Origin of the sequence: Synechococcus sp. CCAP 1479/9 (assembly GCF_019038535.1) — a bacterium.
Lineage (GTDB): Bacteria > Cyanobacteriota > Cyanobacteriia > PCC-6307 > Cyanobiaceae > Cyanobium.
Genome location: NZ_JAFKRK010000045.1, coordinates 109060 through 165926, shown reverse-complemented (window position 1 = coordinate 165926; position 56867 = coordinate 109060). Strand labels below are relative to the sequence as shown.

Genomic DNA, 56867 nt, shown 5'->3' with positions numbered 1-56867 from the left:
CTTTGAATCGAACGCCTACACCACGACCCTCCGCGCCCAGGCGGCCCGGGAGAACGCCGCCGGACCACTCCCCGACACGGCCGGAACATCACCCACGGCCGGCAACCCGAACTTCGTCGGTTTCTATACTGCTTCCAAGGACGATTACTACGGCACCTTCACGGTTGCCGCCATTGCCAATGTCAGCCTCACGATCGGAGCGCTGGCCCCTTCCAGCATCGGCACCAGCGGCAATGACGGCATCGTCGGCAGCGGCAGCCACGACATCATCTCGGGTGGCTACGGAGCTGACTGGCTGGCTGGTGCCCCTCTGGCCCCGAACTGGTCCGCCCCCAACAGTTTCCGCGACCTGGCGTTCTTCGGTCTGCCCGGAGCGCCGGCCCAGTGGAAAGGTCTGGTCGGAGGCGGCCGGGACACCTTCGTCTATGTCCGCGCCGACAGCAGCCTGAGCAGCCCGGAGCGGCGTGATGTCATCACCGACTTCGCCGCCGACGACAGGATCGACCTCTCGAGGGTGGACGCCGACAGCCGCCGAGCGGGCCTTCAGTCCTTCACCTGGATCGGCTCCAGGGCGTTCTACGGGGAGGCAGGCCAGCTGCGGCTGGAACAGAATCGCTGGCAGACCAACGCCCTCCTGCAGGGAGATCTCGACGGCAACGGCACCAGCGATTTCGAAGTGATGCTGATGGGGCCCGTGCAGTTCTCAGCCTCCAACCTGATCCTGTCCTGACCCCCTGCCGAGACAGCCGATGGCCAGCTTCACCCTGATGTGCTGGAACGTGGAGAACCTGTTCCTCCCCGAGGCCGGCGCCAGCGAGCAGGTGCACGCCCGTTTCCAGGCCAAGCTCGCCACGCTCGCCGCCGTGATCGACAGCCAGCGGCCCGACGTGCTCGCCCTGCAGGAAATCGGCCCGGACGGGGCCCTGCAGGCACTGCAGGGGGCGCTGACCAACCCCCTGCCCCATGCCATCGAGGGCAAACCAGACGGCCGCGGTATCCGCGTGGCCGTCCTGTCCCGCCATCCCTTCAGCACCAGCCGCTCGATCGTGGCCTTTCCGGAGATGATCTTCCCCGTCCAGGCCAGGGATCCGGTGTTTGATGATCCCGCCACCCCCGCGGATGAGTCCCTCACCGCCTCACTGGGACGCGGCGCCCTGGAGGTGGTGGTGGAGATCGAGGGGCACCCGGTGCGGATCATCACCGCCCACTTCAAGTCGAAGCTGATCTCCTACGCGCGCCAGAAGGGGCTGGTGGAAGGCAGCCAGTTCGCCCCGAACGACGAGAACGAACGCTATCGCTATGCCGCCTACGGCCTGTACCGGCGCACCACCGAAGCGCTGACGCTGCGGGATCGGGTCAACCAGATTCTCTCCGGCTGCGCCGGATCATCGGATCCGGAGGAAGGGCTGGGTCGCCAGAAGGCGGTGGTGGTCTGCGGCGATCTCAACGATGCGACAGACGCCGCCACCACCCAGATCCTGCAGGGGCCGAGCGGCTCCGAACTGGGCACCGAGGGATTCCGGCGGGGCGACAGGGGCGATGGCTACCGCCTCTGGAACCTGGCGCCGCTGCTCAATGCCGGGCCGAACGGTGAACCCCCAAGCGAGGCCCCCTTCAGCCGACGCTTCCAGGGACGGGGCGAACTGATCGACCACATCCTGGCCAGCCACCGGCTGGTGAATCCCGGCAACATCCCCGTGGCGCGGACGGTGCTGGCCGGCGACCATCTGCCGTCGGTCTCCGAATCACCGTCGGACCGGGTCGTCGATCCGGGGTCGGATCATGCGGCGCTGGTGGCGGAATTCGAGATCTGAGGGCCTTCGCTGGTATCCGGGCGGGCGCGGTTGCGATGGCGCCGGCAGCGCTCGGAGCAATAGCGCACGTCCTCCCAGTTGTCTTTCCACTTCCTGCGCCACTGGAACGGTCTGCCGCAGACCGGGCAGGTCTTGGTGGGGCGATCGGCGTGGTGGGGCATCCGGTCAGAAAGCGGAACGCTCAGCCTGCCAAAACCGAAGCCATGGCCGTGACACGATGGAGGAGATGTCTGACGCCAGCTTCTATCGGATCGGCCGCACGGGCCCGGCGAAGCGTGTGGCGTCGGCCGTGGAGGCGGTGAGCGCCAGCGACGTGGACGGTTTCGCCTGGTTGCATTTCCGCGAGGCCAGCAGGGACGAACTGGACCAGCTCATCGGCCTGCTGGGCCTGCATGCGCTCTCGATCGAGGATTGCTTCGATGATCATCAGATTCCCAAGATCGACGATTACCCAGACAACACCTTCATCCTCTTCAACACATTTCAATACGGCCATGGCGCCCTTGAGGTGGGTGAAATCAACCTGTTCCTCGGTCAGCGGTTTCTTGTCAGCATCAGCCATCTTGATTCCAGTCACCGCTCCTACCTCGATGGGGTGGAGAAGATGGTCGAGAGGGGCATCGAAGAGGCCCGCCAGGGCCCGTCCCACCTCATGCACCTGATCCTCGATCAGGTCGTCGATCAGAAGTTCGTGGCCATCGAGGCCCTCGAGGATGAGCTGAATGGAGTGGAAGAAGCTCTGATGGCGGATCCGGCCAGCTTCAAACCCGCCGAACTGATCCGATTCAGGCGCTACCTGCTGCGGCTGCGCAAGAGCCTGTTTCACGAACGGGAGATCCTCAGCAAGATCTGCCGGGGGGATTTCCCTTTGGTTTCCGTGAAGGCGATCTACCACTATCGCGATATCTACGACCATCTGGTGCGTTTCTATGAAGTCACCGAGTCGTACCGGGACATCGTCACCAGCCTGATGGAGATGTACCTGTCGATGCTCAACAATCAGATGGCCAAGGCCGCCAACGACACCAACGCCACGGTCCGGCGCCTGACACTGATCACGACGATCTTCATGCCGCTGACCCTGCTGGCAGGCATCGGCGGCATGTCCGAGTGGACGATGATCACAGGCCCGGATAACTGGCGTGTCTCCTATCCGGCCTTCATGCTCGCCATGGTCGTGATCGGCTTCGCCAGTTATGTCTTTCTCAGCCGCCTGGACCGGAACCGCAACGCGACGCGACGCACTCAGTTGAGCCGGCGCTGGCGCGCCTGACGGCGGGAGGCGGCCTGGACCGTCCTGAGCTCGGCGGCCTCCTCCAGCAGCTCGCCGGAGAGGGACTCCAGATCGTCGGCCGCCTTCTGGAGCTGGGCGCTGAGCCTCAGGCCCTCCTCGATCGACTGGCCATAGGCCTCACTGGCCTCATCGATGGCCGCGAACAGCTCCCTGAACTCCTCGGGTGGCTGGGTGTCCCAGTCGGGATAGGCGGCCACCGCCTGCTGGAGCACCTGCAGGGCGGTACCCCAGCTCGCCTTGAGGCGGAAATCGAGATGGCGCAGGTCCTGGTTGGTGCGCTTGAGCTCCCGGGTGCTGGAGACACCGGCCAGGGCCAGGACCTCGCGCTTCAGCTCGGTGATGGTGGGCGGCTTGGTTCGGGCAGTCCCGGAGCGGGGGGATGGGGGTCTGGCCATGGCCCTACTCGGCCAGGCCGAGGCCCAAATGCTCCCCGGCCCGGAGCCGTTCCAGCTCCCCGCGGAGCTGCCGGGTGGTCTGACGTTCGGCCCTGAGCGCCTCCTGCAGTTCGTCGCGCTGGCGCCGGTAACGATCGGTGTGGGCGACACGGCCGCCGAGGCTCTGGTTGTTCCTGGCGAGTTGGCGGCGACGTTCCACCTCGGCATCGAGGGCCCGCTGCAGGGCAACCAGCTCCTTCTGCAGCTGCAGCTCGGCCTTCGACTGCTGCTGCTCGGAGCGAAGCGCGGCATTTTCCGCCTCCAGGGCCTGGAGGCGGGCTTCGAGGCGATCGATCTTGATCTGCTGGCCGCGCAGCGCCTGTTTGAGCCTCTGCAGCAGGGCGCCGAGGCGCGAGCGTTCCTTCTGCTGCGTCAGGCTGTTGGCTTCACACTGCCGGGCGTAGTCCCTCAGCAGTCCCGTGCGCCGCTGCAGCACCTTGGCGGTGCACTCGTACTTGATGATGGCGATGACACGGCAGCGCTCCAGTTCATCAAGGTCCTGAACGGCCTTGAGGTGTCTGAGCTCGTCGTAGTTGGTGCACTCATGCCGCAGCACCTGGGTCGGCACATGCGCCTGGGCGCCGATGCGCGGCAGGTTCTTCAGCCGGACACGGTCGTGCCAGTAATCGAAAAGAGCCTTCTGGTCGACAGCTTCGAGCATGGCGCCCACTCCCTGGTGCGTGGCCGATCGCTGAAAGACTGTAGGAACCTGATCCGTCTGGCCGGTCACGGCTGGGAGGCAAAGGTGTCACGGCGTTTCTCGAGCCGCAGGAGGCGCTGGGCGTGGAGGTCGGTCTCCGCCGACCAGCCACCCGTCAGCGGCTCAAGCGGCTCCGGCTCCCTGGGAGGCGGTTCCTGGGCGGGTTCCACCGGCGGCGGGCCATCCAGGGTGGCGACCACGAACAGGGCCACCAGCAGTTGCGCCAGAAAGGGGAGATCGATCATGGGGATGGACATGGGCGGCAAGGACATGACGTCGTTCTGCAGCCACCTTCCACCGGGCAGGGGAAGTCCGTGCCCTTTCACCTGCGAAGAAGGAATCGGGCCCCTCAGCCCAGCACGCCACCCAGGCGGATCAGGGCACCCACCACCACGAAGGCGATCGCCAGGGCGGTGATGGCACGGATGTGCCAGGCCAGGCCGCCCAGGTTGGTGTCCGTGAGGTTGGGGATCAGCCGCAGCCGGGCATGCACGGCCAGGGCGGCGGTGGCGCCCAGCAGCAGCAGCTTGGTGCCCACCAGCACACCGATCGGGCTCGCTGGGTCAAACAGTCCGTCGAAGCCAGGCAACAGGATCGAGCCCATCCAGAGGCCCGTGATCACCTGGATGGCGAGGGCCGTGAGGCCGAGGGGCTCGAAGATCACCTCGAAATCACGGATGCGATCAGCGCTCTGCTCCCGCAGGGCCCTCGGCAGCACACCCAGATCCAGCACCAGGTGGCCGCCGGTCCACACCGTGGCGGCCAAGGCGTGGACGATCACCAGCCATGGGAAGGGGGACATGGCCTCAACGCAGGAAGAACTCCCACCCTTATGGTGCGGGCACCCTGCAGGCGAGGGCCAGGAAAGGCAGTGGGGACTGAAAACCTGTAGCAGAACATACAGTTGAGGGGAGAACTCCAGCGGCAGGACACCCCCATGGCCAGCGGTAGCTTTCCCCATCAGTTCGAAGGCAGTTTCTCCGCCTTCAAGGAACGTCAGCTGGTGTTCGCACTCACCCGCCAGCTGGCCGACGCCCAGTTCCGACGGGGCGACCGTTCCCTGAGCGAGCGCCTCTGGCAGGAAGCGGCCGCAGAGGCCATGGACGCGGAGCGCATCACCGGACTGCTCTACGGCGTCCATGACCATGACGACCCGGCGGCCATGGAAGCGGTGGATCGCCTCTACCGCGAGCGGCAACGGGAGGCCTTGCGCCGCGCCAGCACGCCACTGGCCCGGTTGGCGCGCCTCACCGGGCATCGCCCGGCCCGGAGGTCCCGGCCTCACCGATCAGCAAGGCCGGGCCAGGCGCCCGTCGCAGGCTCCGGCCGTTGAGCGGGATGGAGGCCATTTCGGCGTGAGCACCCTGCATCGCGCCGTCTGCCCCCTCCTTCGTCAGGCGCAGGGCTGGCTGATCGGAACCTTCAGGCCACGAACCGCCCGTAGAGCCAGCGCACGAAACCTCCGACCAGCGGCACCGGGGTGAAGGTGGGGCCGACGAAGTCGAAGTAGTCGCGATGGTCGATGATCCGGCCGTCGGCTCCCAGGCGGAGACGGCTGGCGCCGGGATAGATGAATTCGATGCCCCTGATCTTCAGGCCCATCGTCCATTCCACGAAGGCGGTGTCACCGCTCAGGGCAACGGCACCCGGCTCAAGGAAGACGTCATCGCAGCGCTGCAGCAACCCCTCCTGGGCCACGATGTAGGCCTCGAGGCCCTGCCGCTCCTGGGTGGGGTCGGTGAAGTGGACCGCTCCGTGGTAGAGCGCCCGCCACTGCTCCGGCGTGGGCCCCGGGGCGCCGTAGGGCTTGGTGAACAGGGCCCGGAGGGCGTCTTCCCCCAGCGGTGGCTGCAGCAGGGCGGTCATGGCTGGGGTGCTCTCAGGCGGCGGCCGAGCGGGGACGGGTCAGGGCCAGGGCCGCTCCGCCGATGGCCACCAGGCCCAGGGCTCCGGCTGCGGCCAGGAACACCAGGGTCTGCAGGGCCAGCAGGAACAGGCCCAGGGCCGAAGCCGCCTTGATCTGCACCCGGGCCTTGATCAGCAGGGTGAGGAGCAGCAGCACCGTGGCCTGCAGACCGGCGATCCGGGCCGCCGTGAAGGGACACAAGGGGGGCGGGAGCAGCATCGGCAGCGGAGCGATCAGAAGCAGAAGGGCAGGAACTGGGTGCGGCAGGCGGCGTAGCCGTCGGTCAGGGCGCCGAGGCCGATCTGGTGGGCGATGCCGGAGCCGGTGATGGCTTCGGTGAGCACACCGATGACAAGACCAAGCATGGCAGCGCGGCCGTTGAAGAGTTCGACGCGCTTGAGCTGCTCCATGTGGATGGAACGCTCACTGTCGCCCTGGAGGAAGGCGTCGTTGGCGGGGGTGTTGGTCATGGGTCGGACAGGGGGGAAGAGGGAAAGTGCTGGGCCGTCGCTGGATCAGCCCAGGCCGATCTGGGTGAGGATCCCCTGGCCGGTGAGCAGCTCGGTGCCGAGGCCGATCACGAAGCCGAGCATGGCGAGGCGGCCGTTCCAGGTTTCAGCGAAGGCGACGAAGCCGAAGCGGGAGGAGGAGTCGGTCATGTGTGTTTCAGCTTGTTTCGTGAATTGTAACAGCATGTAAACGCTGGTGTCAGTTCGGGGCGCCAGGCTGCTTCCTGTGGTGGATGCCACCACAGGCCCCGTCTCTGAACCTGGATCCGGCATGACCCTGTGGATCTGAAGCGGCCCCAGCCCAGACCCTTGCCGCCACTCCCCCTGCTGGCCCTGGCGGTGGGCGTCAGCGTGGCCAATCCCTTCTACAGCCAGTCGCTGCTGCCCCCGATCGCCGCCGACCTGGGCCTCGACGCCGGAGTCTCCGTGCTGGTGCCGGCGGCCACCCAGTGGGGGCTCTCGGCCAGCCTGCTGCTGCTGCTCCCCCTGGGCGACCGGCTGGAGCGGCGCCGGCTGCTGGTGCTGTCCGCCGCCGGCATGGCCCTGGCCTGCCTGGCGATCGTGCTGGCACCCAGCTTCCAGCTGCTGCTGCCGGCGTTCTTCGCCGTCGGCCTCTGCGCCCTGGTCCCCTACCTGCTGCCACCGTTCCTGGCCGAACTCACACCGGAAGCCAGGCGCGGCCAGGTGCTCGGCACCCTGCTCAGCGGCCAGTTCAGCGGCCTGCTGCTGGCACGCAGCTTCAGCGGGGTGATGGCGGAGCTGGCCGGCTGGCGAGCCATCTACGCCCTCTCGGCCCTGCTGATGCTGGGTGTGGCCCTGCTGTTCCGCCACCGGCTGCCCCGCCAGCAGCCACCGCAGCCCCTGGGCTACCTGGCCCTGCAGCGGTCCCAGCTGCGGCTGTGGCTGCGCCATCCCGCCCTGCGGCAGGCCTGCCTGCGCCAGGCCCTGCTGTTCGGCGCCTTCATGGCCATCTGGAGCGGCCTGGCGCTGCACCTGGCGGCACCACCGTGGCGGTTCGGCCCTGCGGCGATCGGCGCCTTCGGGCTGGTGGGCCTGGTGAGCATCGCCGCCGCCCGGCCGATCGGCCGGCTGGTGGACCGCCACGGCCCGGGACTGATCGTGCGGGCCGGCTGCCTGCTGGGCCTGGCCGGCCTGCTGCTGCTTGCCTTCGGCGCCGGCTCCCTGGTGAGCCTGGTGATCGGCATGGCCTGCCTGGATCTGGGGGTGCAGGGCACCTACGTCGCCCACCAGACCACCGTGCTGTCCCTGGATGGGACGGCCCGCACCCGGCTGGGCGGCTGGCTGTTCTTCACGGCCTACCTGGGCGCGGCGCTCTGCTCGTTGCTGGTGGCCCATGTCTGGGATAGCTGGCAGTGGCATGGCACCGCCCTGTTCGCCGCCGGACTCGTGCTGGTGGCCCTGCTGATCCCCACCTCAGGAGACGGGTCTGGCCGGCTCACGCCCCCGGGTCGCGGCTGAGGAAGGGACTCTCCGCCAGCACGGCGCTGATCCCCAGCCGGTCGCGCCAGGCGGCCAGCGGCTCGCCCCACCCCTCCTCCCAGCGCTGGGCCAGCAAGGGCGCGCAGCGGCCGCCCAGCCGCAGGCCATAGGCGATCGCTTCCGCCAGGTCCGGGGTGGTGGGCGGGTTGAGGGCCCGCGACAGCAGATCGGCGCAGATCAGCAGTGCCGCCCCCGGGTGGTACAGCTGCCGGGCGCCGATGCCGTTGATCGCCACGTCGCCGGCCAGGTCGGTGGGGCAGCCGGTCACCAGATGCCAGAGGTCGTGGGTGGCGCGGATCCGCAGCTGCAGGTATTGGTCGTCATCGGCGAGATGGGCGATCCCCTCGGGGGCCGGCAGCAGATCGAGCCCTTCGGCCATCAGGTGGCGACCGAGGCACTCCGCCAGGCTGCCCTGGGGGTAGTGGGCCAGCTCATCGACGGCGGGCCAGGGGCCCCAGTAGCGCTCCCGCACCAGGGCCGCCACCGCGGGCTCGGCCTTGAGCCGGGCCCGGGCCGCCTCGGCGTAAGGGGTTTCATAGGTGAGGTTGAGCAGCTCGATGGCCCCCGGCACGTCGTCGGGGTGCTCGCTGAGGCGCTCCAGCACATCCACCATCCCGGCCAGGTGGGCGCGCAACCGCTCGGAATCGGGGGCCATCGGGCGACAGGCAGAGCCTGAAGGGTATGCACGGGCAGCCCCGGTACCATCAACGTCTCCTGCCGCCCGGTGGATGTCGAGCCTGCCCCTGCCGGCCGAACTGGTGCGGCGCTACCGCCGGCTGTTCAGCTTCTACGACCGCGACGGCGACGGCCGCCACACCCTGGAGGGCGACTTCGAACCGGTGGCGGTGCGGATCGCGCGGCGCTGGCAGGGCCGGCCCAGCCGCTTCCCGGATCTGCTGGGGCTGCTGCTCGACACCTACCGGCACGAGAACGCCCGCCGCGACCGGAACCACGACGGCACGGTGGATGGGGAGGAGTTCCTCGCCTCCCATGGCCGCGTGTTCGCCGCCTTCCAGGCCGATCCCCAGGCGGCGCGGGAGTTCATGGCCCGCTCCGCCGGCGGCTTCTTCGACGTGATCGACCTCGATGGCGATGGCCAGCTCGAGCTCGACGACCTGGCCGCCTTCGCCGCCGCCTACGGCCATTCCACCGCCGGCATCGCCGCCAACCTCGACCGGATGCTCGCCGCCCTGGGGCTGCCCCCCGGCCGCCTGCCGCGGCAGGCCTTCCTGACGCTGGTGGAGCAGTACTGGTTCGATCCCTCGCCGGAGGCCCCCGGCCGCCACCTGTTCGATGGGGTGGACCTGGTGACGGTCTGAAGCAGGCGCCCTTCGCTTCCTAGGCTGGAGGCCGATGGTTGGATCGGGTGGGACCGTATCTCGATCTCGAACAGCCCTGGCTGTCGGAGCGCCTGGTGGCCTGGCCGATCCTCGCCAGCGGCGAACTGGCCCGGGAGTCGGCCCTGAGTGTCCGAGCGTTCGGCCTGCCGCTGCTGCTGGTGCGGGGCGCCGACGGGCGGGTGTCGGCCCACATCGATGCCTGCCCCCACCGGCTGGTGTCCTTCTCCTGCGCGGGCACGCCGCCGACGGTGAAGGGTTCGCTCGTGCGCTGCCCCTACCACTACCAGGAGTTCGATCAGGACGGACGCTGCGTGCGCACCCTCCACGGCGAGGCCGGCGGGGCCGAGCACCTGGTGTCCCTGCCGGTGCGGGAGTGGGGGGAATTCCTCTGGCTGCCGGCGGGGCGGAGCCTGTTCGCCGCCGGCGACCCCGCCGCCTGGCAGACGCCTGAGGTGGAGGCCGCCCTGGAGGGGGCACGGCTGCCGGCGGAATTCGGGCGCGAGCTGCTGGATGCCGCCCGCACCGATGCCCTGCCGTTGTTCCACTACCGCTACCCGGTGGGCCCTTGGGGCCTGGTGCTCACCAGCGGCATCGACCACACCCACGGCTTCCACGTGCACGCCATCGCCCGCACGGTGCACCAGCTGCGGCGCTGGCTGGGCCAGGAGACCCTCAGCGGCCTGCACATGGTCTGCGACGACGACGAACGCTCGGTGCTGGTCACCTACAGCCAGTACCGCGACAACCTGCAGGCCTACTGGAAGGTGGGCTGTGCGCCCAACCTCTGGCTGAACAAGCTCGATGAGGGCCTGCACCTGGCGGTGCTGTTCGTGCCGGACGACCGGGGCAGCACCACCCTGCGCGGCACCCTTTACGCCGGCGGGCGCTGGCGCTCCCTGCTGGAGAACGGACCCGCCCTCAAGGCACTGCGGGATCTCTCCAACCACAACAACGACGAGGACCGGCCCTTCATCGAAAGCCAGGCGGCCGTGCTGGGGGGCGGCCGCATCCCGGTCGGCAACGCCAGCATCAACGACGCCCCGGTGTACCGCTTCTTCCGTTACCTGGAGGCGATCACCGGCACTCCGATCGCCTTCGGGGCCAAGCCCCACCCCCGCGACCTGCTGCTTCAGCGCGGCTGAAGCAGCTCCCGCAGCCGCTGGCGCATCAGGGCGATGGGCTGGTCGGCCTCGATCAGATGTTCGCCAGTGGGCCAGGGTTCGAGGGCGCCGGCCATGGCGGTGAGGATCGCCCGGTCCTGGTCGATCAGCCCCCGCTCGAAGCGCACCATGGCGGCGGCCGGCACCTGCTCCTCGCTGTCGTTGCGGAAATAGAAGCGACTGATCCGGGTGGTGCCGGAACCGGTGGGCACCGCATGGAGCACGATGCGCTGGCGCAGGCCGTTGGGCCACTCCAGCTCCAGGCTGAGACCGAGCGGTGCGATCCAGCTCACCTGGCGCTGCACCGTCAACGTGCCGGCATCGGTGTCGAGGGTGTCCTGCAGCACGGTGTTGTTGTGCACCTGCAGAGGGATGCGGAAGCGGAAGCCGTCGGCGGTGTCCGCGATCGGCCCCTCGATCGGATCGGGCCGGGCCGTGGTGGCCTCCAGCAGACCGCGGTGCACGAAGTAGTGGTGGAAGTTGTCGAGGCCGTTCTCGATCACCCGGAAGGGGGAGACCTCCCAGAGCTCCCAGAAGCCGTCGATGCGCCGATGGGCCGGATCGTGCTCCTCGGGGAAGCAGGGCAGCGGCAGGCGCGGCTGCGCCTCCAGGCACACCCACACCCGCCCGTAGCGGGCCTGGGCGAGGTAGGTGCGCAGCCGGCAGGCCTCGGGGACCGGCCGCTCCGGTTGCTGGGGAATCGCCCGGCAGGTGCCGTCAGCGGCGAACTCCCAGCCGTGGTACGGGCACTGCAGATTGCCGTCGGCGCTGAGGCTGCCGCCCGAAAGCCGCGCTGAGCGGTGCGGACAGCGATCCGGGGCGGCGTGGGGCTCCCCGTCGGCTCCCCGCCAGAGCACCAGCGGCTCCCCCAGCAGGTCCGCCGCCACCGGCCCCGGCCCCAGCTGATCGAGCGGCAGCACCGGAAACCAGAAGGCACGCAGCAGGGCTGGATCGATGGGCATGGCAGGACGGGCGTTGGGGGGGGTGGATCAGGGCTGACGTCAGTCCGGCAGCCCATAGCCATCCAGGCGGGTACTGGTTCCCTTGGCTCCAATCCTGGCGGCCACCGGATCGTCGTAGGCGACCCAGGCCAGCAGCTGGTCGCCATGGCGCTGCACATCCAGGCCCTCCGGTTTGTCGCTGCCCTGGCCGGGGCGACCGGGGCGGCCATCCCGGATCCACAGCAGGGGCTCCGTGGTCTCCAGGGTGACGCCGTCCTTCGGGGGTGAACCCTGCGGGCCAAGGGCGTTGCGCCAGCGGTGCAGGTAGCAGGGGCCGGCTAGGTCCATCGTCGGCCCGGCCAGCACCAGCACGTCGTCGCTGCCGGGGACCACGGCCAGATCCCGCACCGCCAGGCCGCTGAGCGACAGGTAGCGGCAGCGATGGGCCTCCAGGCTGAGGCTGGGGCCGTCGCCATCGAGGCCACCCAGGCGGAGGTCGAGCACCAGGGCGATGCCCCGCAGGACCGGTCCGCGCAACCCCACCAGCACCCGCTCGCCCCGGGCGGCGATGCCTTCGATATCGAGTCCGTTGTCCTTGCTGGGGATCGCCAGAAACGGGGCGATCCGCCGATCAGCCGCCAGCGCCTGGGTGAGGGCATCGCGGCCCTCGGCGGCATCGAAGGCCAGCCGCTGCCCTGCCACCGGCCGGCCCTCCCCATCCAGCCGCAGGCAGCCGAGCACATGGGCGTTGCGGCTCTGCCTGTCGTGGAGCTTCAGGGGGCCTGCCTTGGCGTCGTACTTGCGGCGCCGCAGGGAATGGGAGCCCACCATCCAGAGGCGATCGCCGTCACGGGCCAGCCCCTCGAGGTCCGATTCGCCGTCGTCCTTGCCACCGGCGAGACCGAAATCCCTGAGCTTCACGGCGCTGAGGTTGCCGTAGTGGTGATCGCCGAGGCGGTCCAACCGGTAGAGGCTGCGTCCCTCATCACCCCCCAGCCACAGCACCCGGTCGAGGGCCACCAGGGCGGAGAGGTTCTGCCGCAGCTCCTCGGCTTCCGTGTCCTTCGCGGGGGACAGCTCCAGGAGCCGCTGCTGGATCGGGACGGCCAGGGGCAGGTCGGCGGCCGGCTCGGGCATGGAGGGAAGGCGGGAGCTTCTTTCCTTGGTAGTGGGGCGTTGGGGAGTGTCAACGTCAGCTCCCGGCGTTCGCTAAAGAGGAGGCGGCAGGGACGGCGGTGAACGTCCGCGAACCCCGGGGTCGCCAGGCACCTGCCAACGGGGGCCCAGCATCTGCGCCAGCCCGGCGATGCGCTCGGCGGGCGGCTCGGGGCCCAGGCTCCACAGGCTCTCGAAGTAGAAGAAGGCCACCCCCAGGCCCCGGGCCCGGTTGGCGGCCACCTTCTGAGCCAACAAGGCCCATGGGGTGGGGCGGTTGCGCTGGCCGCTCATCACGGCGATGGCGGTGGGGATGCGCTGGCGGGCCTCCTGGACCTCGGGCCGGCTGAGGTGGGGGAGATAGCTCTCGAGATCGGGCCGGTAGATCTGCACCAGCAGCTCATCGGCGATGCCGCGCCGCACCCACTGGCGCCAGTCCTGCAGCTGCAGCTTGTAGGCGAAGTCGTAGTAGTTGGGGGAGATCGAGATCAGGGCGCCGGGGCGGGCGGCCCGCACCGCCCGGGCCAGCTGGTCGAGAAAGGCGGTGATGCGGTCGGCCCGCCACTTCACCCAGGCCGGATCCTCGGGGTTGGCCGGTGGATCCTTGCCGGTGTCCTTGCGGTAGAGCGCCCTGGTGAAGGGGTCGTAGCCGAACTCCCGCGGCAGGCTCATGTGGTCGTCGAACTGGATGCCATCGGCGCCCCAGTCGTTCACCACCTCCAGCACCAGGTCGGTGATCAGCTGCTGCACCTCCGGCCGGAAGGGATTGAGCCACACCACCCGGCCGGCGGCACTGGTGGAGGTGAGCCCCCCGTCGCGGGTCTGGGTGAGCCAGCTGCGGTGCCGCTGCGCCAGCGGCGACTCCGGTGGCGCCATGAAGCCGAACTCGAACCAGGGGATCACCTTGACCCCTCGGTTGCGGCCGGCGCTGATCAGCTCGGCCAGGATGTCCTGGCCCTGCAGGCCGCGGAAGGTGAAGTCCTGCAGCTGGCGCGCCTCGCTCACCCGGCTGGGGTAGTAGGCGAAGCCGCCGTTCCAGACCACCGGATAGAGCCGGTTGAAGCCCAGCTCCGCCAGCTGATCCACGGCGGCCTGCATCCGGCCGCGGTCCCGCAGCACGGGCATGTCGTTGGCGGTGAGCCACACCCCCCGCAGTTCCTCCGGCTGGTCCTGAGCGTTCGCCGCTGGCGACAGCAGGGGCAGGCCCGCCAGCACCCCTGAGAGCAACCCAGCCAGCAGGATCCCGCTGAGGAGCAGGGCGATCCGGCGGAGGGGGCCGCGTCGGTTCAAACCGGCCATGGCATCCAGGGATCGGCGCCGCTCATCCCTCCACGATGGGGGCGATTCTCCGCCGTAGCACCCAGGGTCCGCCGGGTGAACAGGTGGCGCAGGAGGCCCGTTAGGGTCCGCGGGCGTCATGGCGACCGTGATGGGCCTGCTGGTGGACGGGGTCTGGAGGGACCAGTGGTATGACACCGGCAGCAGCGCCGGCCGCTTCGAGCGCTCGCGGGCGGCCTTCCGCAACTGGATCACCCCGGATGGATCGGCCGGTCCGAGTGGCGAGGCCGGCTTTGCCGCCAAAGCCGGCCGCTACCACCTCTATGTGTCACTGGCCTGCCCCTGGGCCCACCGCACCCTGATCCTGCGCGCCCTCAAGGGGCTGGAGGACCTGATCCCACTCTCCGTCGTGCACTGGCTCATGGGCGAGCGGGGCTGGACCTTCCAGGCGGCGGAGGGGGTGGTGCCGGATCCCAACGAAGGCGCCGAAGCCCTGCACCAGCTGTACACCGTGGCCGATCCCCACTACTCCGGCCGGGTCACCGTGCCGGTGCTCTGGGACCGGCAACGGCGCACGATCGTGAGCAATGAATCCTCCGAGATCCTGCGGATGTTCAACAGCGCCTTCGATCACCTGGGTGCCCGGGAGGGGGACGTCTATCCCATGGGGCTGCGCGAGGAGATCGACCGGCTGAACGAACGGATCTACGCAACGGTGAACAACGGGGTGTACCGCTGCGGTTTCGCCACCACCCAGGAGGCGTACGAGGAGGCGCTGGGTCCCCTGTTCGCCACGCTCGACTGGCTGGAGGGGCACCTGGCCGGCCGGCGCTATCTGCTGGGATCGGCGATCACCGAAGCGGACTGGCGCCTGTTCACCACCCTGCTGCGCTTTGATCCGGTTTATGTGGGGCACTTCAAGTGCAACCTGAAACGGCTGGTGGACTACCCCCACCTGTTCGCCTACACCCGCGATCTCTACCAGGTGCCGGGGGTGGCGAACACCGTGAACATGGTGCACATCAAGCGCCACTATTACCAGAGCCACACCATGATCAACCCCACGGGTGTTGTGCCGGTGGGTCCGGCGATCGACTATCTCCTTCCCCATGGCCGGGAGCTGGTGGGAGCGGCGGCGGATCCTGGGGATCGGTCACATCGAAGCAACTGAAATCGAGGAACACGCTGTCGGGGCCGTCGATCTGCACCATGTCGCGGAACTGCTCCCCCAGCCGCAGATCGGCCGCCCCGTAGCTGCAGCGAAAGTGAACTGGTGCCAGCAGGATCTCGTCGAGTCCCTGGAAGGCCACGAGAATTTCAGCCTGGCGCCGCTCCAGCTCCTCCCGGCTGAGACCGAAGAGGGGGCTGTCGTGATCGACGCGGTGCATCACGGTCCACATCAGCTGGAAGCTGATCGACTGATCCCGCACCAGCGGCAGGGACACGAGGCGGCGCATCCGACGGCCGCCGCTCTCCTCGTTCATGGCCAGGGAGGCCCGGATCCGCCCATCCACCAGGCTGTTCTGGCGCACGTTGGCCACCCGGAAGGTGAGGGTGGGGTGCCCCTGCCAGGGTTCGATCGTGGCCACGCGGCTGAAGCGCAGGCGGGCCCGGCTGCGGGAGAAGCGGGCAAAGGCCAGGCCGGTGGTGACGGCGATGAACAGCAGCCCGAAGAAGGCCTCCACCGTGACCACCAGATTCACCCAGAGGCTGCTGGGATGGAGCACGCCGTAACCGATCGAGCCCAGGGTCTGGACGCTGAAGAAGAAGGCATCCAGCACGGAGAGGCGCTGGCCATCGGGGGCCCCGCCGATGCCATCGAGATCCAGCGCATAGAGCAGCGTGAAGGCAAGATTGAGCAGCAGATAGCTGGCGGCGATGCTGAGCAGAAAGCCCGGCCAGGGAATGGCCAGCATGAAGCGATAGGGCTCCCGCCAATGGCGATGCCAGCCCCGCCGTTCCTCCGCATGGAGCATCCCGCCCCGGTGGCTCAGCCGCACCGTCCGGATCGGCTGGCGACGCTCGACCGATGGGCCCATCCCAATCCAGTGGTGGCAGAAACCATCGTGACATCGATAGGTGCCCAGGGAATGCCACCTTGCACACCAATAAGAAATGTGGGACCCCTCCGGCGCGCTCTGACGTGCCACTGAGACTGGGCCCCAGATGATGGCTTCAGACAACGCGAATGGCAGATTCCGAACGGGGCCGAACATTCAACAATATCGTCTCAGGCATCGCCGCCATCGCCGGCACCATCGGCTTGATTGTCGCCACGATCACCTCCAACGAAGTCAACAAGCTGTCGCAGCAATCACGCACGGCGGGACTGGTTGGTGATCTCACCGATAAACTCACATCAAAGCAACTTGGCAGAGACATCTCCCTGCTGGCCATCGAGCACATGCTCAACACGGAGCCGGGGAAAGATAAGGCACCGAGGGACAAGTTACTGCTCGCCCGCATCTCAATCCTGCTGATCGAGGGGTCATCCGGGGAAGAGTCGATCAATGCCCAGAACAACAATTCCCGCCATGCCTCCGCCACCCAGACCCAGTTCAACCATGGTGTCGACCAGGCCGCGAGGGTGTTGAATCGTCTGGTTCAGAGTTCCGGCGAAGCCTGCAATGACTACTACCAGCAACAGGTTTTCAATCTCAATCTGAAGCTTGGTGGCCAGGATCTGACGCCGGCTGCTGACATCCAAGCCGATTGCGGGGAAGCCGGGGCGCTGGCGATCGACGCGCTGCGCAAGCAGGTGGAAGGCAAGGACAGCAATGGCGAACAGTCGGTCAGCGTCTCCCAGCTGGCCCAGGACCCGATCGTCGATCCCCGGCTGGTGGCGGGCTCCCTGGCCCAGGCCAGGGTGGTCAACCAGCTCAATGCCGTCAGGCTCGAAACGGCTCGGGCCAAAAGTGCCTACACCGAACCAAGTCTGGCCGTCGTCACCGTCCATCTGGACAATCCTTCCATCGCCGAGCAACTGAAACCCATCCTGGTCCAGCTCTCCGCCAAGCGCTGGTACATCGTCTCTGGTGTGCGCTTCGTGGAACCGTCATCGAGCAGCTGCGGTCCATTCAATTCCGTTCGTTTCTTCCACAAGGCCGACAACGAACTGGCCGAGAAGCTGATCGCCCAGATCAGCGCCCTCAAACCAACGTCGTCGTCGGTCCGCGCCCTTCTTGCCGGAACCGGCAATACAAAGCCCGGCATTTCTCCCATCGACCTGAGCACATGGAGGTACGCACGCTCCGTCCCCCAGGGCACCGTGGAACTGTGGCTGGCCTCCAAAGGGACCAGCTGCCAATCGGCGCCGGCCGGTGCGTGACGGGGTCAGAGTGAGGGGTGCCCAGCCATCCCTCACCCTTGGACCGCCCCCAGCTGCTGAGCGCCGCCGGCCTCGAGCGGCGACTGGGGGATCGGCTGCTCTGGAGCCAGCTGGATCTCGCGCTGGCGGGCGGTGATCGCCTGGGGCTGGTGGCGCCCTCGGGGGCTGGGAAAACCTTGCTGCTGCGCACCCTGGCCCTGCTCGACCCCCCCGAGGCGGGAACGTTTCACCTGCTCGGGCGTGCGCCGGCGGCCTGGGGTCTGCCGCGCTGGCGGGCCATGGTGCTGTATCTGGCCCAGCGGCCCGTCGCCGGTGGCGGAACCGTGGCGGCGAATCTTCGCGCGCCCTGGCGGTTCCGGGAGCGGCGCGGGCGGGGTGGCTGGAGCTACGAGCGCATCACCGGCTGGCTGGCGGCCCTGGGGCGCGATGCCTCGTTCCTGGATTACGACGCCGAGCGGCTGTCCGGCGGTGAGCTGCAGTTGCTGGCCCTGCTGCGGGCCCTCCAGTTCGATCCCACCGTGCTGCTGCTGGATGAACCCACCGCCTCCCTCGACGGAGCCACCACCACCGCCGCCGTCGAGGCCCTGCTGACCGACTGGCTCGCCGCCGGTCCGCGCGCCTGTGTGCTGATCAGCCATGACGGCGACCAGATCGAACGCTTCGCCACCCGCACCCTGGAGCTGCAGCGATGACCCCCTCGAGCGCCGGCGCCCTGACGATCAGTGACGGGCGCCTGGCCCTGTCCGGCCTGCTGATCCTGGTGAACGTGGGGCTGTCGGCGGCGCTGCGCCTGGGCCTGGGCCGCAGCCTGCTGGTGGCCTCCGTGCGGATGGTGGTGCAGCTGCTGCTGGTGGGGTTCGTGCTCGAGTGGCTGTTCCACCAGGACCAGGCGCCCCTGATCCTGCTGGTGGGGGCGGCCATGGCGATGATCGCCGGCGTGTCCGCCGTCCAGCGCACCCGGCACCGCTTTGCCGGCATTTACCTCAACAGCCTGCTGTCGGTGATGGCCTCCTCGGCGCTGATCACGGGCCTGGCGGTGTCGGGGCTGATCCGGCCCCAGCCCTGGTACAACCCCCAGTATCTGATTCCCCTGCTGGGGATGGTGCTGGGCAACACGCTCAACGGCATCTCCCTGGGACTCGATCGTTTCATGGACGGCCTGCGCAGCGGTCGCGATCAGGTCGAAACGGATCTGGCCCTGGGGGCGACCCGCTGGGAGGCCTGCCAGGCGGTGGTGCGCGAGGCGATCCGCGTGGCGATGATCCCGACGATCAACTCGATGATGGTGATGGGCCTGGTGAGCCTGCCCGGGATGATGACCGGCCAGATCCTCCAGGGGGCGGCACCGGCGGCGGCGGTTCGCTACCAGATCGTGATCCTGTTCATGATCGCGTCGGCGACGGCGCTGGGGGTGTTCGGCGTCGTGGGCCTGGCCTACGCACGGCTCACCAGCGCCGACCATCAGCTGCGGCTCGATCGCCTGGTGCCGCATCGCGGCGGCCCAGACGGGCGTTTGCGCCTGCGTGGCGGCGTAAGGTGAATTCAACGCTGGATTCCGACTTGAAACAGATCGTCGGGCCACTGCGCAGGGCATCCATCTATGGCGTCATCAGCTATCTGGGTCTTGTTCTGATCAACAACTCAGAGCTGAATCTTCCCAACATGTGGATCGCCTACCTTCCGATGTTCATCGGTGTCTACGTGGTGACGCAATGGCTGGACAAGAGGTTCGGGGACTGACGATCTAGGTATCGGCCGGGTTGCTACGGCGGCATGGGCGCACCCGCAGGCCATCCTTCGGGGTGGGGCTGGGAATGACCAGCAGCGTCAGGTCCTGGTCCGGCTCCAGGGCGAGGCTCAGTTGCTTGAGCAGCCCCACCGCCAGCAGACGGATCTCCAGCTCCGCCAGCGCCTTGCCCAGGCAGACCCGCTCACCGCCGCCGTAGGGCAGCAGGGTCACGGGTTCGGCTCCCCCCAGATGCCGCTGGGGCCGAAACGCCGCCAGATCCTCCGGGTCTGCGCCATGGCGATGGCTGGCGGTGATGCTCACCTGCACCACGCGATCGGCCGGCACCAGCACACCCGCCAAGGCAATGGGCTCAAGGGTGCGGCGAAAGAAGCCACCCACCGGCGGGGTCAGCCGCATCACCTCCTTCACCACCGCATCCAGCCGCGGTGCCCGCAGGGCGTCATAGGCGTTCACCGCGTCCCCCTCGGCGGGGGGCCAGGCCAGGCCGTCGAGCTCCTCCAGCAGCCAGGCCAACTCCGGGGGATGCTGCAGCAGGGTGAGCAGCAGGCAACTGAGCGCGGAGGCGGTGGTTTCGTAGCCGGCGAACAGCAGCAGGAGCAGCTGCTCCGCCACGTCGTCGTCGGCCAGGGGGAGGCCGGCTTCATCCAGGCCGCCGGCCAGCAGATCGAGGCCGCCAGCGGCAAGGGGAGCTCCGGAGGCCGAGGCGGCCTGGGCCTTCTGAAGCACGGCGCCGAGCCGCCGCAACAGACGCTGTCGGGCCTGGCGGGCGCGGGCGAAAGGGCTGCCGGGCAGGGCGAGCGGAAAGGAGAACAGGCCCCGGCAACAGATTTCGAAATCCTCGAACAGGGCGTCGCGGTCGGCGCCGTCGAGCCCGAGCACCGTGGTGGCGATCACGGCAAAGGCGAAGCGCCGCAACCGGGGCACCAGAGCCACGGGCGCTGGCGCAGCTACCAGCTCCTGGTTGAGGCCCTCCACCAACGCCACGATCGCCGGGCTGTAGCGCCTCAGGGCGGCGGCGGCGAACAGCTGGCCCACCACCCGACGGCGCGCCTTGTGGTCGGCGCCGTTGCGGTTGGCCAGCGACAGCAGCCCCAGCAGCTGCCTCACGCTTTCTGGCCACCAGCCCTCGACCGCGTCAGCCTGGGCGAACAGGTCGGCAATGGCCGGCCCACCACGGATGAACACGGTGCGCTGCCCCAGCAGACTGGTTTCGTAGACATCGCCGTAACGCTCGAAACGGGAGCGGGCGAAATCCGGATCGCGAAAGAAGGCGAGGGTTTCGAGCACCCCGCTCACCGCAGCTGTGCTGGGGACGGGCCGAAGGGTGGCGGGGTCGGGGAGCAAGCAGCATCATCCGGGGCTCTCTCCAGGCTGGCAGCCAGGTGATCGCGGTGCGACGCCGCTGGCGGCAAGCGCAGCGGCCAGCCGCCGTGGTGGCGGGTGGAAAGGCGGGCCAGAGGTACCGGGAAACGTGACGGAATGGGCAAGGAGAGTGCCCAGACATGCGTATCAGCGTTGATGCAATAAATGGAAACGATGATGTTCACGATGCATGATCGCTGCAGTTCATTCCGCAGCACCAGGGATCGGCTGTACGGTTGAGTAGCCCATCCCATGAGAGTTGCGATGAAAACCTTATTGATGTCTTTCCTTTCGTTGGCCTTGTTGATGGCTTCTCTGTTGATCCCATCTCCAGTGATGGCCCTTTCGAATCCAATCGCTTCACCGCAGACACTGCTTGGAGCCAAAACAGAGAGCGTTCCCGCCTCAACACAGGAGACAGACAGCAAGCTTCAGTCCGCCATTGGTTCTGTGACAGATGAGGGCGGCCAGACAGAGAAGAAAGGAGACACACAGGAGCGGGCCAAGGATGGCGCGAAGATCGATCAGATGACCCAGGGCCTGATGAAGGACAACGGCACCTGATGGATTTGGGCGTTCAAGCCAGGGTCGGCAACGGCTGAGTCGGCGGCGTGGATCTCAGGCACCAGCCGGCCAGCACCCTGGCCGGGGCGATGGGGCGACCAGGTGGGAAAGCACGGCTAACCTCTGTCGGGCCTCCACCCCCTGGTCGCCCCATTCCGCCCATCCGCATCGCGCCATGAGCCCACTGACCCCTCTCAGCCAAACTCTGCTGAGCGCCAAGCGCCATAAGAGCGTGAGCTTCGCCGAGCTGGAAACACTTCTCCAGCGCGATGAGGTCTGGATCGCCAGCTTGCTGTACGGACAGGCCACGGCCTCTCCAGAGGAGGCGAAGAAACTTCTGACGGCCTTGGATCTGGATCCAAACCTGGCCAACGAGCTGACAGTCCCGCCCGTGAAGGGCTGCCTGGATCCGGAGGTTCCGACCGATCCATTGATTTATCGCTTCTATGAAATCATGCAGGTGTACGGCCTGCCACTCAAAGATGTGATCCAGGAAAAGTTCGGTGATGGCATCATGAGCGCCATCGACTTCACCATGGAGGTGGACAAAGTGGAGGATCCAGCCGGCAACCGGGTCAAAGTCACCATGTGCGGAAAGTTCCTGCCCTACAAGAAGTGGTGATCAGAACCTCGTTGTTGCTGCTCTGACGCCGTGGCAGGGGGGCCATTGGAGGCCCCCCGACCGTTGGCCAGGCCTTCCTTACAGGAATTGGACAAATCACGCACCCCCGCCACCGCGATAAAGGGCCTAGGAGGCTGCTGAAATTGCCGCCGAACCGAGCACTGCCGCACTCCTAACGCTTCCGCCGCTGATGGTCTGCGCCATGGGGGGAGTCCGATCGGCCGATCGGGTGATTCCTGTTGGCTTCTGTTCCTCTCGCGGAGCACTGAATCGACCCCGATCGCCCCTTGCCACCCGTTTCATGTCATGGCCTCCCGTGAGCAGAGCAGGTTGGCCAGACGGATCAGGTTGTAGGCCACCACATGCAACCGGAACACCGCTCCCACCCTGGATCGTCCCCGGCCTTGAGTTGCCGCAGCCCGGCGGCCTGCTTGATCCAGCCGAATACCTGCTCGATCCGCTTCCTGGTATGGATCGACTTGCCGTAGCCCTGATGGCGAGCGGTGCGGCCGTCGATGGCGGAGCGACGGCGGGCCTGGATGTTCTGCGCCACGTGGGGCGTGATGCCGGCAAAGCGAATGTCGGCCACGAAATCCCTGGTGTCGTAGCCCTTGTCGGCGGCCAGCGTCTTTTGGTGCGCCCCGCGGAGCGAACGCGCCATGCGCACCGCCGCTGCACGCTCGCCGTAGCCGTCCGCGGGAGTCACCTCACTGGCCACCACCAGACCATGGCGGTTCTCCATGAGGCAGTGGCCCAGATAACTGAGGTAGGCCCCGGTGCTGTTCGACTTGCGGAACAGCCGGGCCTCGCCATCACTGCTGGAGCGGTGGGTCTGATTGGAGAGCCGCAGACCGCGGAAGTCGCCTTTGGCTCGTTTCTTCCCCTTGGCGGGAGACGAGCCAAAGCCATTGCCGCTACTGGGCGTTGGCGGATCGTCGTCGGACCCATCGATCCGCTCCAGCGAGCCATGTGACGCCCAGGCCCGCAGCAGGGTGCCATCGACCGAGAAGTGCTCCGAGCTCAGCAGCGGCTTGACCTCCGGCGAGGCCATCAGCAGCTCCAGAAATCTGGCCATGAGCTCCTCGTTGAGCAGCCGATCGCGGTTCTTGGTGAATGAAGTGGGGTGCCAGACCGGGTCATCGGGATTGAGCCCGACAAACCAGCTGAACAGAAGGTTGTAATCCAGCTGCTCGATCAGCATCCGCTCCGAGCGGATGCCGTAGATCGCCTGCAGCAGCAGGGCCAGCAGCTGCTGCTCCGGCGGGATCGAGGGCCTGCCGCCCTCGGGGTAGAGCCTGCAGAAGGTGGGATTGAGCCGATCCAGGGCCTGATCTGCCAGCCGCCTCACCTGCCGGAGAGGATGGGTCCTGGGGATCCGCTCCTCAGTGGAAGCGTAGGAGAACAGCGGACCGGTTCGCTCCTGCTGGACGCACATCCGCTCAGTGCCGTTGGGCCATTCTCCCGCGGCTGGGCTTGTGTTTTTTTCAGCAGCCACCTAGTGACGGAAGTGGACGGCTTTAGCGAGGTATCGGCCGCAGGTCTCGCAACTCCTCCAAGCCGCACTCCAGTGACGACCTCGGGTACAGGGTTTAGGTTTGGCTGACCAGAAGTTTGACCTTGCTGCCGCCCGCCATGGTTCAGGCCTCCATTGCCTCAAGCTTACCCGAAAGAATGTTGCTGATCGGACGCAATAGCATCCTGGAGCCGAATCTCGACCGGCAACGGGCCCTGGAGGGCGAGGCCGTGGCGATGGCTGCGGCTCCCGTGGGCAGCAGCACCAATGTGCAGCTCTGTCGCTCCACCACTAAACTAAGCCGTACCCTGGAGGGACAGGTCGGGCTGTCGGCCGGCCAGGGGCAGCTGCCCCTGGTCGGGCTGCGGCGCACCTTTCAAGACTCGCTTCACACGACCAGCTTCAGCCTGTCGCTGGTCCTTCAGGCCTGGCGCGTATTGAATGGATTTGAGGTGCAAGAACCGCGGCTGCGCGCCGATCAGGAGCCCCCCCGCGATCCGGGGGAGCTGGATAAGTTTGTGAAGCTGCATGGAGATAGCTGGGTGCGGGGCGTGCTTCGGGGCGCTGAGGTGCAGGGGGTGTTCACCATCTATGCCCAGTCTCAACAGGAGGCGGATGCTCTCGCCCAGAGCGTTCAGGCGATCCTGCCGGTTCAAGGCATTCCGCTCACGCCCGATTTTGGCCAGAAGCTCAGCCAGATCAGCAGCAGCTCCGGCTTGAACGTCAACATCAAGTTCCAGGTGCTGGGGGTGCCCCAGCCTGTGCTTCGTAATCCGGAGCAGTTGCTGGATTTCATCAGCGCTTTTGGCAGCCTGCAGATCGAAAGCCCCGTGCCGCTGGCGATCGATTGTCGCGGCTATGAGGAGATTGAGGAGCTGCGTGAGCTTTTCGAACCCGTAGTCCGCAATCGCCACCTGTTCGTCGGCGATCCGGCCCAGCCATCCAAATCCGGGCTCCTACACCGTCAACAATGCCTGCAGCAGATCGCTAATCAGTGTCGCTGGGTGGAGGGCACCTACAGGCTCTACGGCCAGACACCTGATCCATCCCTGCAAAGCAACGCGGATCAGATACAGGCCGACCTGGCATCTATCGAGGCCCTGACCGCCGCCTTCGCCCGCTCCGCCTCAACCCCCCTGCAGGAACCCGCGCTCACTGGCCAGCGCATCGGCAGCCCGCGCTTGTCACCAAGGCTCATCCTTGGCAACCATCTGGGCGGTGATGGCGGCAAGCCCTTTGCCTTCTCGGATCGCTTCAAGGCAATTTCGCGTCGTCGTCGCCTTGCCGCAGTGGCGCTGAACGCTGGCAAGCTCATCAATCAGATCCGTCTCACCTACGTGCAGGAACCGGATGCGCTCAGCGCCGGCTCCCTGCCGCGGCAGTGGACGGAAGCACATCCTGCAAGCGGCAGCGGCGGCGACGACCGTGGCAGCCTGGAGCTCGACCTCGACAACCATGAGCAGATCATCACCCTGAACTCCAACACCGGCACCGGGGTAGACCAGCTCGAATTCATCAGCAGCGGCGGGCAACGCCTCATTGGCGGCAGGCCGTCCAACGGCGGCAGGGCCAGCAGCTGGTCCGTCGGCCCCCGTGAGGTGTTGCTCGGCTTCCAGGGTCGTGCCGGAACCTGGCTGGATGCCCTGGAACCGGTAATCGCAGATTTCAGCGACTCCCTGCATTGGGAGCCGCTCCAGCAGGAGGAAATCTAATTGACTGGGGACACCATCAAGGAGATAGCGGCAACCTCGAATGCCACCTAGTCTCAGTGAAGATGGTACATAGCAAGGTCGCCTGTTCCCATTGATAGGGCCCAGAATACACTGCACGGTTAGACCTGAGGGAACTCTCTACAAGCCGATCGCTGGCAAAGATGCCGGTAGCATTTGGTTGCACGTGGGCCTGAGGTGGATTGTCTTTATTGGACAGATCTGATCCGTGTCATCGTTATCCCCGGACGGGAAGGACAGATTTTGGTCCCAGTGTAGACCTCATTGGGAGTTTGATCTCCCAGTGCGCTGTGGGGTCTTACATGGCCGTAGCTCCTGAAGAAGCGGGCCTGACTGAACTCCGCTTCCCAGCCATCGCTGTAGCGGATTAGTAGATCTCCTCGTACTTGACTGTGCGCGACAACCTCTCCCTCAGGATGGTTTCGTGGCAGCGCATTCTGGCAGCACAGCTGATCCTGGTCTTCCCGGCCTGTAGGCTGGCCACAAAGTCCGTGGCGGTAAACTAGCATTCCTGGTCAGGATGGGAGATCTCTGGCTTACGGCCACCTGGCAGTGCCATCTCCTACGCATCCACGCAGAACTGCGTGTCAAGGCTGTTGGAGAGCTTCCAGCAAAGTACATGCCTGGAGTAAAGATCAACGACCACCACCAAGTAGAGAAAGCCTCTCTGCAGAGGGATTTAGGTGATGTCTGTCACCGACACCTGGTAGACGGCATTGACCATCTTGAGATCAAGCAGTCAAGGCAGGGGAATCGCTGCGATGGATCGTCGGGGACCATGGTTCGCGTAATCTGGTAGATCGCCAATAAACCCTTGCGGCGCATAAGGCCGAGCAATTCAGGTAGACCCTGCGGGTGGATTGGGCCTACGTGATGCCATACAGAAACTCAGCGACTGGCAATGAGCTGCTGCCTGCATACTTGCGGATCTAAAACAGCCGCAGGTACGACATGGCCCTGGGTGCCCTCACCCCCCAGCAGCGGCTTGGTCAGCTGCAGGCATGAACAACTTGGTTGGAAAGGACAGCCAGGCCTGTAAGCAGGCGAGGCCGAGTGAGGGACAAGGTTCCGCTCACTCGTCGAGCCCGAACCGAAAGAGGGAGGCTAAAGCTCGTAGTCCGTAGCGAGTCGAATTGGGTAGTTTTTCCGTCTAACAGGGGCAGCGTCTCAACGCCCAACGACAGTGCAGAGCCCACTGCAGAGCCGTGGACAATTTGCCGGCGCCTTGGCATAGTGTCCAGTCCAGGCTGTTGCCGCTCGATGACGCTTGCTCTCCGATCCCAGAGTCGGGCAGGAGTTAACAATTAACTTCGTTAAGGAGTGAGGTATTGCTAGGCGTCACACAATTGAAGGGCAACGAAGTACGAAATTGACTAGTACTTGTGAGGCATTAGGTGGGGGTTAACATGGCTAAGCGGGAGTGATCTCTCTTGTTGATCAAGCCTCCTGAAACACTCCGATATAAACGGTTCCCTTCTCGTAAAGTGGAAGCACTTTGTCGCGTAGGTCGATGTTTTTTAGGCGTATGCAGCCGAGTGTCGGAAAGAGATTCTGATTCGGAGACCAGGCGCCTGGCCAACCGCAAGCGGAACCACCACCGTGGAGCATTATTCCTGCCCTGTTATTTGATGCTTCCTGGTTCTCAAGCTCAATCATGTCAAAGCTGTACCAGCCATAACCCATGGCGATGTCAGTACAAGGTGGATTTGAATTCTTCTCGTAATCCCGATACACCTTGCCTAACTTGTACAGACCAGGAGGCGTGTCGGAATTGCGTTGAGTCCACTGATTATCCACTCCCTGTCCACGAGCCAGGCACGGCACCTTCCAAAGAAGCGCGCCAGTATGGTCATAAGCTTCCATATCTTGATCGCGATCATTAACGAGCAAGTAAGAGTCACCTGGCTGCATAGGCGCAGATTTCTTGGGCCCAATCATGCCGGCTTCTTCTGAGCCACGAGGATCAAAACCGTCAGAAAGAACTGGTGGACGAGCTAAGGTAGCTGAATGTTGAAGTGCCTTTCTTGCAGGAACGATTGCTACTGACCCGCTCAGAACAACAGTCTTTACCCAATTCTTGAGTTCCTCCGGGGTTCGCCAGAGAGAGCCTGGACAAGGAGTCCCCCCCGGCTCGGCGGGATTCCATCGATGGCCGTAGATGCGCTCAGGGGAGATTCTGTACTCGGCAATCAGCCACCGAAGAAGAGCTGATGAGGCCTGCTCTTGTTCTGGGGTGAGTCTGTCGCCTGCCTGCGCTACATGTTCAATGCCAATTGAGGACGTGTTAAAGCCGTAGCAATGCCAGGCCTTGTCACTATCCTTGACGAGCTGGAAGATGACACCATCAAGTCCTACGATGTAATGTGCCGAGACTGCTTTGTCCCCGGTAGAGGTCTTAAACCAAGAGATGGCTCCATCCACGCTGCGGCTCGTGGTGTAGTGCAGAACGATCGCATCAATAGGTTTACCATTGCGGGAACTGAAGTTTCGGCAGCCATCGACCCATTGGATGCGCGGCCGCAGCGACGCACTGCTTGAACTGTGACCATCATCGTGGCTGGGGTGATCATCGTGACCATGATCAGGATCAGGATCAGGGACGGTAGCTGTGTGGCCAAACTGGTTCCAATCCAGAGAAGAGCCAAGGTTCGCTCCCTGGACGGTGCTTGCCCCAGGGTGGCTCGATAGGAATTTCAAGAAAACATCTATCTCCTCAGATTTAACAGCACTCACCGGCGTGCCGTTCACCATCCCGAGCAGAACAACCTTCCCATCAGGGCACTGCCAGAATTGAAGCCATCTTGCGTCAGAATTCGAGGTCGTAAGCATCTGCAGATCTTGCTCAGCGATCACTTTGACGGCTGGACTGGCCTTTATTCGTAGTGCCGTGCTGTGTCGGCTAAGAAAGTGGGACACTTCGACTTTCGCAGCACTTTTTAGGGAACTGATGGTGAAATCACCCGCCTTGGCATAAACGATCAGCTCATTGCTAGAAGAAAGGTCAATAAGAATTTGGTCGACTTGGCTCGTTGATCCATCCGCAGAAATGGGCTGGTTCAAAGCTGTCTCCAGTAGTAAACGCGCCTGAGGAAACAGGTTCTTGACTTTGATTATGTAATTCGGGTCTGTGGCGTAGCCACGACTGGCGATATGCCGAATATAGGCTTCAGGGTCATGCCCGAAGGCTTCCCACCCTTGGTAACGATCTCGTTGAATAAAGCGCCGATACCCGTCAATGGCACCTTGGGGATTCGACCATGAGCACCAGCGCACGCCCTGCGGCTCGGTAGGGGTAATGAGGGTAAGAGGGCTAGAGATGTCGGCCATTTCGTCCCGCCATTTCAGGCCGGTAGGGTTGCCCGCTTCCCTAAATAGCCGACTTGTCCCAGCACCGGATTCAAGAATACACTGAGCCATGTAGGCGAGTCTTTGGCCAGGATGGCTGAAGGAATATCGCGCCACTGCTGAGACAAACGCGTCCCAGGAGAACCGCTCACTGCCGCTAGTTGTGGCTGAAAGGGGTGAAAGGATTGTCATGATGTAATGCCGAGGGGAATAGGCTGAACAATTGGTGTTTCTTGTAATCTAAAGCTATAATTGAGGCCGGTATCATTCATGGCTATGGTATGGATTGGGCATGATCGGGGTCAGGATCAGTTGATGAGGAGTTCGTTTGACCTGCCTGCCCTACATCTGTCGTCGTCTCACGGTCATCTTGGCTGGCGTCCTCGTCGTCCCTTTGGCCCCTGAGTTCGCCGCCTTGCTGGAACTCGCCGCTTCGGTTCGGTTCCGAAGCTAGAAGCTCTTTGGGTACAAGCTCAGGCCTCAAGGAGGAAACCCAGCTGAAGAAGTTGTCCGCTACGTATTGTGAGGGTCTTACTTCAATACTCAGCAGAGGTGGGCTGAATCCTTTGAGATTGGTAAACACGAGTCCCGGGACCAGACTGGTTGCCCATGTCATGGCCATTGGAGTTAGAAGATCTTCACCAGCCTTATCAAGCAAACCAAGCCTAAAACGGCAGAAAGACCGGTGAAGGCTGTAATGCCAAAATTCCTTTTGTGTAGAGGCGGCCTGATTGTCTCGGCTCTCTATAGCTTGCCCCAACATGACTTCTGCCTTGACCAAGTTTTCCCTTGCCACCTCGCCTTCCCCAAGGAGTGAAAGTCCAATTGCTAAGTGCTCACGAATGAAGCCAATATGAGCAAGGTAGCGATGTGAGTTTAGGTCAATTTGATTAGTTGACTTTTCTGATTCTGTAGCCGCTGTGCGTAAGCTTTCAAAGCAGTGAATCAGTCCTTTGAGTTGCGTGACCCGCGACTGGATTTCAAGAACGTTGAGAGGAATAGAAATACCTAGAAGACGGTTTGACTCTATTGCTTGCTGGCATGTGTCAAACACGTAATTGCGAACCTGAAGAGGAGCTTTAATCACAGCACCTCGGAGTTGATCGACTTCGGCAGGCCCTAGTGGGCTCAACGATTTATCGACGGCGCGACTTAATAGAAACCGGATTTGTGATTCTGTCGAACCAACTTGATTTAAACCACTGAGCTGGTTGCTGTTTGCGTCAACCTGTTGACTTATTTCTTGCATCTGTTTACTGATCTTCCTGGCGGCCTCATCAAATAGGCTGATACCAGCGAAGCCACCAATCAGCGATAGCGCTAGGATCTTCATGAGTGTGGATGCGGCAGTCCCAGTGTCTGACATACTCATCCAAAGGACCTTGATAAGCCCTCCGTCAGATACTTGAGGAATTAAGTTAAAGACAATAACTCCTCCTCCCGCCCCCACCAGCATATCGCCATATACACCAAGGTTCCATTTTTTATACTCTGTCTTTTTGTCTTCTCCCTGAAGAGTTACGGAATGCCAACTGATCGCGCCACGATTACTGCTGATGCTGTAGATCAGCCCACCGAAGGCACCACCGAACAACACAAACCCTCCTAGAATCACTATGAAAATCACCATTTTTATGTGATGGGAGGACATATTCCACCATCTTTGACCCTCAGGCCTCGCAACGGGTGTTGGCTGGCTCTCTTTTTGTGGCTTGCTTAAACTCGTAGTGTTTGCCGGAGTACTTCCTGGATTGGCCGGGATAATTGCCTGTTGAGAAGGCTTCAAGTTCGGCGGTGCCTGTACCTGAGCCAATTGGAGAATTGAGCTATCGGGAGGTTGCTCCAGCGAGCTAGCACCCACGCGAGCTAGTGCCCCAGGGTTCGAGATTAAAATGCAGGCGAGAATGGTGATGAATAAAACCCCGGCATAGCGAATGCGTCCGATCCAACGGATAAACCTTACACGCATTGTATGGGGATACTGGCTAGGGCTGGAGTCAGTCGATGTCATACCTAGAAGGCGATGAAATTGATTAATACTCAAGTTCAACCTCCAGAGAAATAGATTGCGAGGAAATCTCTGAATCTTCTAGGTATTTTCAGCCTAAGATCGTCAGCCAGCTGGCAGCCTGCAATGAATCTTATTGGACTTGGCTTTGTTGGCGGGCACGCAAGTTTCATACGTGATGGCTATTAAGTATGGCCTGATGGTTTTCCTGAACATCTTCTTTCATAGATCGCATAGTCTTCGTACACATTCAGCGGCGGGACGCTGAGTGACCGCACTAAGATTTCCGTGGCTATCCAGCCAGGCGAATGATGCGTTCTGCTGCTGCCTCTTTTGTGTCTTAGCGCTGCTCCGTCGCATGGCAGCCGTGAAGGGATTTCACCACCGAGCTAATGGACGATACAGGCTTGCCTCAGGAAACACCACACATCCCGCCTCTGTTTTCTGAGGCTGGCGCACACGGTGAGGCGGTGGCGGGTGCGGCAGAGACCACCTACTTTGGATTTTCCCCCGTAAGTGATTTTGAGTTGGATCACCACCAGTTGCAGCTCCCCCTCAGCACCGTAGTTTGTGGGCTCAAAACCTCAGTTCTCTAAGAAGGTCTAAAAGGAATGGATGCGCTGGAGCAGTTGGCCGTAGGTGCGCACCGTGGATGCCCATTGCTTTCGCTCCCCACGCTCACAACACATGTCCACCGCCCGTAGCAAGATTGCCTAAAATTGGTGGTAGTTCAGACGTCAGTCGTGATGCCTCGGGTTTCGGTTGATCTGGCCATCTTTCCAGTGGGATCTGTGCTCAAACAACTGCCCGTGCAGACACAGCAGCTCCTCCGTCATGAACTGGCTAGGCTGGGTTGTTCTGTTGGAGGGCCTGGGGGAATGCTGGCGGCATTGATGGGTGCCAACGGGCATTTCCCGGATGGGGCATTTGTGCTTAGGGGGAGTGCGTGTGGCGGACGGTGATGAGGGGGCTGGAAGGGACTGAGCCGACCTCGGTGGATAACCATCAGTGATGGCCGCCACGAGCTCGCTGCAACGCTGTTTCAGTGGCGTGGAATTAATTCCGCTGAGGAGAAGCTCACTGGCGCGCCCTCAAGGCTGCCTGAGATCCCTTGATCGGTTGCTCTGCGAGGTTGGCGGCATTCTCCTAGAGCACTTTGCGAGGAATGATCGCCTCAATGAGGACCTTCGGCCTTCAGCTCGGAGCAGTCAGCGCGGCGTTTGCTCATGGGTGGGAGCACCATCTCAGGGGCGGTGCCTCGCCTCACTGGTTAAAGATGGACCCTCTGCTGAAAAACCAGACCACCTCATAGTGCGATAGATCGATGGGTCATCATTGCTAGGAGAAAGTAGGTCGTCGATTGATGTCTTGAACTGATCGGTATTAATTTACTCATCTGGAGTGTGAGATGGCTGATTTCACTTCAATTGGGGCAGCAGTTACGTCGCTAGTTGCCTTGGCAGGAGTTTACTCTTCTTGCCAAAACCAGAAGATACAAAGAGGCGAGTAAAACTGGAAGAAGAGAAGCCTAAAGTGCAGTACTATCAAGAATCAGAGAAGCTTCAAGCTCAGTACTTTGTAAACAATGGAATGTCTGGCGGTAAACTATCGTTTGACAGAGCTGCATTAAGGTTGCTCGAGTGCACTCCTTGGAAGCGATGAACCTTTAAGGCTTTGATGTATCACTTGGGTGGCATAGACGAGGATCAACTTCCCAAGCTTCTTGCGCGAGCTGGGGCAATTAGATTCACCGACGACTAAGAAACGTGGGGACTGCTAACTCACAACCACATAGAATCGGAAGACGAGCACTTTACTAAGTTGTATTAGTGTTCTTCAGCTGTTTAGAACCTCCTTAGAGGGTTAGCAGCGCCTCATCTGAGAATAACAGGGAATCTGCTCCAGCTCTACGGTTGAATCTCTGGCTGCTGGAGGCTGATCACTTACCACCGGTTGTTGAGAATTCAGTTCTCCTCTATTCGCCAGCAGAAGCTGTGACTGTAAGCAGGGACGATGCCCCTACCCCTGATCAAGCGGCAATTACCAGCGTAGCCGATTCGGACTCTTTATCTGGAAGCGGTGGTTTGATCCAGACCACCTCCGTCTGAATGCAGATTTCATCATTCTTACCGCAGTAGCGCTGGTGAGGCGTCACAAACCTGATGTCGCTGTTACGGTGCTGTTGGTTGTAACTACCCATGGATGCCAATGCCCAGAGGAAAGCCTCAAAATTGTGGGCTGGGGCCAGCAAACAGATGGATGGAGCTACCCGCATACGGGCTCGGGGGGGGCTTCCGTGTTTTGCCGTGATCTGGAGACGTTCGTGCCTGGAATGGGTCGCACTCAGGGATGGTTTCGATCCACGTTCCGGAGAATCCGTTCAGTTCAGGGTGGCCCCCTCCACCACCGGAGAGCCGGACAACCCTGAGACGCCGGAAAGGGCTCTGCCCCCTCTCATTGCTTTACCTCTTCCAGAGGGGATTGATCCAATGCATGGTCTGGTTGATGGGAGTCCGCCCTGTCCGGGCAGTCCGGGTTGAGCTGGGGACTGGGTAGAAGTGGACGGCGCTGCCCTGTCCGCCCCTTGTCCGCCCCCTGTCCGAGCCGATCGGTGATTGAGCCCCCCTGGCTGTAAGTGTTAATGCGATCGCGTGCTCGGGTGTAGAAGCTACGTAGGTTGGTTAACCATGGAGGCTCGCCCAGAAACCAAGGCCACCTCAGGCCCCCCTCCCTCCCTGTTGCTCCCGAGATCGTTGGATCCGGGCAGCGGCTGTGGAGAAAAGCGAAATCGCTGCGAGCAAGGGTCGTCGAACTCAAAGCTGTGGGGGTGGCAGAGTGGACACCTGACCAGCGATGCCCGAGCCGAACCCTCGCACCGTCCGCTTGGTGGAGTTGCGGGAGCAGTTGGCCGCGATCCTCAGCGAGCTTCAAGGTCTGGAGCCTGGGAGCCCGGATCAGCTGGAGGCCCTTGAACGCGATGAGCCAGTCCATGCGGCAGTGCTGGCCCAGGTAGAAGAGCGTGGGGCCTGAGGTCTTCCCGGTTTTTTGCAGTCAACCACGACAATCTTATGTGGGAGCGACGGGGCGACCAGCCACCCACCTCACTCTTCTTCGTCAGCACCGCCAGCCGGCAACAAGCGGATCTGCTTTCGCCCGTGCTTGATTTCGAACTCATCGCCGGGGTTGAGATCCAGCAGGGAAGTGTAGGCCTTGCCCACCAGGAGGTTGCCGTTGCCCTGCACCGGGGCGACATAACTCAGGCTGCGGCCGGCCTTCCCCTTGCCGTTAGCGCCACCGTCTCCAAGGCTGACACCCTTGGCCTCCAGCAAAGCCTCATAGAAGGCAGTGAAGTTCAGTCTTTCTCTTCCGTCCTTCTTGGTGCTGAGGTAGCCTGCGGCAAGAACTGGATTAGATTTGGAGGCATCGCCGATCTCCTTGATTCTGGCGAGCAGATCGGATCCTGTGAGAGCCATGTTGGTAAAGAGGACTTTTCCGTAAGGTAGCGCATGAACTCATAGGCGCCAGTTCGGATCGGTGCGGCTCGCTGTCACTTGCGGATGATCCTGGATGGCGCTAGAGCTGCTGCTCCACAGAGCGCGACACCCTATGAACATCGCAGTCCTCTGCAAATGAAATCAAACGTTGGGCTGAGAGCAGGGATAAAACGATCGGGGATTTTTGGGGATGGATCTGGAGGTCGGAGATCGAATCCCATGTCCCAGTCGCATTGCTCTCGGCGGTGATTAGTTACGAGAGATTACGGTTGATCGCAAAGATCAGCAACTGTTGCGCGGGGATTGTTTAATTGTAGTGATTTTGAGCTATCATGAACATTCCCGAGCAAATACTATCGATGAATAAAATCATGAATCGGCATGATTTCGTTGAACCCGGTTGGCACATGAGGCCCGAGGGTAAATTTTACCATCTCATGGTATGCATAAATCATATCATTGGCTGCTTGCAGTGCGAAACAATAGCTATGCAATCAGAGGCGATTGCGATGTTTAGTTATCGTGCCCACAACATTCTCACATCGCCAGAGGCCGAAGACCTTGCCACTGACTATAAAGCAATCGCAGCCTACTATGTTTACATTGTCGACAGCTGGATGCGGGATGCGTGCCCACAGGCGTTTGATCGGATCGCTCCCTTTATAATACCAGAACCGACTGATGCCGAGAAGGATAAGGCTAGGCGATTTATACCTTCAATTTAGCAACATCCTTTTCATCGTGCAGTTTGCCATCCCGACAATGGCAACCTGAATTCGGATTGTCTCCCGAGGTGCTCCGTGTTGCTTTTAGATCCGATTCCACCACTGGTCCTCAGCGATGACGAGGTTCAGCATCTAAAGAGTATAGCCAGATCTATCCCTCGCTACCCGATGCTTTCATGCAGGGCGCCCAGATCGTTATGGCCTGCGGTGGGGGCGAAACCAACACATCGATCATCAAGTGAATGGGCCTGACCTTCCGATGAAAACCCAGAATGGGCGTAGATGGAGATAGAAGTGGAGGAGAGGATGGAGATGTGGAACTAAATCAACAGGCGGCGCTCTCGAAGCCCCCTCCTGAGCCGGACAGCCCGGACAAGCCGGACAGAGGTGCTGCCCCCACTCAGAGTTCCCTTCAATGCATGGGAGGGAGGGATCTCATCATTTGTCTGATAATGGGGTATCCGCCCTGTCCGGGCAGTCCGGGTTGAGCTGGGGAAAGGGGGGTGAGGGACGTGACGCCCTGACCGGTCCCAGAGGATTTTTTGTCTACCATGACCGCGTCAGCCGGCGATCTACGGCCCCGGCTGCTGGGTCAACTGGATCGCGTGCTCGGAGGGGGGGGCAGGACTGGAAATAAGCCCTGGCGCTGTCCGCCCACGGGATCCTGTAGGCAATCGCTCCATCCCCATGACCCGCACCCGCTACCTCTGGCACTTCGACGCAGTCGACTTTCCCCCCGAACGCATCGACACCCGCACAGGCGAGCACGTCCCTGTGTTCACTGGCGGGCCAGAGGAGTGGTGTGACCTCCAGGACGGGGGGCTCCCGATCGCCTGCTCCATTGCCATGGTCTCGAGGGTGGGTGGGTCTTCGATGGTGACGACCATCCACGGGAAGCCGGGGGCGTGCTCGGGGGAATGCTTGAGGCGGGCGCCTGAGAAGACCGCCCAAAAGGAAGTTGTCTGATCTCCTTGGTTAACCAGCGGGGTTGTTCCCCCACACCCGAGAACGTTACGCATGTTGCCTTAGTGGCGTGGGGCTTCTTCTCCTGCGTGGAAACTCGCTGGCGGCGTCCAAGAGCTGCACCATCCAATGGCTCACCTGTAGATCAGGCGCTCCACGCCGTCAGCGGCGATCTCCAGGATGCTCCTGCGACCGCTGATCGGCTCAATGACGACTCTGGTTTTGAACTCAGGGCTAATAGGTGCGGCGTGTGTTCATGGGCGGTATCCCGCATCAGAAGTTAACGATAGGACCTCTCCAAAAAAACCAGACCACCTCAACCCCTGCAGTCTCTCCATCAAGTACTGATCAGTGAGTGACCTGAAGAAAAGCCACTGTATATTAGGCACATCGCAGAGGTTCACGATGCCTGATCTACCGCCAAGCAGTAACCCCAAGGGGTGGTGGGTGGGGGTCGGTGCATGGCTTCGGCAGAACCTTCTGCAACTTCCCACCTTGGTGGTTGGATTTGCCACGCTAATGGGTGTGAGCACCCTCAGTTCACGGATGAGCACATCTGAGATGCTGCTCCAGCAGATCGAAAACCTCAAGAAGACCGAGAGTTTGTCACGTAACATGTCGATCCTCGCGATCGAGCACACCCTCTCCAGCCGCAGTCCAGTGGAGGGAGTCCATCACGAGCTACTGCTGATCCATGTGCTTGGCGAGGTGCTGATTTACGACAAGGCAAAGGGTAATTTACTTGGTGACTCCAGCGACGCGGGCCGCCAGCGTTTGGCACACGTTCATCGCATCCTGCTTGCCTCGATCCGCGCCCTCAACCCCCGTTGCGCTGAAGGCTTCGCCGCGCTTGCTGACGCCAGTTCCGGGGAGGGGACAGAACTCAGTTTTCTCAGCAGCACAGATTCCACGGATCCAGCCCATAAACTCACAGCGTTGATCGCCAGCCCCGCCTGCCGACATGCGGCAGCGCTAGGTTTTTATACCGGCTGGTGGCCTGGGAAGGCCCCCTACAATGAATTACTGACCACCTCGGTCCAGCAATTAGCTCAGATCAGTGCTGTCTCACCGGCCAACACCCAGCAACCCCTCTCCAGCCGCATTCAGTCCGCGGCGAGTGGAAAGAAGGGAGAGGAAATCAATCTAAACTTGCTGAGTGAGGAAGAGATCCGTTCCGCTTCGGAGATCGTCGCAAGCGCAGTCGTAAGTGAACAGCAGAAGCGGGCAGTGGCCGAAAAACATGGGAAGCCGCCTGACCTTCCGCATATCTTCATTCATTATGACAATCTTGAACTTACGAAGTCTATGCAGAGCTTGGCCCAACAGCTCTCAAGTAAACAGCTTTTTGTGGATCGTACCCTGCGCTATGTGGCCCCAAGCGCCAAGGCCTGCGCTTCCCGGTCACAAGTAAAGCTGTTTCATAAGGGAGATCACGAGGTTGCAGAAGCGCTTGGGGCAGCTGCAATTCAGGCTATTTCCAAAGTAGGCAGACCACTGCTAGGCCAAGTACTGTTCTACGATAAGAGTTACCCAAAAGATGCTGCGTTTGGGATTACTGATCTCAGTTCATGGTCTCTTGCCTCAAAGGTTCCGCGTGGCCAGCTGGAACTCTGGGTGATCAGTAAGGGTTGCTTGGGCGGGAGCAGAGTTGGTTGAGTTTGTCTAGTTCACAGGACGGCCCCAACCTTAAGTGTTGAAGAGTACTGCAGTCCAGACAACTACAAAGATAAGCTCGCTGCGGAAGGGTGATTCATCGGCACGGAGACCCAACAACTTGGATAGATGTCGCCTCTCCATACCATTCGTTTCAACCGCCACGCCATTTGATAGGTCTGATCTATGCGTCCCTACAGCGAAGCCGGCAAGGACGATGTCCGCCAGCGAAAGAGCCCGCCCAACCTCCAGAGCCTAGCCCTGATTATCGAGTAGCAGTAACAGATATCCTTTCACCCCTCCAGCTCCTCGGCCAAGGCGAGCACCCCCGCCAGCACCTCCCCGTACTGCTCCGCGAGGGAATCACGCTCTTGCGAGCCGACAGGCGCTGCTTTGCCTCTCTGTGCCAGCTCGGCCAGTTGCTTCCGAAGCTCGGCAAGCCGAATACGGCGGGGATCCGGTTCTGGCATCGTTTCAGCGCAGCGCCTCGCAGGCTTCACCGTCACCATCGCCATCGAGGTAGGTGTGCCCCTCCCGCAGCAGCTGCTGGGCCCGCTTCCATGACCCCACGTTCCGGCAGTACCACCGCCGCCCAGAGCTCGGGGGGGGCTCCACCATTGATGATCGTGAGGATCACCGGACGCTGAGGTTTGGCTGCTGGCTTGCTCTGGCCTCCCCTCCTGGCAGCCCTGAAGTCCCATGGACGCTGGACCCCGCCGTCGAACCTCCAGACCCCCACGCGGTAGCGCTCTGCCAGCTTCTCCCGATCGAGGTAGGCCCATTCGTCGCACTACTTCTGGTACTGCCGGTAGGCGAAGGCATGGCCCTGCTGGACCAGGGTGAGACCGGCGTGCCGCCCCGTTCTGGGTGAACACCTCAGCAACGGTCCGGTCGTAGCGGTCATTGCTCTGAGTCTTCAGCGTCACCATGGAGCCGACAGGGAGAAGAGCCTGGAGCGCCTGCCTTGCCTGCTGCCCGAAGGGGGCGTGCGCCATCTCGGGGGCATCGATGCAGGCCACCCGGATAGAGAGCTTCTTGCCGCCGTCCTGTACCCGCAGTATGTCGCCATCATCGACTGAGATCACCGATGCCGCAGCAGAGGCCAGGGGAATGAGCAGCGGGAGGACAAGAGCCAGGCCCTGCAAGGAGAGGAGTTGAGCGAACCCCGCATCAGGGCTCGGGGGTGGTGGGGGAGAGCTAGGGGTATCGAGATCTTGGCGGGCTGTGGACAGCAGAGGGGGCAACTCGTGGATCTGATGCTCAACCAGGGGCTGCGGGAGCGGGCCGACCTCGGGTGTGGAGTCACTCCCACCATCGGCGAAAGCGCTAGGGAGCGCCCCTCCAATGCCAGCCGGGCCACTCGGAAGTCCGGACACGTGGGCTTGCCCTTCTCATCGCTGCTGCTCTTCCAGAGGGAGGGGGTGGATCACATCAAATGCCTGATGGTGGGGTGTCCGCCTTGTCAGGCCAGTCCGGGTGGGGCAGGGACTGGGGAGAAGGGGGCTTTCCAACCATGTCCCGACCCTGTTGACCACCTGTCAGCCCGGTCTGGGTGAGCAGGCGATCGACGTCCAGGCCAAAGAGTCAACGGGTTCGAGTGCTCGGGGGAAAGAGAAGTGCGCATAGACTTTGCCCCTGTCCACTCCCTTGAACCCTGAAGGCGGCGGCTCAAAACCCATGGCTCCATACTCTGGAACCTCGACGTCGATAGCTTGGCGCTTGAACGCATCAATACCCGCACTGGCTAGCACTTCGACGTCATCAAGGGGAATCTTGGGTAGTAGCGAGACCCGTATGACGTTAGGCGACTCCTTCCCTGCTCCATGCACCGTTTCCAGTGGGTGCTCTGAGGAAATCGTGATGACAGCCTTCCGAGGGAATGCGAGGACATGCTCGGGAGATTTCATGAGGATGAGAGCTAGGAGGACCCCACTTACATTGGAAACAGATAGACATGACCAGTTGCCCTTATCATACTGATGATTAGCCAGCAAGCACTGCAGCCATATAGCAATTAGAGGTGATGCAGAAAAGCAGCGAAGGTGCAGAGGTGGCATCTAAGGACCTTACGTAGCACGTAGGATTAGTATTGAGTCACCTTGGCGCTCAAGTTAGATGCAAACTGATTCTTCAGAACGGAGAAAGAATGGTGCCCAGGAGCATGGCATTGGCTTGTGGCCCTTGAAGATTTCAATTGGTGAAGCCCGTGCCATTGGATACATCAGCCCTGGAACAGGTAGTCGCTGGGGATATCACTTATCACTTTTCTCCATACTTATCATTGGGGCAGTCATGCCAGCATCAGCCGGGTATATCAGAAACGGAACTGACGATGCATTGTATAGATCACTTGCAAACAACTATCCCAGCGTAGGGCGACTTGCGTTGAAGTACGCTAATGGTGCTCAAGGCTTATGCTCCGGCACGATGGTAAGTGCTAGCTGGGTGATAACTGCGGCTCACTGCATCGACGGACTCTCAAGCGTTAGCCCAATTGATGATTCGTTTCAGGTAGCGGCTAACCTCCCTTCCAAGCTATCTAGGTCTGTCTTTACGATAGCCGGCCAGAATTATGGCATTAGGGCGGGTATTAAAAAGTCACAATGGTCTCTAGGAACCCCTGGAAGACCCGCTTGGAACTTTGATATCGCCCTACTGGCACTCGAGAAGCCGGTTCAGAATGTGGCGCCTGCGATTCTGAATCGACGAATAAATGAACTTAGCGAGATAGGAGTGTATGTTGGCTATGGGCAGACGGGCCAAGGTCAGTTCCCACAAGTCGGGTCGGAAGGGACCAAAAGAGCTGGCCCTAATAAGGTTGGTCCTACCTATTTCAGTTCTCCAAGTCCCGCAGGTTCGCTTCCACTCCAACTAGGAACTGACTGGGACCAACCATTTAACTTTAATACAGGCGTTGGAAGAATTGATACCTTTGATGGGATAACGTTCCCATTGCCTTATGAATATCAATTTGCCCCTGGAGATAGTGGTGGAGGTTTTTTCATCGGCGGGCCCAGCTCCAGTCCGGTAGGGCCGCTTACCATCCGAGCGGGTTCGGATGAAATCCTGGCCGGAGTTATTAGCCACTTACTGCCTATTGACCGAAACAGCCTTGCGAGATATGGGACCGAAGCATATTCAGTCAGGATTGCTCCGTATGCTGATTGGGTAGATGCAGTTCTTGCATACTACATATCACAGCCCGTTCCCAGACCCTTGGCAAGCCATGCAAAAGATCTCATTCCATTAACAATTTACACTTCTAGGCAATTAGCGAATGAAGAGGTTGCTGGCATCTTCGACAATGCACAGGACTTTGTACTTATTCCAGACACATTCCGAAGTAGTTTTGACAATCTTCTTCCTCTAGAGTTGCAAACACCTGACGGGAACTCTCCCGACCCTGATCCCATACTGAACAGCGTCCCGATCCCGCTTCCGATTCTCGGAGTTCCAGTTGCATATGGTTATACGCGTAGACTTAGAAAGCGTGTTACAAGGAACAAGTAATTGGCGAAAAGCTCTTTTCTACTGATGCTCTATCCAGTCTGATGTCACCTAGCCTTCACCGACACAGATAGGATTGCGAGGCCGGAAAGAGGGGTATCGATACCTTTGCGGTGTGGGGACGAGATAGTGAGCACTGTGAGGGGCTGATGCTCCACCGATGGCGGCGGGAATTGGCTTCGATCGGGCATAGGCCACTCACCCACTGGAGAAGGCTTGCCGAGTAGCCCTCCCTCCCGAGCCGAACAAACCGGACACCTCAGACAGGGTGTTCGGCCCACTCAGCATTCATTACTCGACAAGGGAAGGGGGATCTCAATTAATGTCCTGTGATGGGTTGTCCGCCCCCTCCGGGGTAGTCCGGAGTGAGATCAGGAGTGCGATTTCGAAGGCTGCACCCCCCCTGTCAGCCCCATAGTGACTCGCTGTCCGCCCTGTCCGAATCTGCAGGGAATCGAGCTCATGCTGGTTGGCTCAGATGAATTGCATGCTCGGGGGGGATAGGGTCAGCCCATAGTCCTTGGTCATGCCTGCCCACAGGAACCCTGTAACCAGCCTCTCCATCACCATGGCCCGCATCCCCTGGCAATTCGAGGCCTACGGCTGGCCCCTCGAACGCATCGACACCCTCACCAGCGATCATGTCCCGGTGTTCATGGATGAGCCTGAGGAGTCGCCATCCCCCGAGGAAGGCGGGCGGCCTTTCGCTTGTTCGATTCCCATGGTCTCGGGGGTGGAGTGGGTCTGGCGAGGCTGTGTGGGGTATGTGGAACGAAGGGCCGAGCCGGCCTCCGTGGTTGAGCAACCCTGCGCCCCCCCCCCGGGGGCGTGGAGGCGTGGCTTCAATCGCCTGCATCATCATCTGGCTCACCTAAACCAGCCGCTCCGCGCCCTCGGCGTCGATCTCCAGAAGCATCTTGCGACCACTGATCACCTCCATGGCGACCCTGGCCTCAAAGTCTGGGTTCTTGACGCAGCGATTGGGAGTGGGTGGGAGTGTTGATCCGGGGCGGTGCTCTGCCTTGCAGACTCACAATCGCTCCCAGCGAATGCCAATCCCACATCAGCTGTGAGACTGTGGCTTAACTTCTCAAGTAGAGCGTGACACTCTGCTTATCCGGGCTAGACTTCACCAGAAAGACCGTCATCCAGCCATACGCGAAACCCTACATCATCAGCGATGCCTTTCAAGAAAGTCACTTCTGGCGATTGGACAGGCTATGTACCTGAGAATCGACCTGAGCCACCTGACAATTCACCTGAAGCCACTTCACTGTCTTCACCAAAAGTCGCATGTCCACCATCGCCACAGGTGAATGGTGTTGCGAGAGCCTCTCAGCTATGGCTGATCTCATTGGCCGCAATTGGGCTCGGTCTGCTCTTTAGGGACGGAGGTGGATTTTCAGCAGCTTTCCTTTTCGTCCTTGCGAGCCTGTGCTCAGTGTGGATCGCAGGAGCAGGAGTTCGTCTTTCCTACATAGATTTAGACACACTAGAGGTGGATATTCACTCAGATTCGAATTGGGTGATTGTATTCGCTTCGGCAGGAGCTTCTTGGCTTATCAGTCTTATGATCCTTGAGAAGGCAAACCTATATGTCAATCCTGACCCAAGTGGAACTAGCACCTTCTCGATGCTTTGGGTGATGGGTTCCTCTCTGCTTGGGATATGGGAAGGCCACTGGGATCGAAACAAACAAGTTAGGAAAGAATACACCAACAGTCGGGAGGAATCTACCAAGCCAGAGTAGCGACGACAGATTCAGATTATGAATAGCTAATGAGTCCGTGGCATAGACATATCCAGTCAAATCACCCCTAACGTCGGGTTCGTCTTGGATTCGTCGACAGTCTCACCGCAGGGCACATCACCCCCTCCAGAAGACTCTACGCCGCATCGGCGGCTTATCAATCATCTTCATCACCCCCCCCTTAAGGGAAACAGCCGGATCTGCTTCCGCCCGAGCTTGATCTCGAACTGATCGCCTGGCTTGAGATCAAGGATGGCGGTGTAAGCCTTGCCCACCAGCAGGTTGCCGTTGCCCTGCACCGTTGCGACGTAGCTTAGGCGTCGCCCACCTTTGCCTTTGCCGTCACCACCACCATCTCCAAGGCTGACACCTTTGGCCTGAAGCAGAGCCTCGTAGAAGGCGGTGAAATTCACCCTTTCACTGCCGTCCTTCTTGGTGCTGACGTAGCCAGCAGCACGGACTAGATCGGATTCTGAGGCATCGCCGAGCTCTTTGACCTTGGCGGGCAGGGCAGGTCCGGTGAGAGTCATGAATCGATGGGATCTATACAAGCAAGGTAATAACCTGGATGAACCACGTAAGACTGAGGAGAGTGTGCGGATGACCGTCCCTATGAATACGAACCTTCGAGAGTCTTTGGAGCTGGTGCTACCCCGAGAGCTTTGTCTCTGGGAAATGACTGTCGCCAGTAGAGCGATCTAGCTCAGGCTGAGATGGGCATAGGGGAGGACATCCTCGTGGGAGTCTGGCGATGGTGGGGGACTGGCAAATGGTGATGAACATCAAAAGGTCCCGGGTTCGTGCTCGGGGGAGTGGGCTGAGATGGCGGGCTGAGTAAGTAATGCGCAAAGGGCAGCAGGCTGGGCCGATCTTCGTGGTTAACCAGCTGTACGGGTCACCCTCAAGTTTGTCCCGCCGTTGCCTCAATGTCGTGTTTCACCCATTGGCCCACATGGATCAAGAGCACCGACAGGTCAGCCGAGATCACATGGAGAGTCTTGCCGATATTGTTCTCGCCCGGGGCGACCTTGGCTTTGTGCTCGGTGATATGCGTGCGGTGCTTGCTAGTTGGTGGTAGATCCGTCAAGGACGATACCCCGCCGCAGAGTGCAAGAAACAACCATACCAAAGGAAACAAGAACATCCCATGGAAGTCGGTATAGGGCCCTGGGGAAGAGTGCAAAGCAAAAAATGCTCTCCAGAGGACGTTTCAATGAATGCTAATAAGATTAAGGGCACATCGCCTCGGATAGACTCATTGCCAATTGAGTTTACTTCAATGAGAACTCAATCGCTGCCGGGATGGTGATTTGCGGACTCAGCCGCGAAACGCTAGATTGATTAATGTGTCGCCTCAGATGCATGTGCCGTAAGGAGTCCAAGTCAATACGCGAGCGCGTATGTGCCAAGTATCATGAGCTCCGCGCCAATGCTAGAGATCTCAGCGAGAAGCCGAAGTCAATCATGCTTCTCGTAGCAACTGGAACCCTTGGCTACATCCTCATTGCCATTGGATCTTATGTTTGGAGCTTGAGGTTCCTGCCGCTCTCAACGACTGACCCTGCGCCTTGGGGCCAGTTTGGAGATTACGTCGGTGGAGTTCTAAATCCATTGTTTGCTCTCCTCAACGTGGTGTTGGTTGCATACATAGCTTTGGCAGTCCAGAGTTTCAAGGAGAAGAAGCAGAAAGATCTTGAAGAGTCAGAAGAGCGAGTCCGAACTACGCTCGATCTACACCGTGAGTGGTGCAGCGAATCACTATTTCGCTCACGGACGCTCGCGGGGAATCTAGTCCAACAGCATATCGATTTGAACTTGGTTGAAATTGAAAGAATTGTCCCACAAGACTCAGTTACGCATGTATGGATCGTAATTGGCTTTTTTCAGCGACTTGCATTCCTGCTCAAGCACCACAAGATAGACACGATGATGGCGACCGAACTATTCGGTGAGCTCTTCTTATGGTGGTGGATAGTCTCGTTCAAGGGTCAACTGCTGCCCTGTGACTGGGATGCTGCGAGTCGGATCATATGGCTTCATGATGAATGGCTTATAGAAGAAACCACTTCTGAGCAGCGCGTGCCGTGGGAACGCAGAGCAGAACGAGATCTGAACATTGCACGAATGCGTCAATAGCTCAAAACGGCGCGGGTTCAGGCCGAACCGAAGCAGGGTGCAATTTGTCGGGCGAAGGATTTTGAGCGACCCTCTGGATTAGGCATGGCTACCCAGGATCTACGACGGAGACGGGAAAGACATCTCCCGTCGTACCACCGTCGTACGCGGTCGTTGGCCAATCCCTGAAAAGTCAATCGGGGCGACAGGATTCGAACCTGCGACCTAGTGCTCCCAAAGATCCCTGCGGGGGCAGTCAGAATGCCGGATGCCGCGTCAGAACTGGCTTCCTGACTGAGCGTGAACGGCACTGATCGGGCAGAAACGGGTAGTTTTGTGCTCAGTTTGTGCTCACTGCGTGCCACGCGTCAGCCATTCAGAGGCCTGGGAGTCCAGCCTGCGTGATGCTGTCCGCAGCTCCACAGCGCGCGGTTGGTCCGTGCGCGAGCAGCGCGGCGGGGTGCGCCTCCTGATCCGGCACCCCGATGGCGGGATGGAATCGGTTGTCCTGCCCTTCCCCTGGTCTCGCCAGGAGGTGGGCCCGATCCTGGCCCGGGTGCGCAACATCTACCTGCTCACCCTCCAAGGACACGCCCTTCAGGACGCTGCGGCCATTGCACTCGGTCGAGGGCCTCAGCGCAAGGACAGCTGGACCGAGGCGCTGCAGCACTTCCGCCAGCAGAAGCTGGATCACGGCGGCGCCATCCGTCCGATCACCTGGGCCAAGAACTACGCGCCGGTGCTCGAGCTGGCGGTGCAGTTGCTGGAGAGCCCCAAGCGTCCTCCGGATTCGGCTTCGCTGTTGGATGCCTGCCTGCGTGGCTGGGCGCCTGGGACCCGGGCCCGACAGATCCGGGCGCAGTCGCTGGCGCAGTTCCTGCGGCATTGCGTGGAGCGCGAAAAATTCCCAGCTAGCTGGCGGCCGCCGCTCGATCTGCGGCCACACATCGGTGTCCCTGCAGCTGAGACGGCTGCCGGCCATCGCAAGGGTGATCCGTTCACCGATCTACAAGTGCTGCAGCTGCTGGATTCCCTACCCACTGATCAACCTGGCCGCCGTTGGGCTGATGCATTTCGGCTGCTGGCGGAGCTGGGCCTGCGGCCGATCGAGCTGCAGCACCTGGGGGTGCGCAGCGATCCAGGCAGCGGCCAACCGCTGTGGTGGTGCAGCTACCGCAAGCGCAGCGGCGGTGGAATGACAACCCCGCGATGGGTGCATCCGCTGCCGCTCACCGACTGGGACGGGCGGCGGCAGGACTGGCAGCTGCTGGAGCGCTGGCGCGCCGGCGCGATCGAGCTCCCGCCATTGGGCAACGGGCCAGGAGCGGCCGATGCGATCGGCACTTACCTCAAGCGCCAGCAGGGCTGGGTGGAACTGCGCGAGCGCATGGCGGAACGAGGGGAACGTGCTGTGCCGTACTCGTTCCGCCATGGCTACAGCCTGCGGGGCCACCAGCTTGGGATCGACCCCGGAAGTGTGGCGCTGAGCATGGGGCACTCCCTGGAGGTGCACCTGCGCAGCTATCCATGGGCGTCAAGTCAAGGAGCGGCAGCGGCGTTTGCCAAGGCCTTAGCGACTTAGCGAGGCAAGAGCAGGACCGATACACATCCGGCAGCAGCAAGGGCGTCCCTTCTGCCGACACTTGATCCCCTCTACCTGATCAACCGATGCGGTTCTGCAGGAACAAACGGCTGCCCGTCGTGTCCGCCATCCGCCAGGGGACGTCAATGAACGCTTCGGCAGCAAATCCAACGCGCCGCTCACTGCTGGACGTTGGATTGACTCCAGGGAGGGCACGCACTCCCGCTGGGGAGCTGGGGGTGATGGCGCGCGCGACGGTCCACAGCACCTGCCGGCCCTGGTGGTGCCGCTCAAAGCGATAGCCATAGGCCTCATGTCCGCTCCGCCAGGACATCACCCCCTGCCCCAGCAAAGCCGCCAGATCGGTAGTGGTGAGGACCAGGGCGTTATCGGCAGCCTCGGCAAGCCCACGAGCCCGCAACAGGGGATCCGCCGCTGGGGCCGCCGCCGCCTCCCGCATGGCCTCCACCAGCAGCGCAAGGTCGTTGCCTGGAGACCTCACGATCGCCGTGGCGTCTGCTGCTGTCACTGCCGTCGCACTGCAATCAGCCGCCACCGGCTTCAGGCCAGGGAAGGTCCCCATGGGCTGCCCTGACTGGAGGTGTTCGTGGAGCCTCTCCCCGAGTTCGATGAAGGCGCCCGGCCAGGTGGTGAGGGTGGAGGAGACGCGGATCAGCTCGACCCCGAGAGCGCGGGCGCGGGCCTTGAGGCCGTTGCGGCTGATCCCCCATCGTTTCTCCAGATCCCGGATGGAGAGATCGGCGGGCGCCACGTCAGAGAGTGCTGTCATGGTGTCGCGGTGCTGGCTCGACAGCAGGATGACGTGGATTTGGGATGCTGTCGAGCTGTCGCGCTGCCATCACGACAGCAGGTGAGGGTGCGGGTGCGGGTGCGGGTGGCCGGAGTGTTCTCCAGGGGCGAGGCAGCACTGCATCGGTAAGGAATGCTGTCCGAGTCGCCACTCCCCCGGCGACCCCGAGCAGAGATCAACCATCTGATTGAAGCAGGGGGCGAGGAGGTCCACACCTGCCGCAGTTCCGCCCATGTCGACCCACCAGCACTCAGAGGAACCGCACTGCAATTTCAACGCAACCTATGCGCAGCGTAGTGACTGGACTGTCATCGAAGACTGTGCAATAAACTGTTGTATTCGGCAGTGACGTCGTCAAAGCCCAGTGTCCAGAAGTAATAGCCATATGCTCCTCCTTTGCATTGCCTTTCCAGCTCTCGCGCAAAAAGCACATCGATCACCAAGAAATGTGGCCAATAGAGTGGTTCAAAAAGCTTGACGCCTTCGGGCACAGATGAGAAATCCATGGATACGCTCCCTACCCCATTGCCAGGATATGAGAAGTAGGTGGAGGGTCCCTTATTGGCAAAGTAAGGGGCAACATCGTCCGCCAACGCAGTCTCCATCGCCCGTTCACTGAAGGAGGGTGGGGGCTCGGATATCCATGATGGTTGCGTACGGAACGACTTGTCAGGCAAGAGGCAGTCAACTCGGGTTGCCACCTTCATGGCCCAATACTGCTCATGCTCGACGTCTTGGGGATGCTTGGTCCGAATCGCCCTTGTCTCAAAGCTGCAGCCAGCGTGACGAACGAGGAACGTCTTGAAGGAGCTCGATACTACAAAGAAGTCTCCCAAGTGATAGAAGTTCTGCATGCAGACACTGCTATGAGGAGGCTGTCCAAAGTGAAAGACAAGACCATCCAAGAAGGGCGGAATCATCGAACGGCGACATCGTTCACCTTGGCCGAGTAGTCCAACGTCAGGAGTGCCTCCAATGGCGCCTTCGAGCCTGTAAGGTGCTGGATGGCCGCATGGGGACATCAGACTGAATGCGGTCATTCTTGAGAATAGATTGGACTAGCATTGCAGTCTAATCGTTGAAACAGTATCTGCCTCCAAAGATGCCGCCAGCAGTGTTCAGCGAGCCATCGCCAACTAGCCATGTTTTGCGACATTTTTCGTAGTCTCAGCGAATCCTGCTGAATTGGAGTTGACTGTTTACTTCTTGTTCGCAACAACTCATGATGAGTATGCTATCAGCTTATACTCACACCATTGATCCGCAGCCCATGTCACCAGGCGGGTCATAGGTGCCGTGCCAACCAATCAGCGTGCGTTCAAGAGAATCCACAAAGTAGCGTGAGCCAGCAGGAATCTTGACGACGCCGCCGCCATAGGCAACCAGCATTGTGTTTATTGCCTTTCGCTCTTGGGCTTCATCCCAAAAGTTGCTACTTGGGAGCAGCTTGGGATCTCTTGGCGGACACCAGCACTCATCCTGATCCAGGCATGCCCGCTGCAGGACGCTTGCCAACTCATGGTGTTGATGCCTTCTTGCAATATCAGCTGCACTCTCATTCTCATAAGTGAGTGTCCCGGTTGCCGTGCCAAGGCGAATCAGCTCGCGACAGGCTGCCTCATGACCGAAGCGTGCGGCCTGATGCAAAAAGGACCATCCGGAAAATGGATTCACGTATCTACTGCAGCCACTTGCGAACCGTAGTTCTGACTGCCAGAGGGTCAGAACATGCGCCCAGTTTCCCTTTTTTGCCTCGGCGTAGGCACTCTCAACGGATTGTTGCTTCTTCTCCACGCCCCGGCTAGTTCAACATGGCCACGAGGATTCTATGTGGTGCGTTGTCAGTCTTTCTCGGTTGGTCCATGCCTCACTTCTTCGGGGCTGAATGAGGGCGCGTTGCTTCCTCTCCTGGCGCTGCCGATGGTTGTTGGTTGATGGCCCCCTGCAGACCCGTGGCCCGTGGCATCACATGACCTAGCGCAGAGGCATTTCCTGCTGCGGATCGGCATCGCCTTCTTCATCGAGCCACTCCACACCCCAGTGGGAGCCGATGAAGCGGCCCACCACCGACGGTTCGTTGCCACCTGGGGCTCTACCTGGGGGTCCGCCTGGGGTCGCGCCCGAGCTGGCCAGAACCAAACGACTTCTGCTAGTACAGGTGTTCTCTGTGCTGGTGTTGTCGTGGCTGCTTCCCCACCCCGCTCCCGAGGCACACGGCTGGCCCCCAGCCCAGCGGCGGACGATGGCGGCTACGAGCAGTGGCCCTACCTCGATGAGGAGGTGCTGCTGGCCAGCCGCAGCCGCAAGGTCTGCATGACCTGCCACTGGTTTCGCCACCACGCCGGGGTGAACGGCATCCCGGTGCTCACCTGCCAGCTGCATCAGGGCTTGCTGGCCAATGGGGAGCACCTCACCCGCCGCTGCCAGGGTTGGACCGAAGACATGACGCGCCAGCGGGGCTGGTGCCCGGAGGTGGCATGAGCAGCCGGCGGGCGGTGGTGGGTGTGATGGGCGATGGAGAGGGCGCCTCCGCTGAGGCTGTGGCCATCGCCGAGGAAATGGGGGAGTGCATTAGCCGCAAGGGTTGGGTGCTGCTCACCGGTGGCCGCCCGGCGGGGGTGATGGCGGCGGCCAGCCGCGGCGCATCACGGGTGGAGGGGCACCTAGTGGTGGGGGTGTTGCCCGATGTAGGCAACGACGACGACAGGCAGAGCACGGCGGAACTGGATCTGGCCGTGTTCACCGGCATGCGGATGGCCCGCAATGTGATCAACGTGCTCAGCTCCGATGTGGTGGTGATCTGTGGGGGCGGAGGCCCCGGCACAGCATCAGAAGCCGAACATGCGGTCAATGGGGGCAGGCCGTTGATCCTGATGGCGGTGCCGGCGTTGTGGCCATGGGCAGTTTCACGGTGAAGACACTCCCGGAACCCGGCTTGGAAGCCACGATGATTTCGCCGCGATGGCGACGGATGATCGCCGCCACGATCGAGAGGCCAAGGCCGGTGCCGCCCTGACGGCGGGAACGACCGGGATCACTGCGGAAGAAGCGATCGAAGATGCGTTGTTGATCGGCTGGAGTGATGCCCATACCGCTGTCCTGCACCTGCAACAGCCCAAGGTTTCCCTCGCGCCTCAGGCTCAGCAGCACCTCCCCGCCTGACGGTGTGTACTGAATCGCGTTCAAGAGCAGGTTGGACACGAGCCGATAGAGCTCCGATTCCACTCCCAACACGTTGAGATCGTCATCACCACTCTGCAGGCGGAGCTGCACCTCGGCAATCGACGCCGCCTCGCTGGTCTCCTCCAATAAATCGCATGCGATCTGCGTCAAGGAGCAGGACTGCATGGCGGCTCCGGCCTCGGGACCATCGAGCCGGGCCAGCAGCAGCAGGTCGCTGATCAGGCGGCTCAGCCGTTGCCCCTGCCCCTGGACCGCGGCCAGCATCTGGTCCCTGGCGACGGCGTCAGCCGGAGGCTTCGTCCTGTGGGCTTCCACCACGGCCAGCAGGTTGGCCAGAGGTGCGCGCAGTTCGTGGGCTGCATCGCCGGTGAACTGCTCCTGCTGCCGGTACGCCGCCAGCAACGGCCGCATCGCCAGACCCGACAGCCACCAGCTGGCCAGGCCTGCCACCACCAGGGCCAACACAACAATCGTCTGAGTTGCCCACCACAGTCGTTGCCGCTCTGCGTCGAGCCCGCTCAAGCTGCGCCCGATTTGCAGATACCCCCAATCCATCTCCAGCGCATTCGCGCCAGGGTCCGCTGGCGTGTGGGAACGGTGCAGGTGGATCGAATACTGCAGGAAGCGTTCGCCTCCAGGCCCTGCCACCACCGTCCAGGCGGGGCCAGGGCGTTCTGCCTTGGCCCTTGGCGATCCCGGGGAGTGGGCGATCAGTCCACCGCTGGGATCCAGCAGGCGCAGGTAGAACCGCTCCGGGTCCGTGATGCTGACGGCGTGGCGCGGGATCAGCGAGGGGGCCGGCTGACATGGGGATCCCACCAGACAAAGCCCAGGCAGCACCGCGGCCAGCTGGGGAGAAGGCTTGGCTTCCGCCGGCAGCAACGGCTTAAGGCTGTCATGCAAGGTGCCGGCCAGGGTTTCCACCTCGCGCTCGAGGGCCGACCAGTTGGAGCGCATCAACAGGCCCAACATCCCAAGGCCTGCGCCATAGAGGATCACCCCGATCACCAGCAGGTAGACAGCCGCCAGCCGCATCCGGCTACGGGACATGGGACCAGGCCTGGCCATAGCGAGCCGTTCTATGGCTCTTCCTCAGGCTCCGGATCAAAGCGGTAACCCTTCGAGGGGACCGTGACAATCGGACAGGGCAGCCCGTGACTGGCGATCTTGCGCCGCAGCAGACGCACCTGGGCCGCCACCACATTGCTGATCGGATCCTCATCCAGCGACCAGAGCTGGGACCGCAGTCGCGCTCCGGGAATGATCTCCTGCGGATGCTCCATGAGAAAGGCCATGAGCTGGAGTTCCTTCGCGGACAGGTTGATCCTGGTGGTTTCCTCTCCCCGCTGAACGGTGAGGCAGCCCTGGGCCGGATCCAGCACATAGGGCCCGGAACTGAGCAGTGGCTCGCGGTAGTTGGGCTGGCGGCGTTGCAGCGCGCGGATCCTCGCCAGCAGTTCCTCCATCGCGAACGGCTTGCTCAGGTAGTCGTCGGCGCCGGCATCAAGGCCTTGCACCCGGTGGCTGGTGTCGGCCAGGGCAGTGAGCATCAGCACCGGCAGGGTCAGACCGGCCCCGCGCACCCGACGGCAGAGTTCAGGGCCTGAAAGACCCGGCAGCATCCAATCGACGATCAGCAGGTTGTAGGTGGCCAGCTCGCTGCGCAGCAGGCTCCAGGCCCCCAGACCCTCCGTCACGTGATCGACGACATGCTGCTCGGCCCTGAGCACCGTCTGGATCGCCCCGGCCAGCTCCGCTTCGTCCTCCACCAACAGGATGCGCAGGGGCATGGGCCTGGGCCAGAAGTCAGACATTGCGGCTGATCCTAGGTAGCGCAAGCGGTTTCACCTGTTTTTCATCCCCACTGCGGCATCCTCTGCGGGTCCTTGTCCTGCCCTCGCGGCAGCAGCAGCATGCGCGCCCTTCTTCTGGCCACCAGCCTCAGCCTCGGAACCATGACCCTCGGCAGCCTGGCCATCGGCGGACTCCATCCGGCCGTGGCCCATGTGGGCCATGGCGATGAGTTTCAGCAGCAGGGGAACGTGCGCCAGGTGAAGGCAAGCGCCGAGATCGATTCCATGCTGGGCATCACCACCGCCCCTGCCACCGAAGCCGGCGGTGTGGTCTCCATACCCGTCGCCGCGGTGGTGGATGCGGATGGCAAGCCGCTGGCCTTCGTGAAAAGCGGCACCACCTACGACCCGGTGTTCCTCCAGACCGGCGCCAGCAAGGGCGATCAGATCGAAATCACCGACGGCAGCATCTCGCCGGGAGACGACGTGGTGACCCAGGGGGCCCTCTCGCTCTACGCCGAATCCAAGAAGAGCCAAAGCGCCGTGGCCGCCAGTGAGGAAACCCCCGCCGCTGCTTCTGATGCCCCAGCCACCCCAGCCGTGGCCGCGCCCTCGGCCGCCGCAGGCCTCAACCCCCTGGTGATCGGGGCCGGTGCTGCGGTGGTGGTGGTGGGCGGTGTGGTCGTGGCCTCCCGCCTGGGGAAGAAGAACTGACACCCGAAGCCTGCGCTTTCTACCGCCACTCAACCCATTCCCATGTTTGAAAGCCTGCTCAACCAGACGCTGCGCACCTCGATCGCCAAACGCTGGCTGGTGGTTGTGGTCGCCATCCTGATCACGCTCTGGGGCCTTTCGATCCTCAGCCGCATGCCCCTGGATGTCTTTCCCCAGTTCGCCCCACCCCAGGTGGATGTGCAGACCACCGCCGATGGTCTGGCACCAGAAGAGGTGGAACAACGCATCACCGTGCCGATCGAATCGGCCGTCAACGGACTGCCGGGAGTGGAAACCGTGCGCTCCTCCTCGAAGGTGGGGCTTTCGATGGTGCAGGTGATCTTCGATCAGAACGCCGACATCAACCGGGCACGCCAATCGGTGGCGGAACGCCTGCAGCAGATCGAGGCGGAGCTGCCCGCCAATGCCAGCGCGCCGGCCATCTCCCCGCTCGTGTCGCCACTGGGCACGATCCTGCAGTACGCCTTCACCTTGAAGGGCGGCGGCCCGACCACGCCGATGGAGCTGCGCCGGATCGTTGCCACCACCTTCAACAACCAGATTCTGGCGGTGCCCGGTGTTTCCCAGGTGACCCTCTATGGCGGTGAAGAAGCCCAGCAGCAGATCCAGATCAATCCCCAGCAACTGCAGGCCCGCAATGTGTCGCTGCAGGCCGTGGCTGAGGCGGCTGCAGCGGCAAGCTCCAATGCACCCGGCGGTTTTTTGATCGCGGGCGGGCAGGAGAAACTGATCCGCGCCAGCGGCCAGGCAAGCAGCCCTGAGGAACTCGCCGATTCCGTGGTGACAGGCAGCAAAGGCCAATCGCTCAGGCTCGGGGATGTCGCCACCGTGCGGCTGGCCAGCGCCCTCAAGCGCGGCGACGGCAGCTTCAACGGCAAGCCGGCGGTGGTGCTGATGATCAACAAGCAGCCCGACATCGACACCCCCAGAGTCACACGTGAGGTGGAGGAGCGGATCGCCGCCCTCAGCAAGACCTTGCCGGGCGACATTCAAGTGAAGCGCACCTTCCGGCAGGCCAGTTTCATTGACACGGCGATCAAGAACGTCAGCAGCTCACTGCTAGAAGGCATCGCCATCGTCTCGGTGGTGATGCTGCTGTTCCTGATGAACTGGCGCACCGCCGTCATCACCCTCAGTGCCATCCCCCTGTCGTTGCTGATCGGCCTGATGCTGATGCGCGCCTTTGGGCTGGAGATCAACACCATGACCCTCGGCGGGCTGGTGGTAGCGATCGGCTCGGTGGTCGACGATTCCATTGTCGACATGGAGAACTGCTACAGCGGCCTGCGCCAGAACCAGGTGGCCGCCCAGCCCAAGAATCCCCTGCAGGTGGTGTACGAAACCTCGGTGGAGGTGCGCCAACCAGTGATTCTCTCCACCGTCATCATTGTGGTGGTGTTCGCGCCGATCTTCAGCCTCACAGGAGTGGAAGGGCGGATCTTCGCGCCGATGGGCCTGGCCTATCTGCTGTCGATCGCCGCCTCCACCCTGGTGGCACTCACCCTCTCGCCAGCGCTCTGCGGGATTCTGCTGGCGAACACACGGCTCCCCGCTGAGAGCACCTGGATCGCCACCTGGGCCGAGAGGGCTTACAGGCCAATGCTGGAGATGGCGCTGAACTCACCCAAGCGGGTGCTGGCCGTGGCCCTGGCCGTGGTGGTGCTGGCCTGCGCCATCCTGCCCAGCCTCGGGCGGGTGTTCCTGCCGGAGTTCCGCGAGAAGTCCCTGGTGAATTCGATGGTGCTTTATCCAGGCGTGTCGCTGGAGATGACCAACCGCGCCGGGCTGGCGTTGTCCAACACCCTCAAGGCCAATCCACTGTTTGAGTGGGTGCAGGTTCGTACCGGCCGGGCCCCGGGAGATGCCGATGGGGCAGGCGTCAACCTGGCCCATGTGGATGTGGAGTTGAGCGATGCGGCGATGAAGGATCGCCCTGCCGCCATCGCCGCACTCCGCCAAGCCTTTCTTCGCCTTCCAGGCGTGGCACCCAACATCGGCGGCTTCATCTCCCACCGCATGGATGAGGTTCTCTCGGGGGTGCGCAGCGCCATCGCGATCAAGATCTACGGGCCCGACCTGGCCGAACTGCGCAGGATCGGCGAGCAGGTGCGTGACGCCATCGAACCGATCCAGGGGGTGGTGGATCTGCAGCTCGAACCCCAGTTGCCCATCCAGCAGGTGCAGATCGCTTTCGATCGCAAGGCCGCCACCGCCAACGGACTGACGATGCAGCAACTCGCTGATGCGGTGGAGATCGCCCTCAACGGCAAGACGGTGGGCCAGGTGGTGAGCAACGGCACCGATCGCACCGATGTGGTGGTGATGCTGCCCGAGCAATCCCGTAACAGCCTCGATGCCCTGCGCGCCATTCCGATCTCAACCCCCGCCGGCACCATGCTGCCGCTGGGATCCCTGGCCCGGATTGACAACGGACTGGGCGCCAATGTGGTCAACCGGGAGGATGTGTCTCGCTTGATCGTGGTGTCCGCCAACGTCAGTGGCCGGCCACTGGGAACGGTCGTCGGCGACATCCAAAAGACGATCGACACCAAGATCAAGGTGCCCAGCGGCTACTTGATCCGCTACGGCGGGCAGTTCGAATCAGAGGAGCGGGCCACCGCCAACCTGGTGCTCTACAGCTTGCTGGCCACGATGGTGATTGCCGTGTTGATGTTCGTGTCCGTCAAATCTCTGCCGGCCACGATTGCCATCCTGATCAATCTGCCCCTGGCCCTTGTCGGTGGCCTGGTAGCGATCCTGCTCACCGGCGGTGTGCTTTCGGTGGCCTCCCTGATTGGATTCATCACCCTATTCGGGGTGGCGGTCCGCAATGGCCTGCTGTTGGTGGACAACTACAGTCGCCGCCACGCCGAAGGGCTGGAGCTCAAGGAGGTGATCCGCGCCGGCAGCCTGCAGCGCCTCAACGCGATCCTGATGACCGCCCTCACCTCGGCCCTGGGCATGCTGCCGCTGGCCCTGGCCTTCGGGGCCGGCAACGAGATCCTCCAACCCCTGGCGATTGTGGTGCTCGGTGGTTTGCTCACCTCCACCAGCCTCACCCTGCTGGTGCTCCCCGCCCTCTATGCCAGTTTCGGACGCTGGTTGCTTCCCCGGCTCCGCAAGCCTGCGCGAGGCTTGAAGCCATTGGCGGCGATCCTGTGACGAGAGTGAGGGGTAACCCACAGCGGCAGGGGCTGATCGCTGGCCTGCTGGCCGCGGTGTTCTTCGGCCTCAGCGCTCCCTTGATCAGCGTCGTCAGCCAAGAAGGCTCGCCGCTGATGATCGCGGCGCTGCTCTACGCCGGAGCTGGCATCGCGCTGCTGATGGTGCGGGGGTTCCGTGGTCAGCAGCAGCAGGAGTCACCGGTGCAGCGCCGTGACCTTCCACCGCTGCTGGGGCTCACCGTTCTAGGGGGGATGGTTGGTCCGATCTGCCTGGTCCAGGGTCTCACCCTGCTTTCGGCGGGCTCCGCCTCGCTGCTGCTGAACCTGGAAGCGGTGTTCACGCTGCTGATCGCGGTGCTGATCGGCCGTGAGCACCTCGGCCGCAGGGGGCTGATCGCGGCCGTGTTGATCCTCTCCGGTGCCGTGCTGCTCACGGAGGGCTCTCTTCACGGAGCAACTCTGCAGGGCACCCTGCTGATCGCCGGCGCCTGCCTGGCCTGGGGGATCGACAACAACCTGAGCCAGCGCCTGAGCCAGCGCGACCCCCTCCAGATCGCGATGCTGAAGGCGATCGGGGCCTCAACTCCCATGCTGCTGCTGGCCCTGGCGGCCGGCCAATCCCTGCCGGCCTGGCCCGTTCTTCTCGGACTGCTGGTGATCGGCGCGATGGGCTACGGCCTCTCGATCTGGCTTGATCTGCTGGCCCTACGCCATCTGGGTGCGGCGCGCGAATCCGTGGTGTTTTCAACGGCTCCGTTCGTAGGCGTCCTGTTCTCCGTAATGGTGCTGCGCGAGGCATTCACTAGCGGCATGGGGACGGCCTCAGCCCTGATGCTGCTCGGCGTTGCCGTTCTGCTCAAGGAAGACCATGCCCATTGGCATCGCCATGACGCCTTCAGCCATGCGCATCGTCACAGGCACGACCCGACCGGCGGAGACCCCCACCACAGCCACGACCACCCTCGGAATGACCAGCTCTCAAGCGATCCACAGCAGGCCTATTGGCATGCCCATGAGCATCAGCACGCACCGATTGAGCACGAGCATGCTCACGTCAGTGATGTTCATCACCGCCATGGTCATCGCCAGGGAGGCTGAGACGCATCGCTACTGCTGATACTGAGATTGATTGAACCATC

The 56867-nt window shown here is 62.2% G+C and carries 51 protein-coding genes and 4 pseudogenes (1 of these 55 running past the window's edge); 26 read left to right on the top strand and 29 right to left on the bottom strand.

The genetic code is table 11. The features are described from left to right. Positions 1–730, top strand: partial view of a M10 family metallopeptidase C-terminal domain-containing protein gene (locus KUG38_RS16510; RefSeq protein WP_216923488.1) — the end only. Its footprint begins 860 nt before the window's first position; 730 of the gene's 1590 nt are visible here — the last part of the coding sequence; its start codon lies off the left edge, out of view; it ends in the stop codon at positions 728–730. A gap of 19 nt (positions 731–749) precedes the next feature. After that, the gene (locus KUG38_RS16505) at positions 750–1814 is read left to right on the top strand and encodes an endonuclease/exonuclease/phosphatase family protein (RefSeq protein ID WP_216923487.1); all 1065 of its coding nucleotides are present in this window, start codon (positions 750–752) and stop codon (positions 1812–1814) included. On the opposite strand, the gene KUG38_RS16500 is transcribed toward KUG38_RS16505, so the two are convergent. Next, entirely contained in the window at positions 1781–1975 is a 195-nt protein-coding gene (locus KUG38_RS16500) for a DUF2256 domain-containing protein (RefSeq protein WP_216923483.1), read from the bottom strand. The two genes, KUG38_RS16505 and KUG38_RS16500, sit on opposite strands and share 34 nt — an antisense overlap. A gap of 137 nt (positions 1976–2112) precedes the next feature. Here KUG38_RS16500 and KUG38_RS16495 point away from each other — a divergent pair, with 137 nt between their 5' ends. After that, positions 2113–3087 (top strand): magnesium transporter CorA family protein, encoded by a 975-nt coding sequence (locus KUG38_RS16495; protein ID WP_353617851.1) that lies wholly within the window; start codon positions 2113–2115, stop codon positions 3085–3087. Here KUG38_RS16495 and KUG38_RS16490 read toward each other — a convergent pair. From KUG38_RS16490 to KUG38_RS16475, 4 genes are all read right to left on the bottom strand, one after another. Continuing rightward, complete coding sequence (locus tag KUG38_RS16490; RefSeq protein ID WP_216923479.1) at positions 3060–3503, bottom strand: hypothetical protein; 444 nt, start codon at positions 3501–3503, stop codon at positions 3060–3062. The two genes, KUG38_RS16495 and KUG38_RS16490, sit on opposite strands and share 28 nt — an antisense overlap. 4 nt (positions 3504–3507) lie before the next feature. Then, positions 3508–4203: a hypothetical protein gene (locus KUG38_RS16485; protein ID WP_216923478.1), complete on the bottom strand. Its 696-nt coding sequence runs from the start codon at positions 4201–4203 to the stop codon at positions 3508–3510. 65 nt (positions 4204–4268) lie between these two features. After that, positions 4269–4499 (bottom strand): hypothetical protein, encoded by a 231-nt coding sequence (locus tag KUG38_RS16480; RefSeq protein WP_216923476.1) that lies wholly within the window; start codon positions 4497–4499, stop codon positions 4269–4271. A gap of 92 nt (positions 4500–4591) precedes the next feature. Continuing rightward, positions 4592–5044 (bottom strand): CopD family protein, encoded by a 453-nt coding sequence (locus KUG38_RS16475; RefSeq protein WP_216923474.1) that lies wholly within the window; start codon positions 5042–5044, stop codon positions 4592–4594. Between the two features lie 135 nt (positions 5045–5179). Here KUG38_RS16475 and KUG38_RS16470 point away from each other — a divergent pair, with 135 nt between their 5' ends. Beyond that, a complete protein-coding gene (locus tag KUG38_RS16470) occupies positions 5180–5575 on the top strand; it encodes a hypothetical protein (RefSeq protein WP_216923472.1) in 396 nt (131 codons plus the stop codon). A gap of 89 nt (positions 5576–5664) precedes the next feature. Here KUG38_RS16470 and KUG38_RS16465 read toward each other — a convergent pair whose 3' ends face one another. The 4 genes from KUG38_RS16465 to KUG38_RS16450 are packed head-to-tail and all read right to left on the bottom strand — an operon-like array spanning position 5665 to position 6807. Further along, complete coding sequence (locus KUG38_RS16465) at positions 5665–6108, bottom strand: nuclear transport factor 2 family protein (RefSeq protein WP_216923470.1); 444 nt, start codon at positions 6106–6108, stop codon at positions 5665–5667. A 13-nt stretch (positions 6109–6121) separates the two neighbouring features. Further along, positions 6122–6367 carry a hypothetical protein gene (locus KUG38_RS16460; protein WP_190611683.1) on the bottom strand — a complete coding sequence of 82 codons (246 nt, stop codon included), beginning with the start codon at positions 6365–6367 and terminating at the stop codon, positions 6122–6124. A 14-nt stretch (positions 6368–6381) separates the two neighbouring features. Next, positions 6382–6618, bottom strand: a complete 237-nt coding sequence (locus KUG38_RS16455) for a chlorophyll a/b-binding protein (RefSeq protein ID WP_094585176.1) — start codon at positions 6616–6618, stop codon at positions 6382–6384. A gap of 45 nt (positions 6619–6663) precedes the next feature. Continuing rightward, positions 6664–6807: a CAB/ELIP/HLIP family chlorophyll-binding protein gene (locus KUG38_RS16450; protein ID WP_216923468.1), complete on the bottom strand. Its 144-nt coding sequence runs from the start codon at positions 6805–6807 to the stop codon at positions 6664–6666. Between the two features lie 159 nt (positions 6808–6966). Here KUG38_RS16450 and KUG38_RS16445 point away from each other — a divergent pair, with 159 nt between their 5' ends. After that, the gene (locus KUG38_RS16445; protein ID WP_216923466.1) at positions 6967–8136 is read left to right on the top strand and encodes an MFS transporter; all 1170 of its coding nucleotides are present in this window, start codon (positions 6967–6969) and stop codon (positions 8134–8136) included. On the opposite strand, the gene KUG38_RS16440 is transcribed toward KUG38_RS16445, so the two are convergent. Further along, the gene (locus KUG38_RS16440; protein ID WP_216923464.1) at positions 8114–8812 is read right to left on the bottom strand and encodes a Coq4 family protein; all 699 of its coding nucleotides are present in this window, start codon (positions 8810–8812) and stop codon (positions 8114–8116) included. The two genes, KUG38_RS16445 and KUG38_RS16440, sit on opposite strands and share 23 nt — an antisense overlap. Positions 8813–8885: 73 nt before the next feature. Here KUG38_RS16440 and KUG38_RS16435 point away from each other — a divergent pair, with 73 nt between their 5' ends. Together KUG38_RS16435 and KUG38_RS16430 are read left to right on the top strand one after the other, a co-directional pair. Beyond that, positions 8886–9476, top strand: a complete 591-nt coding sequence (locus tag KUG38_RS16435; RefSeq protein WP_216923462.1) for an EF-hand domain-containing protein — start codon at positions 8886–8888, stop codon at positions 9474–9476. Positions 9477–9523: 47 nt separating this feature from the next. After that, positions 9524–10639, top strand: coding sequence for a Rieske 2Fe-2S domain-containing protein (locus KUG38_RS16430; RefSeq protein WP_216923460.1), 1116 nt, complete (start codon positions 9524–9526; stop codon positions 10637–10639). Here KUG38_RS16430 and KUG38_RS16425 read toward each other — a convergent pair. From KUG38_RS16425 to KUG38_RS16415, 3 genes are all read right to left on the bottom strand, one after another. Then, positions 10627–11619 carry a Rieske 2Fe-2S domain-containing protein gene (locus tag KUG38_RS16425; RefSeq protein WP_216923458.1) on the bottom strand — a complete coding sequence of 331 codons (993 nt, stop codon included), beginning with the start codon at positions 11617–11619 and terminating at the stop codon, positions 10627–10629. The genes KUG38_RS16430 and KUG38_RS16425 overlap by 13 nt on opposite strands. Before the next feature lie 39 nt (positions 11620–11658). Further along, positions 11659–12735 (bottom strand): DUF3616 domain-containing protein, encoded by a 1077-nt coding sequence (locus KUG38_RS16420; protein WP_216923455.1) that lies wholly within the window; start codon positions 12733–12735, stop codon positions 11659–11661. Positions 12736–12807: 72 nt separating this feature from the next. Then, positions 12808–14052 (bottom strand): glycoside hydrolase family 10-like protein, encoded by a 1245-nt coding sequence (locus KUG38_RS16415; protein WP_216923453.1) that lies wholly within the window; start codon positions 14050–14052, stop codon positions 12808–12810. Positions 14053–14182: 130 nt separating this feature from the next. On the opposite strand from KUG38_RS16415, the gene KUG38_RS16410 reads away from it, so the two are divergent. Next, positions 14183–15202 carry a glutathione S-transferase family protein gene (locus tag KUG38_RS16410; RefSeq protein WP_216923451.1) on the top strand — a complete coding sequence of 340 codons (1020 nt, stop codon included), beginning with the start codon at positions 14183–14185 and terminating at the stop codon, positions 15200–15202. On the opposite strand, the gene KUG38_RS16405 is transcribed toward KUG38_RS16410, so the two are convergent. After that, entirely contained in the window at positions 15087–16070 is a 984-nt protein-coding gene (locus KUG38_RS16405) for an ion channel (RefSeq protein ID WP_216923449.1), read from the bottom strand. The genes KUG38_RS16410 and KUG38_RS16405 overlap by 116 nt on opposite strands. Before the next feature lie 149 nt (positions 16071–16219). Here KUG38_RS16405 and KUG38_RS16400 point away from each other — a divergent pair, with 149 nt between their 5' ends. The 4 genes from KUG38_RS16400 to KUG38_RS16385 are packed head-to-tail and all read left to right on the top strand — an operon-like array spanning position 16220 to position 19099. Further along, on the top strand, positions 16220–17359 hold the full coding sequence (locus tag KUG38_RS16400; RefSeq protein WP_216923447.1) for a hypothetical protein: 1140 nt from the start codon (positions 16220–16222) through the stop codon (positions 17357–17359). A gap of 38 nt (positions 17360–17397) precedes the next feature. Continuing rightward, a complete protein-coding gene (locus KUG38_RS16395; protein ID WP_216923446.1) occupies positions 17398–18051 on the top strand; it encodes an ABC transporter ATP-binding protein in 654 nt (217 codons plus the stop codon). Next, entirely contained in the window at positions 18048–18899 is an 852-nt protein-coding gene (locus KUG38_RS16390; protein WP_216923445.1) for an ABC transporter permease, read from the top strand. Before KUG38_RS16395 ends, KUG38_RS16390 begins: the two co-directional genes overlap by 4 nt. A gap of 20 nt (positions 18900–18919) precedes the next feature. Beyond that, the gene (locus KUG38_RS16385; protein ID WP_216923444.1) at positions 18920–19099 is read left to right on the top strand and encodes a hypothetical protein; all 180 of its coding nucleotides are present in this window, start codon (positions 18920–18922) and stop codon (positions 19097–19099) included. 4 nt (positions 19100–19103) lie between these two features. Here KUG38_RS16385 and KUG38_RS16380 read toward each other — a convergent pair whose 3' ends face one another. Further along, on the bottom strand, positions 19104–20453 hold the full coding sequence (locus KUG38_RS16380; protein ID WP_286196147.1) for a cytochrome P450: 1350 nt from the start codon (positions 20451–20453) through the stop codon (positions 19104–19106). Positions 20454–20735: 282 nt separating this feature from the next. Between KUG38_RS16380 and KUG38_RS16375 the strand changes: the two genes are divergently transcribed. After that, a complete protein-coding gene (locus KUG38_RS16375) occupies positions 20736–21035 on the top strand; it encodes a hypothetical protein (RefSeq protein WP_216923443.1) in 300 nt (99 codons plus the stop codon). Positions 21036–21210: 175 nt separating this feature from the next. Next, positions 21211–21657 (top strand): cyanase, encoded by a 447-nt coding sequence (gene cynS / locus KUG38_RS16370; protein WP_216923442.1) that lies wholly within the window; start codon positions 21211–21213, stop codon positions 21655–21657. Positions 21658–21956: 299 nt separating this feature from the next. Here the strand turns inward: cynS and KUG38_RS16365 are convergent. Continuing rightward, a pseudogene (locus tag KUG38_RS16365) lies at positions 21957–23092 on the bottom strand (IS5 family transposase). 182 nt (positions 23093–23274) lie between these two features. Here KUG38_RS16365 and KUG38_RS16360 point away from each other — a divergent pair. Beyond that, positions 23275–24882 (top strand): jacalin-like lectin, encoded by a 1608-nt coding sequence (locus KUG38_RS16360; protein WP_216923441.1) that lies wholly within the window; start codon positions 23275–23277, stop codon positions 24880–24882. 583 nt (positions 24883–25465) lie between these two features. On the opposite strand, the pseudogene KUG38_RS17280 reads toward KUG38_RS16360, so the two are convergent. The 4 genes and pseudogenes from KUG38_RS17280 to KUG38_RS16345 form a co-directional block, all read right to left on the bottom strand. Continuing rightward, positions 25466–25606, bottom strand: a pseudogene (locus KUG38_RS17280) (DDE-type integrase/transposase/recombinase); the annotation flags it as partial. Positions 25607–26337: 731 nt separating this feature from the next. Further along, the gene (locus KUG38_RS16355) at positions 26338–28317 is read right to left on the bottom strand and encodes an N-acetylmuramoyl-L-alanine amidase (RefSeq protein ID WP_286196165.1); all 1980 of its coding nucleotides are present in this window, start codon (positions 28315–28317) and stop codon (positions 26338–26340) included. Positions 28318–28519: 202 nt separating this feature from the next. Beyond that, complete coding sequence (locus KUG38_RS16350; protein ID WP_216923438.1) at positions 28520–30289, bottom strand: hypothetical protein; 1770 nt, start codon at positions 30287–30289, stop codon at positions 28520–28522. 3065 nt (positions 30290–33354) lie between these two features. After that, positions 33355–33726: an AbrB family transcriptional regulator gene (locus tag KUG38_RS16345; RefSeq protein WP_216923435.1), complete on the bottom strand. Its 372-nt coding sequence runs from the start codon at positions 33724–33726 to the stop codon at positions 33355–33357. Positions 33727–34079: 353 nt separating this feature from the next. Between KUG38_RS16345 and KUG38_RS16340 the strand changes: the two genes are divergently transcribed. The 3 genes from KUG38_RS16340 to KUG38_RS16330 all read left to right on the top strand — a co-directional run bounded on the left by KUG38_RS16340 (position 34080) and on the right by KUG38_RS16330 (position 37091). Beyond that, on the top strand, positions 34080–34472 hold the full coding sequence (locus tag KUG38_RS16340; RefSeq protein WP_216923433.1) for a hypothetical protein: 393 nt from the start codon (positions 34080–34082) through the stop codon (positions 34470–34472). Between the two features lie 687 nt (positions 34473–35159). Next, positions 35160–35438, top strand: coding sequence for a hypothetical protein (locus KUG38_RS16335; protein WP_216923431.1), 279 nt, complete (start codon positions 35160–35162; stop codon positions 35436–35438). A 558-nt stretch (positions 35439–35996) separates the two neighbouring features. Next, the gene (locus KUG38_RS16330) at positions 35997–37091 is read left to right on the top strand and encodes a hypothetical protein (protein WP_216923429.1); all 1095 of its coding nucleotides are present in this window, start codon (positions 35997–35999) and stop codon (positions 37089–37091) included. A gap of 471 nt (positions 37092–37562) precedes the next feature. On the opposite strand, the gene KUG38_RS17030 is transcribed toward KUG38_RS16330, so the two are convergent. Both KUG38_RS17030 and KUG38_RS17025 read right to left on the bottom strand, forming a co-directional pair. Then, positions 37563–37703: an excalibur calcium-binding domain-containing protein gene (locus KUG38_RS17030; RefSeq protein WP_353617849.1), complete on the bottom strand. Its 141-nt coding sequence runs from the start codon at positions 37701–37703 to the stop codon at positions 37563–37565. Between the two features lie 305 nt (positions 37704–38008). Beyond that, positions 38009–38083: pseudogene (locus tag KUG38_RS17025) on the bottom strand (thermonuclease family protein); the annotation flags it as partial. A gap of 1120 nt (positions 38084–39203) precedes the next feature. On the opposite strand from KUG38_RS17025, the gene KUG38_RS16320 reads away from it, so the two are divergent. Further along, positions 39204–40598 (top strand): trypsin-like serine protease, encoded by a 1395-nt coding sequence (locus KUG38_RS16320; RefSeq protein WP_216923427.1) that lies wholly within the window; start codon positions 39204–39206, stop codon positions 40596–40598. A 1904-nt stretch (positions 40599–42502) separates the two neighbouring features. Here the strand turns inward: KUG38_RS16320 and KUG38_RS16315 are convergent. Then, a pseudogene (locus tag KUG38_RS16315) lies at positions 42503–42875 on the bottom strand (AbrB family transcriptional regulator). Between the two features lie 371 nt (positions 42876–43246). After that, a complete protein-coding gene (locus KUG38_RS16310) occupies positions 43247–43489 on the bottom strand; it encodes a hypothetical protein (RefSeq protein WP_216923423.1) in 243 nt (80 codons plus the stop codon). 218 nt (positions 43490–43707) lie between these two features. On the opposite strand from KUG38_RS16310, the gene KUG38_RS16305 reads away from it, so the two are divergent. Further along, complete coding sequence (locus tag KUG38_RS16305; RefSeq protein WP_216923421.1) at positions 43708–44481, top strand: hypothetical protein; 774 nt, start codon at positions 43708–43710, stop codon at positions 44479–44481. Between the two features lie 418 nt (positions 44482–44899). Beyond that, positions 44900–46042, top strand: coding sequence for a site-specific integrase (locus tag KUG38_RS16300; RefSeq protein WP_353617848.1), 1143 nt, complete (start codon positions 44900–44902; stop codon positions 46040–46042). Between the two features lie 79 nt (positions 46043–46121). On the opposite strand, the gene KUG38_RS16295 is transcribed toward KUG38_RS16300, so the two are convergent. The 3 genes from KUG38_RS16295 to KUG38_RS16285 all read right to left on the bottom strand — a co-directional run bounded on the left by KUG38_RS16295 (position 46122) and on the right by KUG38_RS16285 (position 48647). Then, complete coding sequence (locus KUG38_RS16295) at positions 46122–46832, bottom strand: hypothetical protein (RefSeq protein ID WP_216923417.1); 711 nt, start codon at positions 46830–46832, stop codon at positions 46122–46124. A gap of 329 nt (positions 46833–47161) precedes the next feature. Continuing rightward, positions 47162–47458: a hypothetical protein gene (locus KUG38_RS16290; protein WP_216923415.1), complete on the bottom strand. Its 297-nt coding sequence runs from the start codon at positions 47456–47458 to the stop codon at positions 47162–47164. A gap of 643 nt (positions 47459–48101) precedes the next feature. Next, positions 48102–48647, bottom strand: coding sequence for an ankyrin repeat domain-containing protein (locus KUG38_RS16285; RefSeq protein WP_216923413.1), 546 nt, complete (start codon positions 48645–48647; stop codon positions 48102–48104). Positions 48648–49034: 387 nt separating this feature from the next. Between KUG38_RS16285 and KUG38_RS16280 the strand changes: the two genes are divergently transcribed. Both KUG38_RS16280 and KUG38_RS16275 read left to right on the top strand, forming a co-directional pair. Then, the gene (locus tag KUG38_RS16280; protein ID WP_353617847.1) at positions 49035–49334 is read left to right on the top strand and encodes a galactose oxidase; all 300 of its coding nucleotides are present in this window, start codon (positions 49035–49037) and stop codon (positions 49332–49334) included. Continuing rightward, positions 49331–49768, top strand: a complete 438-nt coding sequence (locus KUG38_RS16275) for an SLOG cluster 4 domain-containing protein (RefSeq protein WP_216923410.1) — start codon at positions 49331–49333, stop codon at positions 49766–49768. The genes KUG38_RS16280 and KUG38_RS16275 overlap by 4 nt, the downstream gene beginning before the upstream one ends. Here the strand turns inward: KUG38_RS16275 and rppB are convergent. Together rppB and rppA are read right to left on the bottom strand one after the other, a co-directional pair. Then, the gene (gene rppB / locus KUG38_RS16270; protein WP_216918381.1) at positions 49701–51071 is read right to left on the bottom strand and encodes a two-component system sensor histidine kinase RppB; all 1371 of its coding nucleotides are present in this window, start codon (positions 51069–51071) and stop codon (positions 49701–49703) included. The two genes, KUG38_RS16275 and rppB, sit on opposite strands and share 68 nt — an antisense overlap. A 44-nt stretch (positions 51072–51115) precedes the next feature. Next, positions 51116–51820, bottom strand: a complete 705-nt coding sequence (gene rppA / locus KUG38_RS16265; RefSeq protein WP_502988707.1) for a two-component system response regulator RppA — start codon at positions 51818–51820, stop codon at positions 51116–51118. A gap of 129 nt (positions 51821–51949) precedes the next feature. On the opposite strand from rppA, the gene KUG38_RS16260 reads away from it, so the two are divergent. From KUG38_RS16260 to KUG38_RS16250, 3 genes are read left to right on the top strand one after another with little or no spacing between them, the layout of a single operon-like run. Beyond that, positions 51950–52543, top strand: coding sequence for an efflux RND transporter periplasmic adaptor subunit (locus KUG38_RS16260; protein ID WP_216923406.1), 594 nt, complete (start codon positions 51950–51952; stop codon positions 52541–52543). 42 nt (positions 52544–52585) lie between these two features. Beyond that, entirely contained in the window at positions 52586–55726 is a 3141-nt protein-coding gene (locus KUG38_RS16255) for an efflux RND transporter permease subunit (protein ID WP_216914327.1), read from the top strand. Further along, positions 55723–56826, top strand: a complete 1104-nt coding sequence (locus tag KUG38_RS16250; RefSeq protein WP_353617846.1) for a DMT family transporter — start codon at positions 55723–55725, stop codon at positions 56824–56826. The genes KUG38_RS16255 and KUG38_RS16250 overlap by 4 nt, the downstream gene beginning before the upstream one ends. The last annotated feature ends 41 nt before the right edge of the window (positions 56827–56867 follow it).

What these genes read in the sequence shown, in the direction of transcription:
- KUG38_RS16500 (WP_216923483.1), bottom strand. Translation starts at nt 1,975, where the DNA reads ATGCCCCACCACGCCGATCGCCCCACCAAGACCTGCCCGGTCTGCGGC.
- KUG38_RS16435 (WP_216923462.1), top strand. Translation starts at nt 8,886, where the DNA reads ATGTCGAGCCTGCCCCTGCCGGCCGAACTGGTGCGGCGCTACCGCCGG.
- KUG38_RS16290 (WP_216923415.1), bottom strand. Translation starts at nt 47,458, where the DNA reads ATGGAGACTGCGTTGGCGGACGATGTTGCCCCTTACTTTGCCAATAAG.
- KUG38_RS16440 (WP_216923464.1), bottom strand. Translation starts at nt 8,812, where the DNA reads ATGGCCCCCGATTCCGAGCGGTTGCGCGCCCACCTGGCCGGGATGGTG.
- KUG38_RS16275 (WP_216923410.1), top strand. Translation starts at nt 49,331, where the DNA reads ATGAGCAGCCGGCGGGCGGTGGTGGGTGTGATGGGCGATGGAGAGGGC.
- KUG38_RS16450 (WP_216923468.1), bottom strand. Translation starts at nt 6,807, where the DNA reads ATGACCGACTCCTCCTCCCGCTTCGGCTTCGTCGCCTTCGCTGAAACC.
- KUG38_RS16475 (WP_216923474.1), bottom strand. Translation starts at nt 5,044, where the DNA reads ATGTCCCCCTTCCCATGGCTGGTGATCGTCCACGCCTTGGCCGCCACG.
- KUG38_RS16305 (WP_216923421.1), top strand. Translation starts at nt 43,708, where the DNA reads ATGTGCCGTAAGGAGTCCAAGTCAATACGCGAGCGCGTATGTGCCAAG.
- rppB (WP_216918381.1), bottom strand. Translation starts at nt 51,071, where the DNA reads ATGCGGCTGGCGGCTGTCTACCTGCTGGTGATCGGGGTGATCCTCTAT.
- KUG38_RS16415 (WP_216923453.1), bottom strand. Translation starts at nt 14,052, where the DNA reads ATGGCCGGTTTGAACCGACGCGGCCCCCTCCGCCGGATCGCCCTGCTC.
- KUG38_RS16485 (WP_216923478.1), bottom strand. Translation starts at nt 4,203, where the DNA reads ATGCTCGAAGCTGTCGACCAGAAGGCTCTTTTCGATTACTGGCACGAC.
- KUG38_RS16480 (WP_216923476.1), bottom strand. Translation starts at nt 4,499, where the DNA reads ATGTCCATCCCCATGATCGATCTCCCCTTTCTGGCGCAACTGCTGGTG.
- KUG38_RS16355 (WP_286196165.1), bottom strand. Translation starts at nt 28,317, where the DNA reads ATGGCTCAGTGTATTCTTGAATCCGGTGCTGGGACAAGTCGGCTATTT.
- KUG38_RS16400 (WP_216923447.1), top strand. Translation starts at nt 16,220, where the DNA reads ATGGCAGATTCCGAACGGGGCCGAACATTCAACAATATCGTCTCAGGC.
- KUG38_RS16345 (WP_216923435.1), bottom strand. Translation starts at nt 33,726, where the DNA reads ATGGCTCTCACAGGATCCGATCTGCTCGCCAGAATCAAGGAGATCGGC.
- KUG38_RS16320 (WP_216923427.1), top strand. Translation starts at nt 39,204, where the DNA reads ATGCAAACTGATTCTTCAGAACGGAGAAAGAATGGTGCCCAGGAGCAT.
- KUG38_RS16375 (WP_216923443.1), top strand. Translation starts at nt 20,736, where the DNA reads ATGAAAACCTTATTGATGTCTTTCCTTTCGTTGGCCTTGTTGATGGCT.
- KUG38_RS16465 (WP_216923470.1), bottom strand. Translation starts at nt 6,108, where the DNA reads ATGACCGCCCTGCTGCAGCCACCGCTGGGGGAAGACGCCCTCCGGGCC.
- KUG38_RS16310 (WP_216923423.1), bottom strand. Translation starts at nt 43,489, where the DNA reads ATGTTCTTGTTTCCTTTGGTATGGTTGTTTCTTGCACTCTGCGGCGGG.
- cynS (WP_216923442.1), top strand. Translation starts at nt 21,211, where the DNA reads ATGAGCCCACTGACCCCTCTCAGCCAAACTCTGCTGAGCGCCAAGCGC.
- KUG38_RS16335 (WP_216923431.1), top strand. Translation starts at nt 35,160, where the DNA reads ATGACCCGCACCCGCTACCTCTGGCACTTCGACGCAGTCGACTTTCCC.
- KUG38_RS16390 (WP_216923445.1), top strand. Translation starts at nt 18,048, where the DNA reads ATGACCCCCTCGAGCGCCGGCGCCCTGACGATCAGTGACGGGCGCCTG.
- KUG38_RS16295 (WP_216923417.1), bottom strand. Translation starts at nt 46,832, where the DNA reads ATGACAGCACTCTCTGACGTGGCGCCCGCCGATCTCTCCATCCGGGAT.
- KUG38_RS16425 (WP_216923458.1), bottom strand. Translation starts at nt 11,619, where the DNA reads ATGCCCATCGATCCAGCCCTGCTGCGTGCCTTCTGGTTTCCGGTGCTG.
- KUG38_RS16470 (WP_216923472.1), top strand. Translation starts at nt 5,180, where the DNA reads ATGGCCAGCGGTAGCTTTCCCCATCAGTTCGAAGGCAGTTTCTCCGCC.
- KUG38_RS16490 (WP_216923479.1), bottom strand. Translation starts at nt 3,503, where the DNA reads ATGGCCAGACCCCCATCCCCCCGCTCCGGGACTGCCCGAACCAAGCCG.
- KUG38_RS16460 (WP_190611683.1), bottom strand. Translation starts at nt 6,367, where the DNA reads ATGCTGCTCCCGCCCCCCTTGTGTCCCTTCACGGCGGCCCGGATCGCC.
- KUG38_RS16255 (WP_216914327.1), top strand. Translation starts at nt 52,586, where the DNA reads ATGTTTGAAAGCCTGCTCAACCAGACGCTGCGCACCTCGATCGCCAAA.
- KUG38_RS16505 (WP_216923487.1), top strand. Translation starts at nt 750, where the DNA reads ATGGCCAGCTTCACCCTGATGTGCTGGAACGTGGAGAACCTGTTCCTC.
- KUG38_RS16330 (WP_216923429.1), top strand. Translation starts at nt 35,997, where the DNA reads ATGCTGCTCCAGCAGATCGAAAACCTCAAGAAGACCGAGAGTTTGTCA.
- KUG38_RS16405 (WP_216923449.1), bottom strand. Translation starts at nt 16,070, where the DNA reads ATGGGCCCATCGGTCGAGCGTCGCCAGCCGATCCGGACGGTGCGGCTG.
- KUG38_RS16420 (WP_216923455.1), bottom strand. Translation starts at nt 12,735, where the DNA reads ATGCCCGAGCCGGCCGCCGACCTGCCCCTGGCCGTCCCGATCCAGCAG.
- KUG38_RS16260 (WP_216923406.1), top strand. Translation starts at nt 51,950, where the DNA reads ATGCGCGCCCTTCTTCTGGCCACCAGCCTCAGCCTCGGAACCATGACC.
- KUG38_RS16455 (WP_094585176.1), bottom strand. Translation starts at nt 6,618, where the DNA reads ATGACCAACACCCCCGCCAACGACGCCTTCCTCCAGGGCGACAGTGAG.
- KUG38_RS16340 (WP_216923433.1), top strand. Translation starts at nt 34,080, where the DNA reads ATGAACATTCCCGAGCAAATACTATCGATGAATAAAATCATGAATCGG.
- KUG38_RS16410 (WP_216923451.1), top strand. Translation starts at nt 14,183, where the DNA reads ATGGGCCTGCTGGTGGACGGGGTCTGGAGGGACCAGTGGTATGACACC.